Source organism: Streptomyces sp. NBC_00523, assembly GCF_036346615.1.
GTDB lineage: Bacteria > Actinomycetota > Actinomycetes > Streptomycetales > Streptomycetaceae > Streptomyces.
Genome location: NZ_CP107836.1, coordinates 6,949,963 through 7,006,281, shown reverse-complemented (window position 1 = coordinate 7,006,281; position 56,319 = coordinate 6,949,963). Strand labels below are relative to the sequence as shown.

General features: G+C 73.0%; 49 protein-coding genes and 1 pseudogene (2 of these 50 cut by a window edge). 16 read left to right on the top strand and 34 right to left on the bottom strand.

From position 1 onward, the window contains the following. A protein-coding gene (locus OHS17_RS31515; protein ID WP_330315408.1) for an MFS transporter crosses the window boundary here: on the top strand, positions 1 to 587 show its final stretch. Its footprint begins 616 nt before the window's first position; only the last 587 of its 1,203 coding nucleotides appear in the window; the start codon falls outside the window, past its left edge; its stop codon occupies positions 585 to 587. 115 nt (positions 588 to 702) lie between these two features. Continuing rightward, positions 703 to 1,104: a hypothetical protein gene (locus OHS17_RS31510; protein ID WP_330314933.1), complete on the top strand. Its 402-nt coding sequence runs from the start codon at positions 703 to 705 to the stop codon at positions 1,102 to 1,104. A gap of 10 nt (positions 1,105 to 1,114) precedes the next feature. Here OHS17_RS31510 and OHS17_RS31505 read toward each other — a convergent pair whose 3' ends face one another. Further along, complete coding sequence (locus OHS17_RS31505) at positions 1,115 to 3,505, bottom strand: glycoside hydrolase family 9 protein (protein WP_330314932.1); 2,391 nt, start codon at positions 3,503 to 3,505, stop codon at positions 1,115 to 1,117. A gap of 273 nt (positions 3,506 to 3,778) precedes the next feature. Here OHS17_RS31505 and OHS17_RS31500 point away from each other — a divergent pair. Both OHS17_RS31500 and OHS17_RS31495 read left to right on the top strand, forming a co-directional pair. Continuing rightward, a pseudogene (locus tag OHS17_RS31500) lies at positions 3,779 to 5,244 on the top strand (APC family permease). Positions 5,245 to 5,610: 366 nt separating this feature from the next. Next, positions 5,611 to 5,997: a hypothetical protein gene (locus OHS17_RS31495; protein ID WP_330314930.1), complete on the top strand. Its 387-nt coding sequence runs from the start codon at positions 5,611 to 5,613 to the stop codon at positions 5,995 to 5,997. Positions 5,998 to 6,003: 6 nt separating this feature from the next. On the opposite strand, the gene OHS17_RS31490 is transcribed toward OHS17_RS31495, so the two are convergent. Together OHS17_RS31490 and OHS17_RS31485 are read right to left on the bottom strand one after the other, a co-directional pair. Further along, complete coding sequence (locus tag OHS17_RS31490) at positions 6,004 to 7,839, bottom strand: ATP-binding SpoIIE family protein phosphatase (RefSeq protein WP_330315407.1); 1,836 nt, start codon at positions 7,837 to 7,839, stop codon at positions 6,004 to 6,006. Between the two features lie 206 nt (positions 7,840 to 8,045). Continuing rightward, positions 8,046 to 8,207: a hypothetical protein gene (locus OHS17_RS31485; protein ID WP_164629374.1), complete on the bottom strand. Its 162-nt coding sequence runs from the start codon at positions 8,205 to 8,207 to the stop codon at positions 8,046 to 8,048. A gap of 201 nt (positions 8,208 to 8,408) precedes the next feature. Here OHS17_RS31485 and OHS17_RS31480 point away from each other — a divergent pair, with 201 nt between their 5' ends. Further along, on the top strand, positions 8,409 to 10,310 hold the full coding sequence (locus OHS17_RS31480) for an ABC transporter ATP-binding protein (protein WP_330314929.1): 1,902 nt from the start codon (positions 8,409 to 8,411) through the stop codon (positions 10,308 to 10,310). A gap of 51 nt (positions 10,311 to 10,361) precedes the next feature. Here OHS17_RS31480 and OHS17_RS31475 read toward each other — a convergent pair whose 3' ends face one another. Further along, the gene (locus OHS17_RS31475) at positions 10,362 to 11,165 is read right to left on the bottom strand and encodes a PepSY domain-containing protein (protein ID WP_330314928.1); all 804 of its coding nucleotides are present in this window, start codon (positions 11,163 to 11,165) and stop codon (positions 10,362 to 10,364) included. A gap of 201 nt (positions 11,166 to 11,366) precedes the next feature. On the opposite strand from OHS17_RS31475, the gene OHS17_RS31470 reads away from it, so the two are divergent. Next, positions 11,367 to 11,675, top strand: coding sequence for a hypothetical protein (locus tag OHS17_RS31470; protein WP_026171776.1), 309 nt, complete (start codon positions 11,367 to 11,369; stop codon positions 11,673 to 11,675). A gap of 51 nt (positions 11,676 to 11,726) precedes the next feature. Here the strand turns inward: OHS17_RS31470 and OHS17_RS31465 are convergent, their stop codons facing one another. The 6 genes from OHS17_RS31465 to OHS17_RS31440 form a co-directional block, all read right to left on the bottom strand. After that, positions 11,727 to 11,921 (bottom strand): hypothetical protein, encoded by a 195-nt coding sequence (locus OHS17_RS31465; protein WP_026171777.1) that lies wholly within the window; start codon positions 11,919 to 11,921, stop codon positions 11,727 to 11,729. Between the two features lie 186 nt (positions 11,922 to 12,107). After that, entirely contained in the window at positions 12,108 to 13,232 is a 1,125-nt protein-coding gene (locus OHS17_RS31460) for an acyl-CoA dehydrogenase family protein (protein WP_330314927.1), read from the bottom strand. Continuing rightward, complete coding sequence (locus OHS17_RS31455; protein ID WP_330314926.1) at positions 13,229 to 14,416, bottom strand: acyl-CoA dehydrogenase family protein; 1,188 nt, start codon at positions 14,414 to 14,416, stop codon at positions 13,229 to 13,231. Before OHS17_RS31455 ends, OHS17_RS31460 begins: the two co-directional genes overlap by 4 nt. Continuing rightward, positions 14,413 to 15,381, bottom strand: a complete 969-nt coding sequence (locus tag OHS17_RS31450) for an NADPH:quinone oxidoreductase family protein (protein WP_330314925.1) — start codon at positions 15,379 to 15,381, stop codon at positions 14,413 to 14,415. Before OHS17_RS31450 ends, OHS17_RS31455 begins: the two co-directional genes overlap by 4 nt. A gap of 176 nt (positions 15,382 to 15,557) precedes the next feature. After that, positions 15,558 to 18,221, bottom strand: a complete 2,664-nt coding sequence (locus tag OHS17_RS31445; RefSeq protein WP_330314924.1) for a beta-N-acetylglucosaminidase domain-containing protein — start codon at positions 18,219 to 18,221, stop codon at positions 15,558 to 15,560. A gap of 141 nt (positions 18,222 to 18,362) precedes the next feature. Next, a complete protein-coding gene (locus tag OHS17_RS31440) occupies positions 18,363 to 19,094 on the bottom strand; it encodes a PIG-L deacetylase family protein (RefSeq protein WP_330314923.1) in 732 nt (243 codons plus the stop codon). A gap of 140 nt (positions 19,095 to 19,234) precedes the next feature. Here OHS17_RS31440 and OHS17_RS31435 point away from each other — a divergent pair, with 140 nt between their 5' ends. Further along, positions 19,235 to 19,807: a rhodanese-like domain-containing protein gene (locus OHS17_RS31435; RefSeq protein ID WP_330314922.1), complete on the top strand. Its 573-nt coding sequence runs from the start codon at positions 19,235 to 19,237 to the stop codon at positions 19,805 to 19,807. Between the two features lie 44 nt (positions 19,808 to 19,851). Here OHS17_RS31435 and OHS17_RS31430 read toward each other — a convergent pair whose 3' ends face one another. Then, the gene (locus tag OHS17_RS31430; RefSeq protein ID WP_330314921.1) at positions 19,852 to 21,147 is read right to left on the bottom strand and encodes an alpha/beta fold hydrolase; all 1,296 of its coding nucleotides are present in this window, start codon (positions 21,145 to 21,147) and stop codon (positions 19,852 to 19,854) included. Positions 21,148 to 21,252: 105 nt separating this feature from the next. Between OHS17_RS31430 and OHS17_RS31425 the strand changes: the two genes are divergently transcribed. Further along, positions 21,253 to 22,416 carry an ABC transporter ATP-binding protein gene (locus tag OHS17_RS31425; RefSeq protein ID WP_018105047.1) on the top strand — a complete coding sequence of 388 codons (1,164 nt, stop codon included), beginning with the start codon at positions 21,253 to 21,255 and terminating at the stop codon, positions 22,414 to 22,416. Between the two features lie 42 nt (positions 22,417 to 22,458). Here the strand turns inward: OHS17_RS31425 and OHS17_RS31420 are convergent, their stop codons facing one another. The 6 genes from OHS17_RS31420 to OHS17_RS31395 all read right to left on the bottom strand — a co-directional run bounded on the left by OHS17_RS31420 (position 22,459) and on the right by OHS17_RS31395 (position 27,398). Beyond that, positions 22,459 to 23,607 (bottom strand): serine hydrolase domain-containing protein, encoded by a 1,149-nt coding sequence (locus OHS17_RS31420; RefSeq protein ID WP_330314920.1) that lies wholly within the window; start codon positions 23,605 to 23,607, stop codon positions 22,459 to 22,461. A gap of 86 nt (positions 23,608 to 23,693) precedes the next feature. Continuing rightward, entirely contained in the window at positions 23,694 to 24,647 is a 954-nt protein-coding gene (locus OHS17_RS31415; RefSeq protein WP_330314919.1) for an ABC transporter substrate-binding protein, read from the bottom strand. Further along, on the bottom strand, positions 24,644 to 25,330 hold the full coding sequence (locus OHS17_RS31410; RefSeq protein ID WP_073862016.1) for an ABC transporter permease: 687 nt from the start codon (positions 25,328 to 25,330) through the stop codon (positions 24,644 to 24,646). The genes OHS17_RS31415 and OHS17_RS31410 overlap by 4 nt, the downstream gene beginning before the upstream one ends. After that, the gene (locus OHS17_RS31405) at positions 25,327 to 26,004 is read right to left on the bottom strand and encodes an ABC transporter permease (protein WP_330314918.1); all 678 of its coding nucleotides are present in this window, start codon (positions 26,002 to 26,004) and stop codon (positions 25,327 to 25,329) included. The genes OHS17_RS31410 and OHS17_RS31405 overlap by 4 nt, the downstream gene beginning before the upstream one ends. A 72-nt stretch (positions 26,005 to 26,076) precedes the next feature. Beyond that, positions 26,077 to 26,778: an alpha/beta fold hydrolase gene (locus tag OHS17_RS31400; RefSeq protein ID WP_330314917.1), complete on the bottom strand. Its 702-nt coding sequence runs from the start codon at positions 26,776 to 26,778 to the stop codon at positions 26,077 to 26,079. Positions 26,779 to 26,813: 35 nt separating this feature from the next. Beyond that, positions 26,814 to 27,398 carry a PadR family transcriptional regulator gene (locus OHS17_RS31395; RefSeq protein ID WP_330314916.1) on the bottom strand — a complete coding sequence of 195 codons (585 nt, stop codon included), beginning with the start codon at positions 27,396 to 27,398 and terminating at the stop codon, positions 26,814 to 26,816. A gap of 70 nt (positions 27,399 to 27,468) precedes the next feature. On the opposite strand from OHS17_RS31395, the gene OHS17_RS31390 reads away from it, so the two are divergent. Further along, complete coding sequence (locus OHS17_RS31390; RefSeq protein ID WP_330314915.1) at positions 27,469 to 27,861, top strand: nuclear transport factor 2 family protein; 393 nt, start codon at positions 27,469 to 27,471, stop codon at positions 27,859 to 27,861. Between the two features lie 101 nt (positions 27,862 to 27,962). Beyond that, a complete protein-coding gene (locus OHS17_RS31385; protein WP_330314914.1) occupies positions 27,963 to 30,095 on the top strand; it encodes a PP2C family protein-serine/threonine phosphatase in 2,133 nt (710 codons plus the stop codon). Positions 30,096 to 30,109: 14 nt separating this feature from the next. On the opposite strand, the gene OHS17_RS31380 is transcribed toward OHS17_RS31385, so the two are convergent. From OHS17_RS31380 to OHS17_RS31335, 10 genes are read right to left on the bottom strand one after another with little or no spacing between them, the layout of a single operon-like run. After that, on the bottom strand, positions 30,110 to 31,603 hold the full coding sequence (locus OHS17_RS31380; RefSeq protein WP_330314913.1) for an ABC transporter ATP-binding protein: 1,494 nt from the start codon (positions 31,601 to 31,603) through the stop codon (positions 30,110 to 30,112). After that, a complete protein-coding gene (locus tag OHS17_RS31375) occupies positions 31,600 to 32,478 on the bottom strand; it encodes an ABC transporter permease (protein WP_330315406.1) in 879 nt (292 codons plus the stop codon). Before OHS17_RS31375 ends, OHS17_RS31380 begins: the two co-directional genes overlap by 4 nt. Further along, entirely contained in the window at positions 32,478 to 33,431 is a 954-nt protein-coding gene (locus OHS17_RS31370; protein ID WP_330314912.1) for an ABC transporter permease, read from the bottom strand. The genes OHS17_RS31375 and OHS17_RS31370 overlap by 1 nt, the downstream gene beginning before the upstream one ends. Then, the gene (locus OHS17_RS31365; RefSeq protein WP_330314911.1) at positions 33,428 to 35,008 is read right to left on the bottom strand and encodes an ABC transporter substrate-binding protein; all 1,581 of its coding nucleotides are present in this window, start codon (positions 35,006 to 35,008) and stop codon (positions 33,428 to 33,430) included. The genes OHS17_RS31370 and OHS17_RS31365 overlap by 4 nt, the downstream gene beginning before the upstream one ends. After that, a complete protein-coding gene (locus OHS17_RS31360) occupies positions 35,008 to 35,823 on the bottom strand; it encodes a class I SAM-dependent DNA methyltransferase (protein WP_330314910.1) in 816 nt (271 codons plus the stop codon). Before OHS17_RS31360 ends, OHS17_RS31365 begins: the two co-directional genes overlap by 1 nt. 10 nt (positions 35,824 to 35,833) lie before the next feature. Further along, positions 35,834 to 37,096, bottom strand: a complete 1,263-nt coding sequence (locus OHS17_RS31355) for an MFS transporter (protein WP_330314909.1) — start codon at positions 37,094 to 37,096, stop codon at positions 35,834 to 35,836. Next, positions 37,093 to 38,151, bottom strand: coding sequence for an enolase C-terminal domain-like protein (locus OHS17_RS31350; protein WP_330314908.1), 1,059 nt, complete (start codon positions 38,149 to 38,151; stop codon positions 37,093 to 37,095). Before OHS17_RS31350 ends, OHS17_RS31355 begins: the two co-directional genes overlap by 4 nt. After that, positions 38,148 to 39,215, bottom strand: coding sequence for a PLP-dependent cysteine synthase family protein (locus OHS17_RS31345; protein ID WP_330314907.1), 1,068 nt, complete (start codon positions 39,213 to 39,215; stop codon positions 38,148 to 38,150). The genes OHS17_RS31350 and OHS17_RS31345 overlap by 4 nt, the downstream gene beginning before the upstream one ends. Next, a complete protein-coding gene (locus OHS17_RS31340; protein ID WP_330314906.1) occupies positions 39,212 to 40,048 on the bottom strand; it encodes a Rossmann-like domain-containing protein in 837 nt (278 codons plus the stop codon). Before OHS17_RS31340 ends, OHS17_RS31345 begins: the two co-directional genes overlap by 4 nt. After that, positions 40,045 to 41,301: an ATP-grasp domain-containing protein gene (locus OHS17_RS31335; protein WP_330314905.1), complete on the bottom strand. Its 1,257-nt coding sequence runs from the start codon at positions 41,299 to 41,301 to the stop codon at positions 40,045 to 40,047. The genes OHS17_RS31340 and OHS17_RS31335 overlap by 4 nt, the downstream gene beginning before the upstream one ends. Positions 41,302 to 41,550: 249 nt before the next feature. Here OHS17_RS31335 and OHS17_RS31330 point away from each other — a divergent pair, with 249 nt between their 5' ends. From OHS17_RS31330 to OHS17_RS31320, 3 genes are all read left to right on the top strand, one after another. Then, positions 41,551 to 42,843, top strand: coding sequence for a phosphoribosyltransferase (locus OHS17_RS31330; protein ID WP_330314904.1), 1,293 nt, complete (start codon positions 41,551 to 41,553; stop codon positions 42,841 to 42,843). Positions 42,844 to 43,073: 230 nt separating this feature from the next. Next, positions 43,074 to 44,138 carry a tetratricopeptide repeat protein gene (locus OHS17_RS31325; RefSeq protein WP_330314903.1) on the top strand — a complete coding sequence of 355 codons (1,065 nt, stop codon included), beginning with the start codon at positions 43,074 to 43,076 and terminating at the stop codon, positions 44,136 to 44,138. Next, the gene (locus OHS17_RS31320) at positions 44,135 to 45,181 is read left to right on the top strand and encodes a polyprenyl synthetase family protein (protein WP_330314902.1); all 1,047 of its coding nucleotides are present in this window, start codon (positions 44,135 to 44,137) and stop codon (positions 45,179 to 45,181) included. The genes OHS17_RS31325 and OHS17_RS31320 overlap by 4 nt, the downstream gene beginning before the upstream one ends. 45 nt (positions 45,182 to 45,226) lie before the next feature. On the opposite strand, the gene OHS17_RS31315 is transcribed toward OHS17_RS31320, so the two are convergent. Beyond that, on the bottom strand, positions 45,227 to 45,667 hold the full coding sequence (locus tag OHS17_RS31315; RefSeq protein WP_330314901.1) for a DUF2000 domain-containing protein: 441 nt from the start codon (positions 45,665 to 45,667) through the stop codon (positions 45,227 to 45,229). An 88-nt stretch (positions 45,668 to 45,755) separates the two neighbouring features. Here OHS17_RS31315 and OHS17_RS31310 point away from each other — a divergent pair, with 88 nt between their 5' ends. Next, a complete protein-coding gene (locus OHS17_RS31310) occupies positions 45,756 to 46,559 on the top strand; it encodes an AraC family transcriptional regulator (RefSeq protein WP_330314900.1) in 804 nt (267 codons plus the stop codon). An 83-nt stretch (positions 46,560 to 46,642) separates the two neighbouring features. Here OHS17_RS31310 and OHS17_RS31305 read toward each other — a convergent pair whose 3' ends face one another. The 4 genes from OHS17_RS31305 to OHS17_RS31290 form a co-directional block, all read right to left on the bottom strand. Continuing rightward, positions 46,643 to 47,152: a mycothiol transferase gene (locus OHS17_RS31305; protein ID WP_330315405.1), complete on the bottom strand. Its 510-nt coding sequence runs from the start codon at positions 47,150 to 47,152 to the stop codon at positions 46,643 to 46,645. Between the two features lie 98 nt (positions 47,153 to 47,250). After that, positions 47,251 to 49,428: a discoidin domain-containing protein gene (locus tag OHS17_RS31300; RefSeq protein WP_330314899.1), complete on the bottom strand. Its 2,178-nt coding sequence runs from the start codon at positions 49,426 to 49,428 to the stop codon at positions 47,251 to 47,253. 136 nt (positions 49,429 to 49,564) lie between these two features. Next, positions 49,565 to 49,891, bottom strand: coding sequence for a YkvA family protein (locus OHS17_RS31295; protein WP_330314898.1), 327 nt, complete (start codon positions 49,889 to 49,891; stop codon positions 49,565 to 49,567). A gap of 13 nt (positions 49,892 to 49,904) precedes the next feature. Beyond that, on the bottom strand, positions 49,905 to 50,159 hold the full coding sequence (locus tag OHS17_RS31290) for a WhiB family transcriptional regulator (protein ID WP_018099754.1): 255 nt from the start codon (positions 50,157 to 50,159) through the stop codon (positions 49,905 to 49,907). 219 nt (positions 50,160 to 50,378) lie between these two features. Here OHS17_RS31290 and OHS17_RS31285 point away from each other — a divergent pair, with 219 nt between their 5' ends. Next, positions 50,379 to 52,436, top strand: coding sequence for a SpoIIE family protein phosphatase (locus OHS17_RS31285; protein WP_330315404.1), 2,058 nt, complete (start codon positions 50,379 to 50,381; stop codon positions 52,434 to 52,436). 10 nt (positions 52,437 to 52,446) lie between these two features. On the opposite strand, the gene OHS17_RS31280 is transcribed toward OHS17_RS31285, so the two are convergent. Beyond that, positions 52,447 to 52,908, bottom strand: a complete 462-nt coding sequence (locus tag OHS17_RS31280) for a hypothetical protein (RefSeq protein WP_330314897.1) — start codon at positions 52,906 to 52,908, stop codon at positions 52,447 to 52,449. A 129-nt stretch (positions 52,909 to 53,037) separates the two neighbouring features. Between OHS17_RS31280 and OHS17_RS31275 the strand changes: the two genes are divergently transcribed. After that, complete coding sequence (locus tag OHS17_RS31275; protein ID WP_330314896.1) at positions 53,038 to 53,940, top strand: carbohydrate kinase family protein; 903 nt, start codon at positions 53,038 to 53,040, stop codon at positions 53,938 to 53,940. 45 nt (positions 53,941 to 53,985) lie between these two features. Here the strand turns inward: OHS17_RS31275 and OHS17_RS31270 are convergent, their stop codons facing one another. Continuing rightward, positions 53,986 to 56,319 carry the 3' portion of a carbohydrate binding domain-containing protein gene (locus tag OHS17_RS31270; protein ID WP_330314895.1) on the bottom strand. Its footprint extends 663 nt past the window's final position, so only the last 2,334 of its 2,997 coding nucleotides appear in the window; the start codon falls outside the window, past its right edge; it ends in the stop codon at positions 53,986 to 53,988.

Below are 56,319 nucleotides of genomic sequence, written 5' to 3'. Positions count from 1 at the left end.
AGGGTGTCAGCGTGCCCGCCGAGGTGAAGGGCGTGTTCGTCCCGGCCTCGCTGGCCGCCTTCGCCGGTTTCGCGCTGCTCGGCCTGTTCACGGCTGTCGCGCCCAGTTTCGCGACCGAGACGCTGGACGTGCACAACCTGGCGGTGACGGGCGCGGTGGTGTTCTCGGTGTTCTGCGCCTCGACGATCGGGCAGTCGCTGGCCCCGCGCATCGGGGCGCGCCGAGCGCTGCCGCTGGGGTGCGGCGTGCTGATCGTGGGGCTTCTGCTGGTCGCCTCCTCGTTGCTGGCGAAGTCGCTGGTGCTGCTCGTCCTGGGTGCCGTCTGCGGGGGCATCGGGCAGGGGCTCGCCTTCCGGGCCGCGCTGACACTCGTGAGCGAGGCGGCCCCCGCCGAGCACCGGGGCGGCACCATCTCGGCGTTCTTCGTCGTCGCCTACACGGGGATCTCCCTGCCGGTGGTCGGCGTGGGCGCGCTGGCGACCGCGGTGGGGCTGCGCGATGCCGGGCTGGTCTTCACGGGCTGCGTGGTGCTGCTGGCGGCGGTGTCGGGGACGTACGCGGCACTGAGGACGCCGTCCGAGGCGTGACGGCCGCACCCGGATAGAGCGGCCATATTCCCCCATTCGGGCTATATTTATGTCTTCGTGGCTTTTCCCTTCACTGGGCTCGGGGATCCGTTCCAACAGGAGGAAGGTGCGTCCGATGACCGCTTCCACCCGAGTCCGCCGCCTGCTCGCCGGCGCCGCCGCGACCGGTCTGCTCGCCGGCGGGGCCGCCCTGGGTACCGCCGGCGCGGCGCAGGCCGCCCCGGCACCCGCACCGGCCGCCGTGTCCGCCGCGACCCACCACCACGGCCACTGCACCTGGCAGCAGGGCCACTGGCAGAAACAGTGGGTCAAGGGCCACTGGGCGAAGCAGTGGGTCAAGGGGCACTACGCCGACCAGAAGGTCTGGCACCCCGGACACTACGACCGGCACGGGCACTGGAAGCCCGGCCACTGGACCCATCACACCCAGTGGGTCAAGGGCCACTGGACCAAGGTGTACGTCCCCGGTCACTGGGACACCCACTGGGTGAAGGGGCACTGGAACTGCCCGCGCTGAGCGAGCGGTCTCAGCCGCACTCCTTCCCGTTGAGCGTGAAGGAGTGCGGCTCGGCGCCCGGCGCGCCGTTCGCCTGGAAGCCGAAGGAGGCGCTGCCGCCCGCCGGGACGGAGCCGTTGTGCCCGGCGTTCTTGACGGTGACCCGGGTGCCGCTCTGTGTGGCGGTCGCGTTCCAGGCATTGCTGACGCTCTCGGCGCCCTGGAAGTCGAAGGCCAGCTGCCAGCCGTCGAGCGGGGCCGGCCCGGTGTTCTTCACCGTCACATCGGCGGTGAAACCCGTGCCCCACGCCTGGCTGACCCGGTAGGTGACGTCACAGGACCCCGGTGCGGGATCGGGCGTGTCCGTCGGGTCGGGCGTCGGGGACGGCTCGGGGGTCGTCGTCGGGTCGGGCGTGGTCGTCGGGTCGGGGTCCGGCCCGGGGTCCGTGCCGTTCGGTGCGGTCCCCCACTGGGGCGCCGAGCCCTCCAGGAGCACCATGTGCGGGGCGTCGACCGGCGTGCCGCCGGGAGTCGTCGCCGTCGACGGGTAGGACCAGTCGTTCGACGGGTCCCAGGCACCGGCCGAGCTGATCCGGAACTGCACCTCCTTGCGGTACGCGGACTGGCCGGCCGGGGCGATGTCCGTATCCGAGCAGTCCACCGTCGCGTAGTAGACGTCGCCCGTCAGATGCGTCGGGCCCGTCACCTCGCCGCACTGGTTGTAGTTGGTGGTGAAGCTGATGTCGCCGGGTGCGACGCCCGGTTCCAGCGTGAAGTAGTAGCGCACCGAGGCGTTGGTGAGCGCGCGGGCGGGCCACGCGGAACGGTTGATCAGGTACGCCTTGACCTCGGTGAAGTTCGCTCCGGCCGCGTTCACCGACGCCTGGACGGACATCTCCGGCCCGTCCGGCTCCTCCGGCTGCGGGAAGTCCGTGAGCGGGCTCCCGCCGTACTCCGCGTAGAGCCGGGCCAGCGCCCCGGTGAAGGCGGCGTTGTAGTCGGTGGCGACCTCGTTGTTGACGTAGTTGCCGCGGTCGTCGGTGTACGTGTCGTCGGGTGCGCTCGGACCGCCCACCAGTGCCCCGTACAGCGTGTGCCGGGTCTCGACCGGGTTGGTCATCTGATCGGTCCACGAGCCGTGGGCCGTGCGGTGGTGCGGTTTGGTCGGCGGGTTCTCGCCGAAGCCGACGACATAGCTCGACCCGCGCGGGTTGTCGCCGAGTGCGTAGTCGATCTGGCGGACCGCGAAGTCGTGGTAGCGGGCCTTGCGGGTGGCGTCACCGGTCAGCCAGTCGGAATAACTCAGCGCGGCGAAGGCGGTGTTCGCGGCGTACCTGAGGGAGCCCCAGCTGTCCAAGACGGCCTGGCCGCCGGGCGAGTAGGGCACCCGCTGCCCGTTGACGCCGACCGTCCACCAGTCGAGCCAGCGGTTCGCGTCGTCGATGTACTTCTGTTTGCCCGTCAGCTGGGCGAGCAGTACATAGGCCCCGTAGGAGGTGTCGTCCCAGGAGAGCGTCCAGCGGTAGGACCGGGTGGTGGTCTGCGGCTCGGTGGAGAGGTTGTCGTAGTACGACTCGGCCTTGGCGAGATACGCGGAGTCGCCGGTCGCCTTGTACAGCCAGATGGCGCCCCAGACGAGTTCGTCGTTGTACCCGCTCCAGGAGTTGTAGTAGCTCTGCGCGTCGGTGATGCAGTCGCTGTACTTGCCCCGGTAGGTGTCGGCGAAGGTGTACAGCTGCTTCGCGTGGGTGATCAGCTTCGCCGCGTACGCCGGGTCGCTGTCCGAGAACACCATCGAGGAGGAGGCCAGGGCGGCGGCCGTCTGGCCCGCCAGGTCGCTTCCGGGGCAGGAGGCGTCGATCTTGTACGCCGGGCGCTTCATCGGCATCACCTCGGCGGGGCCCCACCACTTGTGGTCGTCGCCGCCGTTGCCGACCTGGCCGTACAGCACGTTGGGCGAGGGGTGGGCCTTCAGGAGGTAGTCGTCCACGAAGCGCAGGTTGTTCCGCAGGTAGGGCAGCTGGCCCGACGCTTCGTACGCCGCCCGCTGCTCCGTGCCGCCCCAGGCGAGCATGGTGGCGGAGTAGGCCATGGGGAGGCCGAACTTCACATGGTCCCCGGCGTCGTACCAGCCGCCCGTCAGGTCCAGGCCGGCGTCCTTGCCGTCGTCCAGGGCGGAGTCCCCGCGCCAGGAGACGCGGTTGGTGTCGGGCAGCTTTCCGGACTGCTGGGCCTCGTAGAAGAGGACGGACTTCTGCAGCGCCTCGCCGTAGTCGAAGGCGGGGGCGGCCGCCGCGCCTGCCGGCAGGGACAGCGGGAGCAGCAGGCCCGCGCCGACGGCGAGCGCCAGGGCGACGGCTCCGAGCGGGCGGCCTGGTCTTCGGGAACACCTTCGCAGGGCGGGGAGGGTGAGCGAGCGCAACGGACTTTCCCTTCGTCACGTCGGTGGGGGTGCCGGGTGTGTGCGGGGGTGCGTGCGGGCCCCTCGGGGGCGTGGGAGCGCTCCCAAGGGCGTTGCTCATGAAGCCAGTTCCCGGGAGAGCTGTCAACGGTTGCGGCACGCCCTCTTCAGCGCGACGGCCACCCGTAAACCCCGCATCGGCCACCCGTTCGGGTGACCCCGCGCGCGAACGGGCGTGAAGCGGCCAAGGCTGGCGTACTGAACGCACCCGTGGCGTCGCGGCCGGAGGTACAGATGAGCGCGATGGACATGCCGGCGGATCTGCCGAAGGATTCGGCAGATCCGCCGCCAGGGACCGGCCGGCAGCGCCCAGGATCAGCTGGCTGACGCTCGCCCTGATGACGACGGCGTCGGTGGCGAGTCTGCGGGCCGCGCCGACGATGGCGGTCTACGGACTCGCCTGCGTCTTCCTCTATCTCCTGCCGGCCGTCGTGTTCCTGCTGCCGACCGCGCTGGTCTCGGCCGAACTGGCCTCGGGCTGGCCCGGCGGCGTCTACCGCCGGGTGAGCGAAGGGCTGTCCAAGCCGCTCGGATTCCTCGCCGTGTGGTGCCAGTTCGCGATGACGATCTTCTACTACCCGAGCCTCCTGGCGTTCGTGGCGTCCACGATCGCGTACGTCATCGATCCCTCGCTCGCGTCCAACGGCCTGTACACCGCGATCGTGATCATGGTGCTCTACTGGACCGGTGTCTGGGTGTCGTCCCGGGGTACCAAGGCGCTGGCGGGCCTGTCCTCCTGGGGGCTCGTCATCGGCACGCTGATCCCCGGCACGGTGCTGGTCGTGCTCGGCATGGCGTTCCTCGGACAGGGGAACGGCTCCGCCGCGCCGATGACCTCGGCGCACCTGCTCCCCCAGTGGACGGGGCTCGCCAGCCTGGTGCTCATCGTCAACAACTTCCTGTCGTACTCCGGCATGGAGATGAACGCCGTGCACGTCTCCTCGCTGCGCGATCCGGCGAAGGAGTACCCGAAGTCGATGTTCCTGGCGATGGGTCTGGTGCTGCTGATCTTCATCCTGCCGGCGCTCGCGATCAGCTGGGTGGTGCCCTCCAGCCAGCTGAGCCTGACGGCCGGTGTGATGCAGGCCTTCGACGCGTTCTTCGCGCACTTCCACGTCGGCTGGATGACGCCGATCGCCGCGGTGATGCTGGTGTCGGCGGCGCTCGGCGGGATGCTGACGTGGCTGGCCGGGCCCTCCAAGGGACTGCTGGAGATCTCCCGCAGCGAGGGCTACCTGCCGCCCTATCTCCAGCGGCTCAACAAGAACGGCATCCAGCGGAACATCCTGGTCACGCAGGGCATCGTCACCACCGTCATCGCGCTCCTGTACGCGCTGATCCCGAACGTGTCCAGCGTCTACTGGATCTTCTCCACCATCACGACGCAGGTGTACCTCATCGTCTACCTGCTGATGCTCGTGGCGGCCGTGCGGCTGCGGAAGACCCAGCCGGACCACCCGCGCGGCTACCGCGTCCCGGCGCTCGGGCTGCTGTGCTCGGTCGGTCTGCTGGCGTCGCTCGCGGCCCTGGCCATCGGCTTCGTACCGCCCTCCCAGTTCGGCGGCGGCAGCGTCGGTGTGTACGTGGCCATCGTCGGCGGCGGGCTCGTCGTCCTCGGGCTGCTGATCCCCTGGTTGTTCCTGAAACTGCGCAAACCCGGCTGGCGCACGGCGGCGGCCGATGAGGAGGTCGCGTCATGAGCCCGACCCGCTTCGCCTCCGAGCACCGCTGGCTCTACATCGGCGCGATCGTCCTCCTGGTGGCGCTCGTGGTCGTCGGCATCATCCGGTACGAGAAGGTCAAGACGAACAACAAGGCGACGGAGAAGGCCGAACAGCTGGCCGACGCCGCCGAGGCGGCCGGCTACCCCCGGCCCGACGTGGGCACCATCAAGCGCACCCTGGGCGACGACGGCGGCCAGGTCTGCGAGAAGCCCGGCTCCTCGCTCAAGTCCGCGCTGTGGAAGATGAGCATCTCCAACGGCGCCACCGGCCCCGGCATGCGCCCCGTGATCGGGGACACCGAGGCGATCCGGGCGGAGGCGAAGATCCTGGACCGTCTTCACCGTGGGCGCCCTGCTCGCCTTCGCCGTACCCGCCCGGCTGCTGGGCATGCTCCTGGTGCTCGTGTATCTGACGGTGGGCGTGCAGACGGGTTTCACCAAGCTGCTCGGCGACGTGGGCGGCACGTTCACGGCGGCGGTCGTGCTCGGCGCGGCCACGACCTGGCTGGCGCGCCGGCCGGGCCGCCCGCCCCGCCTGGTCCTGGTGCTGCCGGGCTTCTTCACGCTGACGGTGGGCTCGCTCGGGATGCGGGGGCTGACGGCCCTGGCGGGCGGGTACGCGATCGAGGGCTTCCGCGACCTCACGGAGCTGATCACCCTGGTGACCGCGATCGGCACCGGGCTGCTCCTGGGCGCGGTCCTCGCGCAACGGCCGGGCGACAGCGCCTGACCGCTCTCAGATGCTCGGCGCGTCCACGCCGTCGGCCGGGGCTGCCTCGTTCAGCGCGAACCAGGCGGTCTTCCCCTCCGGCTCGGGCCGTACGCCCCACTGGTCGGCGAGGATGTCCAGCAGGAGCAGTCCGCGGCCCGAGGAGGCGAGCTCGCCCGGGGTGCGCTGGTGGGGCAGTTCGTCGCCGCGGTCCATGACCTCGACCAGCAGACGGCGGGTGCCGGTCTCGCCGGAGACGGTGGCGTTGAGGGCGCCGTCCTGGTCGGTGTGCACGAGGACGTTGCCGAGGAGTTCGGTCGCCAGGAGCACGGCGGTGTCCACCTGGTCCGGGCGCGCCCAGTCGTGCAGCAGCGCCTTGAGCTCCGCACGGGCCTCGGCCAGCCCCTCGCCCTGGTCCTGGCCGACGGTGAGCACCAGGCGGCGCTGGCTGATCTCGGCGCGGGCGTGGATGGCGTCGCGGCGCAGCAGCAGGAGGGCGATGTCGTCGCCGTCGCGGGCGACGGCTTCCTCCCGGGCGCCGGGACCGGGGTCGAGGACGGCCGCCATGAGCCGGTCGGCCATGCCCTCCAGGTCGTCGGTGGGGCCGGGCGAGAACGCGTCGCGCACCCGTACCCAGCCGGTGTACATGTCGTGGCCGCCGTTCTCGATGAACCCGTCGGTGCACAGCATGAGGATCTCGCCCTCGTGCAGGCGCACGGTGTCGATCGGGTAGTCCTCCTCGCCGGGCATCAGTCCGAGCGGCAGCCCGCCGCTGACATGTTTGAGGACACATGTGCCGTCCGGCATACGCAGCACGGGGTGGGGGTGGCCCGCGCGGGCGATGTGCAGGTCGCCGGTGGACGGGTCGGCCTCGATGTAGAGGCAGGTCGCGAAGCGGTCCTCGTCCAGGGTGGTCAGGAAGCGGGAGGCGCGTGCCAGGACGGCGTCGGGGCCGTGCCCCTCGGCGGCGTACGCGTGCACGGCGGTGCGCAGCTGGGCCATGAGCCCCGCGGCGTGCACGTCGTGCCCCTGGACGTCGCCGATGACGACGGCCATCCGTCCGTTCGGCAGGTCGATGCTGTCGTACCAGTCCCCGCCGACCATGAGGCCGCCGCCGGTCGGCACGTAGCGGGTGGCGACGCTGAGGCCGGTCAGGGCCGCCCCGGCCGTGTGCATGCTGCGGCGCAGGCCCCGGGAGAGCTCCAGTTCGGCGCGGCTGGCCCGGGCCCGTTCGAGGACCTGGGCGATCATGCGTCCGGTGACGGTGAGCAGGGCGCGCTCGCTGGCGGTGAAGTCCAGGGTGGTGCGGAAGGCGGCCAGCCAGACCCCGACGACCCGGCCGGCGGTCACCAGGGGCAGGAAGGCCCACGCCTCGCGGCCCTTGCGCGCGGACATGTGCCAGGTCGCCGGGAAGCGGCGGCGGTACTCCTCCGGGGAGGCGAGGTAGACGGCGCGCCCGGTCCTGGCGACCTCGGCGGCCGGGTAGCCGGTGTTCATCGGCATCCGGAAGCCGCGGCCCGCCCCGCCGGGCTGGAATCCGTACTGCCCGAGCGCGGTGAGGTTGCCCTCGGCGACGCCGAAGACGCACTGGCCGTCCAGCGGGAAATCGGGGGCGTACAGGCCGGCAGCGAGTCTCAGGGCCTCGTCGAGGGTGTCGGCGGCGGCGACCGCGTGTCCGGCCGAGAGCAGCAGCGAGTCGCGGCGCCTGGCCTCTTCCGGCGTGCCGGCGGCCCGGGTCCCTCGGTCGGGCCCCGGCGGGAGCGCGGGGTCGGGGCCCGGCGCCTGCATCCGGTTCAGCGCCTCGATCTGGTCCAGCTCTGCCTCGAACGCGTCGGCCGGTGGCTCATGCCGTTCACCACCCATCCGGCTTCCCTTCGTCCCGATGCCGTCGGCGACTGTTCGTTCCATGCTCCGACGGGAGAGCCGGGACCGCAGTGCGAGACATCCGCCCGCCGCGCCCGGAATGTGCCGGGCGGGTAGGACGGCCGGGCCGTCCGCGCGGGCCGGCCGGGGTGACCGGCGGGTCGGGAAGCGCTCGGACGCAGGCCCTGGCCGGGACGGTTCGTGGGCTAGCGGTACGCCGGTGACCTGCGGATATCACTGAAGTCGATGGCACGGTCGGCCTCCCGCATGGTCTCTTCAGCCACCCGGCGCACCTCGGCCATCACATCCCCGTGCTCCTCCACGAGACCTGCGTAGATGGGTGCGTCGGAACTGTCTGTGAAACTCACGTCGAACTGCCTCAATCGGTCGTGTCTGCCGTGGTCCGGCCGGAAACAGGGGCCGATTCTACGCAGGTCCGGTGCCGGGTCCGCACGGGGCACCGCACGTTTGACCTCAAGTTCGCTTGAGCTTCTAGCGTTACTCTCACACCCCCGGTCCGCACCGGCCACCGGGGCCGTACCGATCCGTTCTGCCCCGGAGGCACCCGTATGAGCATGGAAGTGACCGCGTGGACGTCGCTGCACAGCACGATCAGCGCGCAAGCGGACCGCCGCCCCTTCTCCCGCGCCACGGTGCGCCGGATCGCCTCGTTCGCCCGGCCGCGCCGCCGACAGCTGTACCGGTTCCTGCTGCTCAGCGTGGTCAGCGCACTGCTGGCCGTGGCGACGCCGATGCTGGCGGGCCGGGTGGTCGACGCGATCGTGCAGGGGAAGGAGAGCGGCACGGTCGTCCGTATCGCCCTGCTGATCGCGGTGATCGCCGTGGCGGAGGCCGCACTCGGGCTGCTCACCCGGCTGCTGTCGGCCACGCTCGGTGAGGGGCTGATCCTGGACCTGCGGTCGGCGGTCTTCGACCATGTGCAGCGGATGCCGGTGGCGTTCTTCACCCGGACCCGGACCGGGGCACTGGTGAGCCGGCTCAACAACGACGTCATCGGCGCGCAGCGGGCCTTCAGCAACACCCTGTCCGGGGTGGTCTCCAATGTGGTGACGCTGGTGCTGACCCTCGCGGTGATGCTGACGATCTCCTGGCAGATCACGCTGCTCGCGCTCGTGCTGCTGCCGGTGTTCGTCGTGCCGGCCCGGCGGATGGGCTCGCGGATGGCGCGCATGCAGCGTGAGGCGGCCGCGCACAATGCGGCGATGAGCACGCAGATGACCGAGCGGTTCTCGGCGCCGGGCGCGACCCTGGTGAAGCTCTTCGGCCGGCCCGCCGACGAGTCCGCCGAGTTCGCGGCGCGGGCGGGGCGGGTACGGGACATCGGCATCCGTACGGCGATGGCGCAGTCCACGTTCATCACGGCACTCACCCTGGTGTCCGCGCTGGCCCTGGCCCTCGTCTACGGGCTCGGCGGCTACTACGCGCTGCACGGCAGCCTGGAGCCGGGCGCGGTCGTGACGCTGGCGCTGCTCCTCACCCGGCTCTACGCCCCGCTGACGGCGCTGGCGGGCGCCCGGGTCGAGGTGATGAGCGCGCTGGTGAGTTTCGAGCGGGTCTTCGAGATCCTGGATCTGAAGCCCCTGATCACCCAGAAGCCGGACGCCCGTACGGTGCCCGAGGGGCCCGTGTCCGTGGAGTTCGACGGGGTCTCCTTCGGCTACCCGTCGGCCGACAAGGTGTCGCTGGCCTCGCTGGAGGAGGTCGCGACGCTGGACTCGCGGGGCGGCACGCGGGTGCTGCACGAGGTCTCGTTCCGGGCCGAGCCGGGCCAGATGGTCGCCCTGGTCGGCTCGTCGGGCGCCGGGAAGTCGACCATCGCCCAGCTGCTGCCCCGGCTGTACGACACCGATGAGGGAGCGGTACGGCTGAACGGCGTCGACGTACGCGATCTCTCCGCCGAGTCGATCCGGGAGACGCTCGGCATGGTCACCCAGGACGGGCACCTCTTCCACGATTCGGTGCGCGCCAACCTCCTGCTGGCCAGGCCCGGTGCCACCGAGGACGAGGTGTGGTCCGCGCTGCGGCGCTCCCGGCTCGACGGTCTGGTGGCGTCGCTGCCCGACGGGCTCGACACGGTCGTCGGCGAGCGCGGATACCGGCTCTCCGGCGGTGAGCGCCAGCGGCTGACGATCGCCCGGCTGCTGCTGGCCCGGCAGCGGGTGGTCATCCTGGACGAGGCGACCGCGCACCTCGACTCCACGTCCGAGGCGGTCGTGCAGGAGGCGCTGGCCGAGGCGCTGGAGGGGCGCACCGCCGTGGTGATCGCGCACCGGCTCTCGACGGTGCGGGCCGCCGATCTGATCCTGGTCGTGGAGGAGGGCCGGGTGGTGGAGCGGGGTACGCACACCGCGCTGCTGGCGGCGGGGGGCCGGTACGAGGAGCTGTACCGGACGCAGTTCGCCTCGCCGGACGCGGCGGGCGAGGAGCAGGAGCCCGTGGGGTCCGCGTGACGCGAGCGCCCCCGGTCCGTGCGGACCGGGGGCGCTCGGAGCGTGGGGTGCTCAGTCGTTGTCGGTCTCCTGGTGGGTGACCGAGCCGTTGGAGGCGTCGATGTCGAAGGTCGTCTTCTTCCAGTCCTTCGTCACGACGTCGGTCTTCCAGACGAGCGTGCCCTGGTCGTTGTCGTCCAGGTCGAGGGCGGTCACCGTGCCCTGCTGCTTCGCGAGGGCGGCCTTGGCCGCCTGCTGCGGGGTCTGCTTGGCCTGGGTGATCCGCTTGGCCGTCTTGGCCTTGTCCGAGGTGCTCTGGTCGGTGTCCTCGGAGGAGCTGATGACCTTGCCGGAGACGGCGTCGACGTGGACCTTGTGCTTGGTCCCGGTCATGGCGGCGACGGTGGCGACCCACTGCGGGGCACCGGCCGCGGCGCTGCCCGACGGCGAGGGGCTGCCGGTGGGCGAGGGGCTGCCCGTCGGGGAGGGGCTGGGGCTCTCGTCCTCGTCGGCCGCGTCCTCGGCGGTCATGAGTTCGAGATCGACGAGCTTGCCGCCCTTGACCTCGCCCACGGCCGTGGTGATGGCCTTGTCGTAGGTGACCTTGGTGGCGGAGATCAGGTCCTTGCGCTCCTGCTGGTCGTCCGTCATCTGGCCCGGCGAGGCGCTCTCGCTCCCGGTGGGGGACGGACTCTTCGTGGCCTCGGGCACGGCGCGGGCCGCCTCCGAGGTCTTCGTGCTCGCGGAGGTGCTGCCGCTGTCCTGGCCGCAGCCGGTCAGCAGGGCGGCGGTGACCACGACGCAGGCGACGCCGGCGGCGCGCACGCGGTGGGCACGGAGGAATCCGGTGTTCTTGGAGGGGGAGTCACATGTCATGCCCGCATGCTTAACCGCCGCGCGGCCCAGGCATGTGGGATGACCCGGCAGTGTCACCCGATCGATCGCCATCCCGTCCCGGTTCCGCGTGTCGCCGGGGTTCGGGGGGATTTCGTGCACGGCGGGCGAAGATGCGACAACCGTCCGAATTCCCTGGTCACGCGGGTCGCGATCCGGCCGCTTTGGTGCGAGCCTGAAAGCATGACCTGGGCGTCCTGGACAACACGCGGAGTGTATTCGGGGCACGGCGGCGTGCTCACCGATGAGGTCGGGCCGCTGTCCGGTGACCTGACCATCCACACCACTTGGGCCGAGGGCACGGCGCAGATCACCGTGCAGTACACCGATGCGGCCGACTGGTTCACCATGGCGGGCAGCCCCGTGCCCTGTCCGTCCGAGGAAGCGAGCCGCGCGCTGCACGCGGCCGCCGTGGAGGCGGTCCGGCAGGGCTCGGCGGCGACGGTTCCGGTGCTTCAGCCCGGACCCGAGCAGGCGGCGGGCTCGGAATGACCGGTCCCGTACGGGTACGGGACCGGCCGCCGAGCTGTGCCGTGCGAGCGGTCAGGGCCTGATGCCGCTGACCACGTCGGCGGTGGCGGTGATGCCGTCCTGGATCGTGGGGGCCATGCTGGTGCCCGCGAGAAGGAATCCGAGCATTCCGCACACCAGCGCGTGCGAGAGCTTCATTCCGCCGTTGCGGAGGAAGACCACCGCGAGAATCAGCAGAAGCAGCACCACTGAGATCGAAATTGCCATGGCCAGCCTCCTCCGCCGCGCCTGATTTGCGGCATTCGGCGTCAGTGTGGCGCAGCTTGCGGGCCGTCCGGCGCACCGGCGTGTCCGCCAAACGGGTAGCGCTTGAGTCGCGGCCGCCGAACCGGGGAAGGGGCATCGATCGCCGCCGGGGGCGCGGGGTGTTCCCGCGCCCCCGGCGGCGAAACATCAGGGCGCCGGCAACTCCATGAGCGCGGCCACGGTGTCCCGGTGGCGTCCCGCCGTGCCGTACGCGGTGGCGTCGGCCTTGGCCCGCTTCAGGTAGAGGTGCGCGGGGTGCTCCCAGGTCATCCCGATCCCGCCGTGCAGCTGCACGCACTCCTCGGCGGCGTGGACCGCGACCTTCGAGCAGTACGCCTGCGCGACGGCCACGGCCAACGGCGTGTCGGGGCTGCCGGTGGCGAGGGCGTCGGCGGCGTTTCGCGCGGCGGCCCGGGCCGAGACGACCTCCAGCCAGAGCTGCGCCATGCGGTGTTTGAGCGCCTGGAAGGAGCCGATGGGCCGGTTGAACTGGTGGCGTTCCCGGGTGTGTCGCACCGTCTCGGTGAGGCACCACTCGGCGAGTCCCAGCTGCTCGGAGGCGAGTAGCCCGGCCCCTGCCAACAGCCCCCGGTCCACCGCGCGCGCTCCGGCTCCGGCGTCCGCGAGGCGGATTCCGGTGGCGCCGTCGAGCGCGACGGTGGCGAGCGGGCGGGTGAGGTCGAGCGCGACGAGCGGTTCGACGCGTACGCCGGGCGCGTCCGTGGCCACGGCGTACAGGCCGTCCGCGGTGGGCACCAGGAACACATCGGCGGCGGCCGCGTCGGCGACCGGGCCGAGCGTTCCGTCCAGGGCGCCGCTCGCCACCGAGGCGTACACGTCCGCCGAAGCGGCCGCGAACGGCACGGCCACCACCGCGACCTGGCGTCCCTCGGCGAGTCCGGCGAGGAGTTCCGCGGCCGGCCCGTCCTGCGCGCCGAGCGCCAGCAGCGTCTCGGTGGCGACGACGGAGCTGGTCAGGAACGGCGCGGGCGCGACGCTGCGGCCCAGCTCCTCCAGCACGACGGCGGCCTCGCGGTGCGTGGCGCCCTGGCCGCCCAGCTCCTCGGGCACCAGGAGCCCGGCGGCGCCGATGCCGGTGGCGAGCGCCTTCCACAGCTGCGGGTCGTACGGCGTGTCGGACTCGGTGCGCGCGATCACCGACGGCGCGCCGGCCCGGTCCGCCAGCAGGGAGCGGACGGCGGCGCGCAGGTCCTCCTCGGCCTCGGAGTAGAGGAGGTCGGGTGCCTGGCCTGCTTCGGTCCGTGCGGTCATCGGGAGAGGTCCTTCCAGGCGACGTCCTTGTCGTTGCGGGGCTCGGAGGGCAGACCGAGTACGCGCTCGGCGACGATGTTGAGCAGTACCTCGCTCGTACCGCCCTCGATGGAGTTGCCCTTGGAGCGGAGGTAGCGGTAGCCGGCGTCGCGGCCGGTGAAGTCGACCAGTTCGGGACGCCGCATCGTCCAGTCGCTGTACAGCAGGCCCTCGTCGCCGAGGAGTTCCACTTCGAGGCCGCTGATCTCCTGGTTGAGCCGGGCGAAGGCGAGCTTCATGCCGGAGCCCTCGGGGCCGGGCTGCCCGGCGACGAGCTGCTGGCGCAGGCGCTCACCGGTCAGCCGGGCGACCTCCGCCTCGACCCACAGGGTGAGCAGGCGCTGATGCAGGTCGTGGGTGCGCAGTTCGGGCCGTTCGCGCCAGGTCCTGGCGACCGGGCCGATCATGCCGCCCTCGCGGGGGATGCGGGAGCCGCCGATGGAGACGCGCTCGTTCATGAGGGTGGTCCGGGCGACCTTCCAGCCCTCGCCGACGGGCCCGAGCCGGTGGCTGTCGGGGATGCGCACTCCGGTGAGGAAGACCTCGTTGAACTCGGCCTCGCCGGTGATCTGACGGAGCGGACGGACCTCGACGCCGGGGTCGGTCATGTCGCAGATGAAGTAGCTGATGCCGCGGTGCTTGGGCAGGTCGGGGTCGGTGCGGGCGATGAGGATCGCCCAGCGCGCCAGGTGGGCACTGGAGGTCCACACCTTCTGCCCGTCGACCACCCAGTCCTCGCCGTCGCGCACGGCGCGCGTACCGAGGGCCGCGAGGTCGGAACCGGCGCCGGGTTCGCTGAAGAGCTGGCACCAGACCTCCTCCCCCACCCACAGGGGTCGCAGGAACCGCTGCTTCTGCTCGTCGGTGCCGAAGCCGAGGATGGTCGGGGCGGCCATGCCGAGGCCGATGCCGATGCGGCGCGGGTCGTTGTCGGGGGCGTGCGCGGCGGCGAATTCGGCGTCGACCACGGGCTGGAGGGAACGCGGTGCGTCCAGTCCGCCGAGCCCGGCCGGGTAGTGCACCCAGGCGAGTCCGGCGTCGAAGCGCGCCTTGAGGAAGTCGGTGCGCCCGGTGGTCGCCGGGGGGTGCGCGGCGAGCAGTTCGCGCGTGCGGCGGCGCAGCTCGGCGGCGTCGGGTGCGGTCATCGGGCGGCTCCTGACGGGAGGACGACGATGCGGCCGGTGCTGGTGCCGTCGGCGACGCGCTGGACGGCGGCGGCCGCCTCGGCCATCGTGGCCCGCTCGCTGATCAGCGGCTTGATGACGCCCTCGGCGGCGAGCCGGGTCAGCTCCCGGTGGCAGTCGCGTACGGCCTGCGGGTCCTTGGTGTTGTAGAGGCCCCAGTGGAGGCCGAGGACGGAGTAGTTCTTGACGAGGGCGTGGTTGAGCGCGGGGGTGGGGATCGTGCCGGAGGCGAAGCCGACGACGACGATGCGCCCCTCGAAGGCGATGCACTTCACGGACTTGGCGTACGCGTCCCCGCCGACCGGGTCGTAGACGACGTCGGCGCCCCGGCCGCCGGTGAACTCCTTGACCGCGGCGACGATGTCCTCGGTGCGCCGGTCGATGACCAGGTCGCAGCCGAGCGCGGCGGCGGCCTTCGCCTTCTCCGGTCCGCCGACGACGCCGATGACGGTGGCGCCGGCAGCCTTGCCGAGCTGGACGGCGGCGCTCCCGACCCCGCCTGCGGCGGCGTGCACGAGCAGGGTCTCCCCCGTCTTCAGGTGGGCGCGCCGGTGCAGCCCGAACCAGCCGGTCTGGTAGCCGATGTGCAGGGCCGCGGCCTCCGCGTCGTCCAGGGATTCCGGGGCGTCCAGCAGGGCCGCCTCGTCGGCGACGACGTACTCGGTGAGGCCGCCGTGCGGCAGGGCGGGGGTGGCGAGCACCCGGCGCCCGTCCTCGGTGCGGCCGCAGATCTCGACGCCCGGGGTGAACGGCAGCGGGGGCCGTACCTGGTACTGGCCGCGGCAGAGCAGCGCGTCGGGGAAGTTGATGTTCGCCGCGAGCACCTCGACCAGCACCTGCCCGTCGCCGGGCACCGGCCGGTCCGTCTCCTCCAGCCGCATCACCTCGCTCGGCTCGCCGTTCCGGTGCACTCGCCATGCCTGCATGAGGGGCCTCCACAACACTGTCGGCATTACCACTGCTCCGGCGCATACTAAGCGGTCGCTTGCCTCCGTGGGAACAACCTCCGGGACAACCTTCGGAACAACGGTCCCGAACACGCCCGTGCGCCCGGCGCTCCACGCGGAACGCGGAGCGCCGGGCGCACGACCGTACGCGAGGGCTACTCGCCCACGACCACCTCGGCGACCTGGGGAGCGGCCGGTCCGGCCCGCCAGGCCAGCCGCACGGCGTCGGCGGTGCGTCCGGCGGTGTCGATGGCGGTGTAGGCGCCGTGCAGCGCGCCCACGGTGTGCCAGGTGCCGTCCGCCGTACGCAGCTGGACGTCGGCGGTGCCCTCGGCGCCGGACGGCCGCAGCACCGTCACCGAGCCGACCGGCCGCGCGGCGCCGAGGTCCAACTCCAGCGCGTCACCCTTCACGGGCGCCCGCGCGCCCTCGTACACGGTGCCCGGGTCGCCGTCGGCCGCCGCGCGCAGCGAGGAGCCGGTGGCGGCGGGCGGGTTGCCGGTGACCGTGCCGTCCGTGGTCGCGACCTGGAACGCGCGCACGACGACCCAGCTGCTCTGCCCGGCGGTGGCCCGGGCCCGCACGTAGCGCGCCTTCGTCCCTGCCGGCGGGGCCGCCGTGACGTCGGGCTTCCCGGAGAAGTCCGCGAGCTTCTGCCAGCTCTTGCCGTCCTCCGAGTATTCGAGGACGCCCTCGTGCAGGTAGTCGTCGGCGCTGCCCGGCTTGGCCATGGCGAGCGTGACGGAGCCGATGGTCCGGGACGCGCCGAGGTCCACGGTCAGCTGGTCCCCGGCGGCGGGCGCCCCGTCACTCCAGAAGTACGTGGAGTCGTCGCCGTCGAGCATCCGGGCAACGGTGTTGTCCTGGTACGTGCCCAGGCTCGTCGAGGCCGTCGGCCTGCCGCTCACACCGAGCTTCCGGTCGTACGCGGCGGTGGCGGCGTCGGTGAACCCGTCCAGCTGCCCGTCCCCGACCAGCACCGGCACCTTGCGCCCGTCGAGCCCGGTGTACGTGAACGAGGCGGCGCGCTCCACCTGCGCGGGCAGCCGCTGCCGGAGTTCCCATGCCCGGGCGCCCTTCCCGGCGCGGGCGGCCTCGACCATGCGCAGGGCCGTGCGCGCGGCGGTCGCCCAGGACTCGGTGGCGTCCAACCAGGGGCCGGAGTCGGCGATGAAGCCCCGGTCGGGGAGGGCCGCGCGCAGCCGGGCGGGGGCCGCGCCCAGCGAGGCGAGGACGGCGTCGAGCCGCCTCGCGTCCCCGGACTCCCAGTAGCGGGCAAAGGCGGCGGACAGCTCGGGCGCCTTCGCGGTGTTGAGCGCGGAGCTGTAGTTGACGTCCGCGAAGGCCCGCAGCGCCTTCGCGGTCCGGGCGTCGCCGCCCGCGTACTCCTCGATGCCCTTGCCCCAGGACGCGCGCGGGTCGTAGGCGGCGTCGTTCCAGGCGTAGTCGGCGACGGTGTACAGCGAGAGCTTTGACGCGTACGACTGGATCATCGGGTTGGCGGTGATGCCGGCGAGCCGCCCGGGCAGCCCCTTCTCGCGGCCGTTGAACGGTCCGAGCAGGAGGCGGTTCGTGGCGTAGTCGTTGACCGGGTAGTTGTCCCAGGTCAGGATCGGGTGGCCGAACACCTTACGGGCGGCGTCCGCCTGAGCGACCGTCATGGTGGGGGCGACGACCCCGACCCCGGTCCACTCGACCAGCACATCGGGGTCGAGCTGTCCGGACAGGGCCGTCTTGTACGCCGACGAGCTGACGTTGTAGTACTCGGTGGGGACCATCTGGAGCGGCTGGGCGCCGGGGTGGGTGGCGATGAACTCCTGGTTGACCCGGTTGAGCAGATGGGCCTGGGCAGCGCCCGCCGCGCCGCCACCGGTCCCCCACTTCGCCTTGTCGGCGTCGCAGTTCCAGTTGGTGTAGCTGATGTCGTCCAGCGGGACCGCGAAGGTGCGGACGCCGATGTCCCACATCGTCCGGAACTTGCCGATGAGCGCCTGCACGTCCGCGTCGGAGCTGTAGCAGACCGAGAGGCCGGGTGAGAGGGCGTAGGTGAACTCGACGTGCCGCAGGGCCGCCCGGTCGGCGAGGTCCTTGATCTGCGCCAGCCGGTCGGCGGGGTAGGGGTCGCGCCACTTGGCCCGGAGGTAGTCGTCGTCCTTGGGCGAGTACACGTAGATGTTCATCTTGTGCTCGCCGTAGTAGTCGAGCTGGTCGAGGCGGGCCTCGTGCGACCACGGGGTGCCGTAGAAACCCTCGATGACCCCGCGCAGCGCGGTGCCGGGCCAGTCGCGCACGGCGAGTCCGGCGGCCTTGCCGCCCGGGTGGCCCCGGTGCGGCAGGACCTGGCGCAGGGTCTGCGCCGCGTAGTAGGTGCCGGTGGAGTCCTTGCCGGCGAGGACGATCCGGCCGGCGCCGATCCCGAGGACGTAGCCCTCGGCGGGCAGTCCGGCGGGCCCGTCGAGCTTCTGCGCGGCGAGGGCGGCGGCGTCACCCGCGTACACCGTGAGCCTGCCGGGGACGGGGCGCTCCGCGCGGACGACGTGCTGGGCGCCCGCCTCGCGCAGGGCCTTCTCCACCAAGTCGAGCGTGGGCCCGTCCGCGGTCTCGCCCGCGATCAGGGTGACGGTGGGGGTGACGGTCACCCGGTCGGGGCGAGGCTCGGCGGACTGCGGGGTCGGGGTGATCGTGGGTGTGTCCCGGGCCGTGGCCGGTGCTGGCGGGCTTCCGGCCGCCCGGGCGGATGGTCCGGCGGCCAGCATGCCGCCTGCGAGCAGGGCCGCGGCGGCGGTGAGAGCGGTGATGCGGGGCGGGCGAGGCGTCACAGATCCTCCATTGGTCACTCAGGACACCAAAGTCGCGCAACACAACGTCACTGAATTCAACATCCTGGCGCTTACATGTCAATGGTCTGGACAACATCAACGCGCCGACCTGCGGTTTTACGGCCACCCGCCCCTGTGCGACTACCGGGCGAAGAGCTCGAACGGGACGGCCGGACGCCCGCCGAAGCGGTCGGCGGCGGCCTCGGCGTTGCCGGTGAGGAAAGTGCGGCAGTAGGTCTCGGGGTCCTCGTCCGTGAGGACTTCGATGTACGTGCGGTGGGCCAGGAGGGACTGCACCGACCGTTCCAGACCGGCGGTCGCGTCCACCGCGTGGGTGGGCGTGGACGAGCCCGCCACGGCCACCCAGCGCACGCCGTCCCACGGTTCGAGGCCCTGCTCCCCCAACTCCGGGAAGATCCAGCGGTTGCCCGCGTCGCCCGCCGCGTCGAGCGTGGCGCGGCCGACGGCGCGGTGGTCCGGCGTGTTCCACGCGACCCCGCCCCAGGTGTCACGGTGGTTGAGCGTGATCACCAACTCGGGGCGGTACCGGCGGATGGCGGCCGCGATGTCCCGGCGGAGCGGGACGCCGTACTCGATCACCCCGTCACGGTGGCCCAGGAACTCGACGCGGGAGACGCCGACGGCCGCCGCGCTCGCCCGCTGCTCGCGCTCGCGCAGCGGCCCGCACTTCTCCGGTTCGAGGGTGTCGATCCCGGCCTCGCCCCTGGTCGCCAGCAGATACGTGACCTCGCGTCCGGCGTCGGTCCAGCCGGCCACCGCTGCCGCGCAGCCGTACTCCAGGTCGTCGGGGTGTGCGACCACGGCGAGCGCGCGCCGCCAGTCCTCGGGCATGGGCTTCAACTGCTCGGTCATATCCGCAGGCTAACCGGCAAGGCGGGGGGTGAGACCCGTGACACGAACGGCTTTGATACCCAGGGGGGTATTCTGGGCCGTCCGGGGCACAAGAGAGCGAGACCTGTCCCGTACCCCGGTGAACGAAAGGAACACAGCTCGTGACCAGCCCCGTATCCCTCTCCCCCGCCCAGGCGGCCGCCCGCCTCACGGAGTTCACCGTGATCGACGTACGCGCACCCGGCGAGTACGCGGCGGGGCATGTGCCGGGGGCGGTGAACATACCGCTCGACCGGCTCGACGAGGCGCTGCCCGCGCTCAAGTCCGCGTCCGCCCGCGGCGCGCTGCTCATGGTCTGCGCCTCCGGCAACCGCTCGACGCGCGCCTGCGACCTCCTGTCGGCGGCCGACATCGACGCGGCGACGCTCACCGGCGGCACCTCCGCCTGGGAGAGCGAGGGCCACGGCCTGGAGCGCCCGGTGGGCGCGCGGGCCACCTGGCCGATGGAGCGCCAGGTCCGGCTGGCGGCCGGCTCGCTCGTGGTGGCCGGACTGCTGGCGGGGGTCCGGTATCCGGCCGCGCGCTGGCTGTCCGCCGGTGTCGGCTCCGGTCTCGTCTTCTCCGCCGTCACCGACACCTGCGGGATGGCGGCTGTCCTGTCGAAGCTCCCGCACAACCGCGCGCCGCGCTCGGCGCCCAGCCTGAACGCGACGCTGGACGCCCTCCAGGGCTGAGACCTCGCGGGGCCGGTCCCGTACGACCGGCCCCGCGCTGTACGTCAGACCTCGTCGCGGACCAGCGCGAGCAGCCGGTCCAGCACGCGGGGCCCGCCCGCGCGCAGCCCGTCGTGCTCGAACTCGTCGGTCACCCAGGTGCGCAGCCCCCGGATGGCGGCGGCGGTGCTCAGCGCGTGGGCGGTGTCCACGTACATGTCGTCGTGGTAGACGGCGGCGGCCACCGGGACCTCGTTGGCGGCCAGGCGCTCGGGGTCGTACAGCGGCTCCCAGTCGGTGCGGGCGGCGAGGAGCTCGGCCGTTTCGCGCAGCGGGCGCAGCGCCGGGTCCACCTCGAAGTGCCAGGGGTGGATGGACTCACCCGTGAACAGGACCGGTCCGTCGCCCGCGAGGGCCGTCGCCGCGTCGAACTGCGGGAACTCGGCGCGCACCCGCTCGGCGGCCCAGTCCGTGGGGCGCCCGCCCTGGCCGTAGATGGCCTCGTGCATGAGGGCGTACAGGGGGTGTCCGGCGAAGGAGGTCGCGCCGCGCATCGCCTCCTGGAAGGTGTCGGAGAGCTCGGTGCCGTGCGGGGTGCGGACGAAGGCGTTCTCCAGGAGGTAGTGCAGCTGGTGGCTGCCGCTGCCGCCGCCGAGCATGATGCCGAGGGACTGGAAGCTCTCGGGCGTCAGCCGGTGACCGGCGCTGTCGGGGCGGTGCTCCGCGAGGTGAGCGGTGATCTCCCGGGCGCGTGCGATGTCCTGCGGGTAGCGGGCGTAGTGCGCGGCGACCTTGCGCTCGATGCGGGGGTACGCGGCCCGGTAGACGTCGTCCGCGTGGGCGTCGAGGGAGGGAAGACCGCCGGTGATCAGGACGGTGTCCAGCCCCTCGGGCGCGGCCGAGAGGTAGCGGACGGCGCAGAAGCCGCCGAAGGACTGGCCGAGCACGGTCCAGGGCGCGCCGCCGGTCAGCTTCGGGCGGATGAACTCGCAGTCGCGCACGATGGTGTCCGCGCGGAAGTGCGCGAGGTAGTCGGCCTGCTCGCGCGGCCCGCCCCGCAGCGGGAGGGTCTGCCGGTTGGCCGGGGTGGACAGGCCGGTGCCGCGCTGGTCGAGCAGGAGCACCCGGAATTCGCGCACGGCCCGCCCGAGCCAGGCCTCCGCGCCGGTGAAGCGCCGGGCGCCGAAGCCGGGACCGCCCTCCAGGTACAGCAGCCAGGGCAGCTCCTGGCCGGCCCTGGACGCGGCCACGATCTCCCGGCCGAAGACCTCGATCTGCTCACCGCCGGGGTCGGCGTGGTCGAGCGGGACGGTGAAGCGGTGGTCGGTGAGGACGAGGCCGGGCTGCCGGTAGCTGTTCAAGGGTGCTCCTGGATCGGACGGTTCCCGGACAGTTCAGCACACGGGCGTGCCCCGGACGGTCGCGGCCCGTGTGCGGCCGGGGCGCCGGGCTCCTACCGTGCTCTCATGATCCGGTTCGAACAGGTCGGCAAGGTCTATCCGGACGGCACGACCGCGGTCGACGCGCTGTCCTTCGAGGTCGCCGAGGGAGAACTGGTCACCCTGGTGGGCCCTTCGGGCTGCGGCAAGACGACCACAATGATGATGGTGAACCGGCTGATCGAGCCGACCTCGGGCCGCATCCTGGTGGACGGCCGGGACATCGCGAGGACCGACCCGGTGAAGCTGCGCCGCGGCATCGGCTACGTCATCCAACAGGTGGGGCTCTTCCCGCACCGCACGGTCCTCGACAACACGGCGACCGTGCCGGCCCTCGTGGGCTGGAAGCGGTCCAGGGCGCGCGAGCGGGCCGCCGAGCTGCTCGATCTGGTGGGCCTGGATCCGTCGGTGTACGGCTCCCGCTACCCCGCGCAGCTCTCCGGCGGCCAGCGCCAGCGCGTCGGCGTGGCGCGGGCCCTCGCGGCCGACCCGCCGGTGCTCCTGATGGACGAGCCGTTCGGCGCGGTGGACCCGGTGGTGCGCGAGCGGCTGCAGAACGAATTCCTCAAGCTCCAGTCGAGGGTGAGGAAGACAGTTCTGATGGTCACCCATGACATCGAGGAGGCGGTGCGGATGGGCGACCGGATCGCGGTGTACGGGGAGGGGCGCATCGAGCAGTTCGACACGCCGGGCGCGGTGCTCGGCTCGCCCGCGACCCCGTATGTGGCGGAGTTCGTCGGCGCGGACCGGGGGCTGAAGCGCTTGTCGGTCACCGCGATCGAGCCGGACGACCTGGAACAGCCGCCGCTGGCCCGGCTGGACGAGCCGGCGGGGGCGGCGGCTGCCCGGCTCGGCGCGGCGGGCGCGCGCTGGGCGGTCGTGCTGAACGAGGCGGGCGAGCTGCATGGCTGGGTGTCGGCGGACGCGCTGCGGATCGCCGGGGACCAGGGCACGGTGGGTGAGCTGGCCCGCCGGATGGACGCGTGGGTGCCGGTGGGCGCGCCGCTGAAGCGGGCGTTCAGCGAGATGCTTCAGCGGGACGCGGGGTGGATCGCGGTGCTGGACGGGGCGCGGTTCCTCGGCGTGCTGACCCCGGCGAAGCTCCATGAGGCCCTGCGGCGTTCGGTGGACGCGGACGCGCAGGGCGTGGGGCGCGACGAGGTGCGGTTCGACTCGGTGGCGGACGCCTGAGGCCGGTGGCGGACGCCGGAGGGGGCGCGCTCCGGCGGGCGGTCAGGCGTCCGCCGCGTACTGCCAGAAGTCGCGCATCAGCCGCGGCGGGGTGGGGCCGGTCATCTCCACCTGGCTGAGCATGATCGCGGCCGTGCCGGTGGCGGGGACGATGTGCGCCGTGGTGCCGGTGCCGCCGACCCAGCCGTAGCGTCCCGGCACGTTCCACGGGGCGCTCCTGTCGACGTCGACCGAGCCGCCATAGCCCCAGCCCTGCCCCTCGGTGAACAGCCCGCTCGCCTCGCGCTGCGCGGGGGTCAGGTGGTCCGTCGTCATCTGCCGTACGGACGCGGCCGTCAGGAGGCGCCGGCCGTCCACGGTGCCCTCGCCGAGCAGCATGCGGGCGAAGACGTACAGGTCGTCCACGGTGGAGACCAGTCCGCCGGCCCCGGACGCGAAGTCCGGCATGCCGCTCCACTGTCCGGCCGGGGTGTCGACCAGCACCAGCCCGCCGTCCGCGCCCGGCCGGTACAGAGTGGTGAAGCGGCCTCGCTTCTCGGCCGGGACCGTGAAGCCGGTGTCGCTCATGCCGAGCGGGGCGAAGATCCGCTCGGCGAGGAACTCCGGCAGCGGCTGCCCGGCGACCCGGGCGATGAGCACGCCCAGGATGTCGGAGCAGGTGTTGTAGAGCCACTCACTGCCCGGCTGGGCCAGCAGCGGGATGCGCGAGAGCGTGTCCATCCAGGCGTCCGGGGCGGCGACGTCGCGCGGCAGCGGCGAGCCCTGCTTCAGGTCGCTGAACAGGAGGCGGGCGGCGGGCAGGGAGAAGTCGGACGGGAACCCGTAGCCCGCGCGCGAGGTCATGAGGTCGAGCAGGGTGATGGGGCGGGACGCCGGGACCACGTCGTCCACCGGGCCGTCCGGGGTGCGGACCACGACGGGCGCCGCCACCTCGGGCAGCCACCGCGCGACCGGGTCGTCCAGCGCGATCCGCCCGTCCTCGATCAGCAGCATGGCCGCGACGGCGACGACCGGTTTGGTGAGGGAGGCGATCCTGAAGACCGAGTCCCGGGCCATCGGGGTGCCGTCGTCCGTACCGGCGCTGCCCACGGCCACCGCCTCGACGCGCCCGTCGCGCGCCACCAGGGCCACGGCGCCGGGGATTGATCCGTCGTGGACGTGCTTCTCGATCACTTCGCGCAGGGTGCTCATCGCTCCGCCTTGTCCGGGGGTGTTCCGAAAGACTGACTGGTGCGGCGGCGCGGACTCATCGGTCTCCGCGCGACTCCTTCGCGCGCTCACCCCTTCTCGCCGGGAATGAGGTGTTCGGAGCGCAGATAGGCGCGGGCCACGTCCTCGGGGAGTCGTCGCCAGCTGTCCACCTGTTCGTTGAGCCGGGCCAGGTCCGCGGTGGTCAGTACGGTGTTCAGCTTGCCCAGGGCCTTGCGCACCCCTGGGCCGCCCGCGCGGGCCCGGTTGACGACGGGGACGAGGTAGTCGGCGTTCTGGAGGTGCTTGTCGTCGGCGAGCAGGACGAGCCCGAAGTCGTCCAGGGTGGCATCGGTGGTGGTGGTCAGCACCATCTGGTCGCGGCCGCTCTGCACGGCCTGCTTGGCCTGCGTGGTGCCCACGCCCTTGGGGTCGACGGCGGTGATGTCGATGCCGTACGTCTTCTTCAGCCCGGGCGCGCAGTACGGGCGCTGGACGCACTCGTCGCCGGCCGCGAGGCGGACCGGGAGGCCGGAGCGGCCGAGGTCGCTGAGGGTCTTCAGGTGGTGCTTCCGGGCGTAGGCGGCGGTGACGGCGAACGCGTTCTGGTCGACGGCCTTGCCGGGGTCGAGGACGGTGAGCCCGCGCGGTGCGGCCAGGGCGCGCAGGGCCTTCATCGTGGCGGCGAGGTCCGGTGAGCCGACGGGGGCGGCGTCGGCTCCGTGCTCCTTGGCGTTGAGCCAGTCGGCGAAGGTGGCCGCGTATTCGGGGACGACGTCGATCTGGCCGTTCTCCAGGGCGGGTTCGTAGATCTCCCGGTTGGTGACGGAGATGATCTTGGTGGAGTATCCGGCGCGGTCCAGCAGCAGTGCGTACATCTGGGCGAGGAGGTCGCTCTCGGTGAACCCGGCGGAGCCGATGGTCAGGTGCTTGCTGTCGCCGGGCGGGGCGGTGACCGCGCCCTGGTTCTCCAGCGTGGGTCCGCCGGTGCAGGCGGTGGCCGCCAGAAGCAGGAGCGCGGCGAGCGGGCGGGCGGCCCTCACGCGGTCGCCTCAGCCACGCGCAGGCCGAACCGGCGCGGCGCGAACCGCTGGGCCGCCTCGAAGACGCCCTCCACGACCAGGGCGAACGCGGCGACCAGGACCGCTCCGGCGACCACCTGCGGGGTGGAGGCGAGGTTGAAGCCGGCGGTGATGATGCGGCCGAGCCCTCCGCCGCCCGCGAGGGCCGCGATGGTGGCCGTGGCGACGAGCTGGACGGCGGCGATGCGCACCCCGGTGAGGATGAGGGGCAGGGCGAGCGGGACCTCGACCTGGAGGAGCAGTTGGCGGCCCGTCATGCCCATGCCCCGGGCGGCCCGCACGACGTCCCGGTCGACCTCGCGCATCCCGACGTACGCGTTGGTGAGCAGCGGGGGCACGGCGAACAGGACGAGCGCGACGACCGTCGGGCCCTCGCCCCAGCGGCCGACCGGGGTGAGCAGGAGCAGCACCAGGACGGCGAAGGTGGGCACGGCGCGCCCGACGTTGGAGATGTTGACGGCGAGCGCGCCGCCCCGGCCGAGGTGGCCGAGGAGCAGGGCGACGGGCAGCGCGATGAGGCAGCTGATCAGCAGGCAGACGACGGTGAGGTAGAGGTGCTGGCCGAGGCGGGCCCAGATGCCGTCCTGGCCGTGCCAGTGGGCGGAGGTGGTGAGCCAGGACCAGGCGTCCGTCAGGGTGTTCACGACCGGCTCCTCGTCCAGGGGGTGAGCAGGCGTTGCAGCAGCAGGAGGAGCAGGTCGGCGGCGACGGCGATGACGACGCACAGGACGGACGCGGTGAGCACCTGGGCCTTGAAGTAGGTGTTCATCCCGGCGTAGATGAGGTTGCCGAGTCCGCCGTAGCCGACGATCGCGCCGATGGTGACCAGGGAGACCGCGGAGACGGTGGCGATGCGCAGCCCGGCCATCGCGGCGGGCAGGGCGAGCGGCAGCTCCACCGCGACCAGCAGCCGTACGGGGCCGTAGCCCATGCCCCGGGCGGCCTGCCTGGTGTCCTCGGGCACGGCGCGCAGCCCGGCGAGGATGTTGCGTACGAGCAGGGTCAGCGAGTACAGAACGAGTCCGGCGACGACGAGCGAGGCGGAGAGCCCGTACACCGGCAGCAGCAGGGAGAACATGGCGAGCGACGGGATGGTGTACAGGATCGTCGTCACGCCGAGGACGGGACCGGCGGCCCAGCGCAGGCGCCGTGCGGCAAGGGCGAGCGGCAGGGCCAGGGCGAGGCCGATGAGCACGGCGACCGCGGTCAGCTGGACGTGTTGCAGGGCGGCTTCCCAGAGGATGTGGCGGCGGCTGCTGAGGTAGGCGCCGCAGACCCACTCGTTGCGCGCGAGGCAGTCGTCGGGGGGCGCGGTCACCCGTCCATTGCAGCCCGCACGACCCGGGCGCGCGCGTCCGGGTCGTCCGATCGGGCCACCGGGCCGCCGCGCTCAGGCAGCGGAGGCGGCCTTGTCGAGGATCGCGGCCAGTTCGTCCGGGCGGGAGAACATCGGCCAGTGGCCGGTGTCCATGGTGACCAGCTCCCACCGCTCGCTCGTCAGCAGCCGGGCCACGTCCTCGCCCGGTTCCGGTCCGTCGAGGAGGCACTTGATGTAGGTCGCCGGGAGCGCGTCGAGCGGGCGGTCCAGGACGGCCGGGTCGGCGAGGGCGGCGCCGGGGTGGGGCGTCGCGCCCTTCCGGAACCGTGCGATCTGCTCGTCGGTCAGCTCCTGGCCCGCGAACTCGTCGGCTTCCGGTACGGCCCAGAGGCCGCCGTTCGCGTCCAGCTGCCCCTGGAGCGCGGCGGGCCCCTGCCACCACGCGGAGACGAACGACTCGCCGTCGGCCGGGACGCAGGCGTCCACGAAGACGACACGGGCCAGGCGGTCGCCCAGGCGCGCGGCGGCCTGACCCACGGGGATGCCCGCGTAGCTGTGGCCGACCAGGACGACGTCGCGCAGACCCAGCCGGTCCACCTCCCCGAGGACGTCGGTCACCTGGGTCTGCCGGCCGACCGGCCGCTCCCGCTTCCCGCCGAGCCCGGACAGGGTCAGCGGGTGGACGCCGTGTCCGGCCGCGCGCAGCCCCGGCACCACCTCGTCCCACGCCGTCTCGTCCAGCCAGGCGCCTGCCACCAGTACGAAATCAGTCATGCCGGGGACCCTAGCGGAGGGGTACGACAACGCCGTCAGACCGCGTCCGCGCCGCCCATCGCCCGTGCCGCGGACCGGAGTTCCAGGATCTCCAGGACCCGTCCGCCCCAGCGCAGGTTCTCCTCCTCGAAGGACCGGCCGCGCATCAGCGTCAGATAGGGGCCGACGCGGTCGGTGTCCGCGAGGAACGCCGCCTCGTCGCGGCCGTCGAGCAGGCGCAGGCGCAGGCGTTCGTAGCGGGCGAGCTTGGCGCGGGCCCACTCCATGCGCTCCTCGACCGAAGCGCGTACCGTCCCGGCGTCGCCGACATCCACGGCCTGGATCATCACGAGCAGTTCGTCCCGGATGGCCGTGGGCCGGGGCGCCTCGGCGGTGAACGCGCCGAGCGCGTCGCGACCGGCCGGTGTCAGCGTGAAGAGCCGCTTGTTCGGCCGGCGCACCTGCTCGACCACACGCGCCTCGATCAGACCGTCCTCGGCGAGCCGGTCCAGTTCCCGGTAGAGCTGCTGCGGGGTGGCCGACCAGAAGTTCGCCACCGAGACGTCGAAGGCCTTCGCCAGGTCGTATCCGGACGCCTCGCCTTCGAGCAGGGCTGCCAGGACCGCGTACTTGAGGGACATCTGGACACGCTAGCACCCATGTGATTAATGTCGATCGCACCTATTCAACAAATTGACTATGGAGGCCGGGATGCTCGCTTTCCGCAAGGCGGTCGAGGCGCACGATCTGGCGGCGGTGGAGGCCGCGCTGGCCGAGGATGTCGTCTTCACCAGCCCGGTGGCGTTCAAGCCCTACCCGGGGAAGCCGGTCACGGCCGCGATCCTGCGGGCCGTCTCGGAGGTGTTCGGGGACTTCCGTTACGTACGGGAGATGGCGAGCCCGGACGGGCGCGACCACGCGCTCGTCTTCACCGCGAAGGTCGGCGACCGGGAGATCACCGGCTGCGACTTCCTGCACCTGAACGAGGACGGCCTGATCGACGACCTCATGGTGATGGTCCGCCCCCTGTCGGCCGCACAGGCGCTGGCCGCCGAGATGGGCGCACGGTTCGAGCGGATCAGCCGGGAGGCGGCGGCGGGCTGACCGGCCGCACCCGCACGGGCCGGCCGGACGGGCGCCGGGAAGCGCGTCGCGGCGGGTGCCATCGCGGTGTCCACCGCGAGACGTGGGCGTATTGTCCGTTTATGGGCAATGTGGGACCCGTCGTGGACTCGGCGGAGGAGCGGCTGGACGCGACGGTGGCGTGTGCCGTGCGCGAGACGGGCGCCGCCGTGGCCATGCTCTATCTGCTGCCGCCCGGCGAATCCACGCTCCGGCTCGCCGTGCTCGCCGGGATTCCGGCGGAGATCGCCGATCCCTGGCTGCGGGTGCCGTTGTCCGCGCCCATACCGGTGTCCGACGCGGTGAAGGACCGGCACCTGGTGTGGCTCGGCAGCCAGGAGGAGCTGGCCCGGCGCTATCCGCGCCCCGCGCTCGTCCTGCCGTACCGCTTCGCGCTCGCCGCCGCGCCGCTGGTCAGCGGAACGGAGGCGCTGGGCGGTCTCGTCCTGCTGTGGCCCGGCTCGCACCCGGCGCAGCTGACGCCGCAGGAGCGCGCGGCGGTCCACGACTGCTGCGGCGACGCCGCGCGGGTCCTGCACGAGGCGCGGGAGCGGGGCCACCCGGTGAACGCGGGACGGGGTCCGCGGGTGCTGCCCCCGGTCACCGCTCCGCCGCCCGCGCACACCGAGGCGGTCGCCGCCGCGGACTTCGTGGGCCGCTTGCCGGGCGGCTGCTGCACCCTCGACATGCACGGAAGGATCACCTTTCTCACGGAGACCGGTGCCGAACTGGTTGGGGGACGCGTCGAGGACCTGGTGGGGACGCTGCCGTGGGAGTCGCTGCGCTGGATGGCCGATCCGGTGTTCGAAGACCAGTACCGGGGCGCGATGATCAGCCGGGAGCCGATGTGCTTCGTGGCCCTGCGGCCGCCGGACCAGTGGCTGTCGTTCCGCCTCTACCCCGACGCGTCCGGGATCAGCGTGTACATCACCCCGGTCACCGATCCGCACGCCTCGGCGCTCCCCACCGCCACGGGCGCCGCCTCCTCGCCGAGCGCCCCGGGACGCGCCGTCGCGCTCTACCACCTGATGCACCTGGCCGCGACGCTCACGGAGGCCGTGGGCATCCAGGACGTGGTGGAGCTGATCGCCGAGCAACTGGTGCCCGCCTTTCGCATCCAGGCGCTCGCCGTGCTGACCGTGGCGGAGGGGCGGCTGCGCATCGAGGGGCACCGGGGCTTCGGCGACGAGCTGATGGAGTGCTTCGAGGGCGCGCCGCTGACCTCCGGCGCCCCCGTCGCACAGGTGCTGAGCACCGGTGTCCCCGCCTTCTACCGGACCTTCGACGAGTTCCGGCGCGCCTTCGAGCCCGCTTCGCTCCAGGAGGGCCTGGCCGCGTGGGCCTTCCTGCCGCTCTTCGCCTCCGGGCGCCCGGTCGGCACGATGGTGTTCGGTTACGACCGCACGCGCTCCTTCGATCCGGAGGAACGGGCCCTGCTCACCTCGATCGCCGGGCTCATCGCCCAGGCCCTGGACCGGGCCCGCCTGTACGACACGAAAGAGCGGCTGGCCCACAGCCTCCAGGCCCATCTGCTCCCCCACACGCTGCCCCGGATCGGCGGGCTCGACGTGGCCGCCCGCTATCTGCCCGCCACCCGGGGCATGGGCATCGGCGGCGACTTCTACGACGTCATCCCGCTCGACGCCACCACCGCGGCCGCGGCCATCGGCGACGTACAGGGCCACAACGTGACGGCCGCCGCCCTGATGGGGCAGGTACGCACGGCGGTGCACGCCTCCGCCGGGGCGCCGCCCGCCGAGGTCCTGGCGCGCACCAACCGGCTGCTCTCCGACCTCGACGCCGACCTGTTCACCAGCTGCCTCTACGTCCATCTGGACCTGGCGGGCCACCGCGCCCTGCTGGCCACGGCGGGCCACCCGCCGCCGCTGCTGCGCCATCCCGGTGGAGAGACGGAGGTGCTGCGGCTGCCGCCCGGTCTGCTGCTCGGCGTCGACCGGGAGGCCCGTTACCCGACGACCGAGATCCCGCTGCCGCCGGGCGCCGCGCTCGCGCTGTACACGGACGGGCTCGTGGAGGTGCCGGGCACCGATCCCGACCGGTCGACGGCGGCGCTCGCCGACCAGTTCGGCCGGAGCACCGGCCGCCCGATGGAGGCCGTCGCCGACAGCCTCGTCCGGTACGCGAAGGACGTCACTCCGGGCAGCGACGACATCGCGCTGCTCCTGATCGAGGCGCTGCGGGACGAGGACGGCTGAGGCAGCATCATCCTTCAGCCCGTCGCCGCGAACGACCGGTCCGCCGCCACGAGTTCCCTGGTGCACGGGTGCTCCGGCGCGCCCAGCACCCGCCCCGCCGCCCCCGTCTCCACGACCCGGCCGTCCTCCATCACCGCGATCCGGTCCGCCCGGGCGGCGGTCGCCAGGTCGTGGGTGATCAGGACCAGCGCGTCGGTGTGCCCCGAGCGCAGCAGCCCGCCGAGCAGGCCCAGCACCGCGTCCCGGGTCAGCGGATCGAGGCCGGAGGTGATCTCGTCGCACACCAGGACCCGGGGGCGGGCGAGAACGGCGCGGGCCAGTGCCGCGCGCTGGAGTTCGCCGCCGGAGAGATGGGCGGGCAGGCGCGCCGCCTTCGCCTCCGGGAGCCCGAGGGCGCCCAGCAGCGCAAGCGCCTCGCGCCTCGCCCCGGCCGGGTCCGCGCCTCGCAGGCGTACCGCCGTCCGCGCGACCTGGTCGAGCACGGGGCGGTACGCGTCGAAGGCCGCCTTCGCGTCCTGGAACACGTACTGCACACCGGCCACCTGACTCCGGGAACGCTCGCGCAGCCCGGCGGGCAAGGGCTCGCCGTCGAGGAGCACGTCCCCGCCGTGGCGCGGGTGCAGGCCGGTCACGCAGCGGGCCAGGGTGGTCTTGCCGCTCCCCGACCGGCCCACGACGGCGAGGCATTCACCGGCACGGACGGTCAGCGACACGCGGTCGAGCACGGGCGTCCGGCCGTGACGCGCGACGAGGGAACGCGCGTCGAGCACCACGCCCTCCCGCCCCGCACCGCCCAGCGGGGCCCGGGCGGGCGCGTCCGCCGGAGCCGTGTCCCGTACCCGGCCGTCGTGCAGGACCACCACCTCGTCGGCCAGCGCCCGGACGACGTCCATGTCATGACTGAGCAGGAGTACGGCGATCCCCTGCCGGGCGACATCGGCCAGCAGGTCCACGATCCCGCGCTTCGTCAGCGGGTCCTGACCGGTGGTCGGCTCGTCCGCGACGACGGCCCGCGCGCCGAGCAGCAGCACCTGGGCGAGTACGACGCGCTGCTGCTGGCCCCCGGAGAGCTGGTGCGGGAAGCGGCGCAGCATCCGTTCGTCGGCGGGCAGCCGGACGCGGGCGAGGGCGTCGAGCACACGGTCCCGCGCCGCCGCCCGGCGCCCCGGACGGGGCAGGTGCCGGACCCGGTCGCGGGCGATGTCCATGAGCAACGCGCCGATGCGGCGGGCCGGGTTGAGCACGGCGGCCGGGTGCTGCGGTACGTAGCCGATGAGGCCCTGCGGGACCCGTACGCTGCCGGTCACCCGTGCTCCGGGCGGGTACTCGCCGAGCAGGGCGACCCCGGTGGTCGTCTTGCCGCTGCCCGATCCGCCGGTCAGCGCGGTGATCCGGCCGGGCCGCAGGCGGAGATCCACTCCGTCGAGCACGGCGCGCCCGCCGACCTCGACCCGCAGCCCCTCGATCACAGCGACCGGCTCGCGCGCGGCGGTGCGTACAGGTGTCATCGGTCCTTCTCCGTGCGGTGCGGGCGGGTGAGCGCGGCGTCGGCGAGCAGGTTGCCGCCCATGGTGAGTGCGACGACCAGCAGGGCGGGCACCACCGTCGCCCACGGCTGCACGGACAGGCCGGTGCGGTTGCGGTCCACCATCACGGCCCAGTCGGCGGCGTCCGGGGCCACGCCCACGCCGAGGAAGGCGGCGGTGGCCACGAGGTAGACCGCGCCGGTCAGGCGGACGCCGATGTCCGCGGCGAGGGTGCGGCCGATGGCCCGCCCGACGTAGCCGAGGGCCAGGCGCGCCCAGCTCTCCCCCTGCATGCGCAGCGCCTCGACGGCGGGGCGCGCGGCGGCCTCCGCTCCGGCGGCCCGGACGATCCGTGCCGCGTCCGGGATGCCGACGAACGCGACGACGGCGGCGAGCCCGGCCGGGCCCGGCTGCACGACGGCGGCCACCAGCAGGACGGCGAGGAGGGACGGCACGGAGAGCAGGACGTCCAGGGGGCGCATCAGCACCTCCTCCAGCCAGGCCCGCCGGGTGAGGGCGCAGACGAAGCCGACGGGCAGCGCCACCGCGTAGGTCAGGGCCGTCGCGGCGACGGCGACGAGGACGACGGACCGGCCGCCGAGCAGGATCTCCCGCAGCACGTCGCGGCCGGTGAAGTCGGTGCCGAGCGGGTGGCCGGCCCCGGTGGTCAGCGAGGTGCCGCGCGGTCCCGCGTCACCGGCGAACAGCGGCCCGGCCAGGGCGATCAGGAGCGGCACGCCGACGACGAGGAGGCCGGGGACGAACCGCCCGGCGCCCCGCCCCGGGGCGGCCTCGCCCGGACGGCCGACGACGATGCGCTTCAGCCCGCGCCGGGAGCGGGCCACCGCGACGGCCATCATGCGGCGACCTCCGTCCGGGGCACGAGGCGGTGGGTGACCAGGTCGGCGCCCAGGTTGAGCAGGACGGTGACGACGCCGAACACCACCGCGAGCCCCTGCACCGTGGGCAGGTCGCGCTCCGCGACCGCGTTCATGAGGACGGTGCCGAGCCCGGGGACCACGAACAGGGCCTCCACGACGACCACCCCGCACAGCAGCCAGTCGACCGTGCGGGCGAGTTGCTGGGCGGCCGGGGTGAGGGCGTTGGGGAGGGCGTGCGCGTAGCGGACCCGGGTGCGGGAGAGGCCGCAGCGGCGGGCCTGTGCCACGTACGGGGAGGCCAGCGCGTCGAGCATGCCCGCGCGGACGAGCCGGGCGAGCGAGCAGACCGGGCGCGCGAGCAGGACCAGGACGGGCAGGACGAGCGCGGCGGGGTGGGAGGAGAGCTCGGTGCCGTACCCCACCGCGGTGGGCGGGAACCAGCCGAGCCGCAGGGCGAAGACCGTGACCACCAGGGCTCCCAGGGCGAATTCGGGGACGGCGTAGAGGGCGAGCAGCACCGCGCTGATGGTCCGGTCCACCGCTCCTCCCTCGCGCCGGGCCGCCAGCACGCCGAGGCCGATTCCGGCCGGGACCAACAGCAGGACCGTCGGTACGGCGAGCAGCAGGGTGGGGCCGATGCCGTCGGCGAGCGCGGCGGCGACCGGCCGCCCGGAGGTCAGCGAGGTGCCGAGGTCGCCGTGGAGCAGCCCGGCCGTCCAGTCGAGGAGGCGTTCGTGGGCGGGCCGGTCCAGCCGCATCGCCGTACGGACGGCTTCGATGCGTTCGGGGTCGGGCTGGTCGCCTGCGAGGGCGACGGCGGCGTCGCCGGGCAGGGCCTCGGTGGCGGCGAAGACGAGCAGGACCACGGCGGCGGTCTGCGCGCCGCCGAGCAGCAGCCGTCGCGCCACCCGGTGTCCGGTCGCGTTCACGCCAGCCACACCTTGTCGAAGCGGGCCCAGTCCAGGGTGTTGGCGGGGGCCTGGTGCTCGATGCCCCGGACGTTGCGGGCCGTGCCGAGGATCCAGTCGGCGAAGCCCCAGATGAGGAACGGCCCCTCGGTGTACAGCCGGCGCTGCATGCGGGCGTAGACGTCGGCGCGCTGCTTCGCGTCCTTCGTGGACTGGGCCTGCCGGTACAGGGCGTCGAAGTCCTGGTGGCGCCAGTGGGTGGCGTTGGTGGTCGAGTCGGTGAGCAGGCGCTGCGAGAGGTGCGACTCGATGGGCATCGCCCCGGAGCGGTAGCAGCACAGGGTGCCCGCGTCGAGGATGTCCTTCCAGTACGTGTCCTTGCTGCCGGTCCGTACGCGGACGGTGATGCCCGCCTTCGCGGCCTGGTCGCGGAAGACGGCGGCGGCCTCGGTGAAGCCGGTGGCGACCGGTGAGGTGTCGAGGGTGATCCGCAGGTCGTCGGCGCCCGCCTCCTTCAGCAGCCGCCGGGCGCGGCCGAGGTCCTGCTCGCGCTGCGGAAGGCCGTCCGCGTAGTACTCGTACCCCTTGCCGAAGAGGTCGTTGCCGGTCTCACCGGCGCCGGAGAGGGCGCTGCGTACGAGCTCCGCGCGGTCGGCGACGAGGAACAGCGCCTGGCGGACGCGGCGGTCGTGGAAGGGCGGCCGGTCGGTCTTCATGGCGAAGGACTGCATGGCGCTGTTGCGGAGCCGCACGATGGTCACGCGCCCGCCGTGCTCGTGGGCGCGGGCGGTGGCGGGGTTCAGCTCGTGGGCGTACTCCACCTGGCCGCCCAGCAGGGCGTTGACGCGGGCGGACTCCTCGTCGGCGACGACGAATTCCAGTTCGTCCAGATGCGGCGCGCCCTCCCAGTAGTCGTCGTTGCGGCGCAGGAGGGTGGAGCGCCCCGGTGCGAAGGAGACGAGGCGGAAGGGTCCACTGCCGACGGGCGCGTGATCGAAGTCGCCCTCGCGCGCCGACGCCGGGATGATGTACGCGCCGAACGCGGCCATGACGTTGGGGAATTCGGCGGTCGGGCGCTTGAGGACGAACCCCACGGTCCGCTCGTCCAGAGCCCGGCTGGCGGCCAGGTCGATCGGTTCGAGCGAGGCCCTGCCCCGGAAGGCGCGCTTCGGGTCGGCGATGCGCCGGTAGCTGTGCAGGACGTCGGCGGCGGTCACGGGCTTCCCGTCGTGGAAGACGGCGGAGCGCAGGGAGACCTTCCACCGCTTCAGGGTGCTGTCCGGTTCCCAGGAGGCGGCGAGGCGGGGCTGTGCGGAGAGGTCGGCGCCGTAGTCGGCGAGCTTGTCGTAGAGGGCCTTGGCGCGGGCCGCGTCGGCGAACAGGTTGCTGAGGTGCGGGTCGAGGGTTTCGCTCGCCCCTCCTCCGGCGAAGGCGGCCCTCAGGCGTCCGCCGCGTTTCGGGGTGCCTGCTTCTTGCTTGGTGTCGGAGGTGCCGGGGGCGGGGGTGCCCGCGCATCCGGAGAGGGCGAGGGCTCCGGCGGCTCCCGAGGCGATCAGGAAGCCTCGGCGGTGCAGGCCGGGGAAGTGGTCGTCGTGCATCACGGTTGTCCTTGCTGTGCGGTGGGTATCGGGGCCCGGCGACGGGCGATGAGGTGGAGGCGGTCACCGGTCGTGGTGCCCGCGGAGAACGCGCCCTCGCGCCAGGCGGGTTCGGTGCGCGGTCCCGGCCCGTCGTGCAGGGCCAGCACCTCGAACCCGGCCCCGGTGACGGTGCGGCGCAGCTCGTCGGGCAGCAACAGGCGCCACGCGGAGCGCTGTTCGACCGGCGGCGAGCCGTCGTCCGTGGTCCAGGTGCGGGAGCGGTGCAGGAGGCGTCCGGCGGCGTCCACGCGGAGCCGGGTGACGGAGCGGTAGGTGACGCCCTCGTGGGTGAACGCGTGGGCGGCGGGGGCGCCGTTGCGGTGGGCGCGGCCGAGGAAGTAGGCGCCGTTGCGCATCTCCGCGACGAGCAGGCCGCCCGGGGCGAGCGCCCGGTGGCAGGAGGCGAGGCATCCGGCGAGTTCCGCGTCGGTCCGGCAGTAGAGCAGCGCGCTGTCCAGACAGACCACGGCGTCGAAGCTCCGCGCCCCCAGGTCGAAGCGGCGCAGGTCCGCACGGAGGTAGCGGGGGCCCGGGTGGTGCCGGGCGGCGTACCGGAGCATCGCGTCGGAGAGGTCCGCGCCCGTCACCGTACGGCCGGCCGCGTGCAGGTGGGCGGCGTCGCGGCCGGTGCCGCAGCCGAGGTCCAGGACGCGGGCACCGGACCCGTGGTCGCGCAGGCACTCCTCGGTCCAGCGTCCGGCGAGCCGTTCGGCGTCGGGGAAGCGCGTCTCGTACAGGGCCGGGTTGTCGGTGAGCAGGTTCCTGTCGTTCATCGCGGGCCCCTCACGCCCGGACCGGCAGGGGCGCCGATGCGACGGGCAGGGCCCCGGTGCGGTGCAGCCGGGCGACGGCGGCCGCCGAGGCGAGCCCGAGTCCGGTGCAGCACGCCCACGGCAGCCACCCGGCACCCGTGCGCGCGCCGGTGTCCATCGCCCAGCCGACGGCGGCGTTGCCCAGGGCGGCCGCGATGCCGGAGACCACGTAGAAGACGCCGAAGTAGGTGCCGGTGAGCCGGGACCGGCCGAAGCCGGGCACCAGCTCCATCACGAAGGGCTGGGCGACCATGAGGCCGGTCTGGAGGAGCAGGGCACCCGCCATGACCGGGACCATGCGCAGCGCGACGCCGGGCAGGTCTCCCGGGTCCGTGCCCGGTCCGGAGGTCACGAGCAGGGGCGGTACGAAGGCCGCGGCCATGAGCGCGAGGCCGCAGCTGATCCAGCCCGCCCGGCTGCCACGGCGTTGCAGCGCCCGGGTGAGAGGCAGCTGGAGCCCGAGTCCGGCGAGCGTCGCCACGACGAGGACCGGTCCTGCCGCGCCGTCCCAGCCGGTGGCCCGGCGGGCGCCCTCGGGGAGCAGCAGATAGAGCTGGCTCTCCAGCGCGATCATGGCCACCATGGCCAGGGCGAACGCCATGAACGCCCGGTTCCCCACCACTTCGCGCCAGTCGGCGAGCACGCTCTCCTTGGCCGGGGCGACCTGTCCGGCGGGCAGCATCAGCGCCTGGGCGACGGTCAGGAGCGCGAAGAGTCCGGCCGCCGTCAGGGCCGCGGCCCGGAAGTCGACCAGAAGGAGCGCGCTGCCGAGGAGGGGGCCGACGAGGGCGCCGGTCGTCGCGAACACGTTGAACAGGGCGAACGCCTCGGCCTTGCGCCCCCCCGCCTCCTGGGCGAGGTAGGCGCGGACGGCCGGGTTGAACAGGGCGCCGGCCAGCCCGCTGAGCGCGGAGGCCGCGAGGAGCACCGCCGTTCCGTCGCCGAGGGCGAACAGTCCGAAGCCCACGGTCCGCAGGGCGCAGCCGGTGATGATCACGCCCCGGGCGCCCAGCCGGTCCGCCGCCGAGCCGCCCAGGATGAAGAGCCCCTGCTGGCTGAGGTTGCGCACGCCGAGCACGGTGCCGACGGCGGCGGCGGACATGCCGAGGTCGCGGCTCAGGTGGACGGCGAGGTAGGGGATGAGGAGGTAGAAGCCGGTGTTGACGCCGAGTTGGTTGACCAGCAGGAGCCGGACGGCCGGGCTGAAGCTTCGGATCTCGCGCCAGGTCGTCACGGTCGCACCTCTGCCGGGGCGGGCGCCGGGCTCGGATGTACGCCGAGCCCCGGCCGCGTGCTCGCGCGTACGGTGCCGTCGTCGCCGCCGATGCCGGTCCAGGGGTCGTGGGCGAGCAGGAGGTGGCCGTCCAGGTCGGTCCACCGGGCGCGGTCGGCGAGATGGACGGCGGGGGCGATGCCGAGTGAACTGGCGGTGAGGCAGCCGAGCATGAGATCCGTTCCGCTTCCGGCGATGAGGGCGGCGATGCGCAGGGCGGCGCCCGGTCCGCCGCATTTGGCGAGCTTGACGTTGATGCCGTGGACGCGGCCCGCGAGGCGGCGGGCGTCCTCGAAGGAGACCGCGTCCTCATCCGCGACGACCGGCAGCGGTGACCGCGCGGCGAGCCGGGCCAGCCCTTCGGGGTCGCCCGGCGCCACGGGCTGTTCGACGGCCTCGACGCCCAGTTCGGCGAACCGCCCGAGCAGCCGGGGCGCGGCGGACCCGCTCCAGCCGCCGTTCGGGTCGAGCAGCAGGCGTACGCCGGGGGCGGCGGCGCGGACCGCGCGGACCCGGGCGATGTCGTCCTCCGGGTCCGCCGATCCGGCCTTGACCTTGAGGACCGTGAATCCCCGGTCCGCGAGGCGGGTGGCGAGGGCGGCGGCCCGGGAGGGCGTGGTGATGCCGATGGTCCGGGCGGTGGCGGCGGTGGGCGGCGCGGAGGCGCCGAGGAGCCGGTGCACGGGCTTCCCCGCGCGCTTGCCGGCGAGGTCGAGCAGCGCGGACTCCACGGCGGCCGTGACCGCCGGGGGCGTGGAGATGGCGTCCTCGGGGAGTGCGGCGAGGGCGGTCTCGGGGTCGGGGAAGCGGGCGAGTGCGCGCGAGGACCGGTGCAGCCACTGGTGCAGGGCGCCGGTGTCCAGCCCGTAGTACACGCTGGTGACGGCTTCGCCGTGGCCGTGGAGTCCCTGGTGCTCGACGGTCAGTCGGACGGCGTGCCGGGCGGTCGTGGTGGACCGGGAGATCCGCAGCGGCTCGGCGAGCCGGAGTTCCACGGTGCTGAGGGTGCACTTCATCGGCGCTCCCGGGGGTCCGTGACCGTGGTGCAGCGGGTCCAGCCGGTGGCCTCCGCCGCGCCGGGGTGGGAGATCTCGACGGGGCGGGTCGCGGGGGTACCCGTACGGAGGCCGTGGAGGGCGTGGAAGCCGTCGTCGAAGACGCTGCCGAGGTACCGGTGCGGTCCGTCGGGGAAGACGGTGGCCACGACCGCGCCCGGGTGCACGCGGGCGGCCCAGGCGGCGACGAGGGCGACGGCCCCGGTGCTCCAGCCGCCGCTGACGAAGTTGCCCCGGGCGAGCCTGCGGCAGCTGTCGGCGGCCTCGGCCGGGCCGACCCAGTGGACCTCGTCGAAGAGGTCGTGGGCGACGTTGCGGGGATGGATGCTGCTGCCGAGGCCGCGCATGAGCCGGGAGCGGGCGGGCTGGCCGAAGATGGCCGAGCCGGTGGCGTCGACGCCGATCAGCCGCAGGGCGGGCCAGTGTCCGCGCAGCGAGGCGGCGGTCCCGGCGCTGTGTCCGCCGGTGCCGACGCTGCACACCAGCACGTCCACCCGGTCGAGCCGGCCGGCGATCTCGGCGGCGAGCGAGGCATAACCGGCGGTGTTGTCGGGGTTGTTGTACTGGTCGGGCCAGTAGGCGTCCGGCAGGGTGGCCAGCAGCTCGTGGAGGCGGGCGAGCCGGGCCGCCTGCCAGCCGCCCTCCTCGGCCGGGCGGTCGACCAGTTCGAGCCGGGCGCCGTGGGCGCGCAGCAACTGCCGCATGGACGGTTCGAGTTCGGTGTCGCCCACCAGGATCACGGGGTGTCCGAGTGCCTGGCCCGCGAAGGCGATGCCGATGCCGAGGGTGCCGGACGTCGACTCCACGACCGGGGCGCCGGGGCGGAGTTCGCCGCGTTCTTCGGCTCCTTGGAGCATCGAGACGGCGGCGCGTGCCTTCATGCCGCCCACCCCGAAGCCTTCGAGCTTGGCCCAGAATCCGGGGTGCGGACAGGGCAGGGGCGCGGTGATCCGGGCGAGCGGGGTGCGCCCGACCAGGCCGAGCAGTTCGCGGTTGCCGGTGGGGCGCAGGAGTGCCGTGGTCACCGGGTGCCTCCGTACTGGTGGATGGTGCCGGGGCCGCCGTCGAGCCAGAAGAAGGGGTACGGCTCCGCGGAGACGGCGGTGACCCCCGAGCCGATGAGCCGGGGCAGGACCGCGCTGCCCGTCTGGGCGAACATCACGAGCGGCTTGCCGTGGCGCAGCGCGTGGGTCCTGAGCTGTTCGAAGGTGCCGTTGCCGAGGGTCATCCCCGAGGCGAGGACGGCGTCGCAGCGGCTGAGGTGGTCCGAGGCGTCGTCACGTACCGGCTCGTCCCACTCCGTGGTGCCGCCCTTCAGATCGCAGGGCACGTACCGCAGTCCGCGCTCGCGCAACGCCTCCAGGAGCGAGTTGACGACGCCGACGACGAGCACCGTGCGGCCGGGCGGGAGGTCCAGCAGGCCGACGACGGCGCGCGCCCGGGCCCGCGACTTCTCCAGGGAGCCCCCGGCGGGCAGCGGCAACGGCCGGGCACCCGAGGCGGGGCCGTGCGGCAGGATGTGCATGAGGAAGGCGTCGAGCGCGGCGATCCGTACCGCCCGCAGCGGGTGGGCGAGCAGCGTGGCGGCATCGGTGCCGACGCAGTCGTCGGCGGCGCCGTCCGGCAGCTCGCCCGGTTCGACCGCGCAGGAGCCGACGGCGGCGCCGATGCGCAGGCTCAGGACCTCGTTGCGGTAGCCGCCGGCCCGTCCCGTATGCCTGACGGACTGGCGGATGGTGAAGGCGGTGCTGACGCGGAGGGCCTTCGGGTCGGGCCCGTACGCGCCGGACAGGACGCGGGAGACGAGCGCGTCGCACGAGCCGGGGGCCGGGGCGGTGGTGGCGGTGGGCGCGGTCATCGGGACACCACCCGGGGGCGGAGGCCCGCCAGCAGCGCTTCCACGCGGGCGCGGGCGCCCGGCCCGTCGGTGTCGCCCGCCATCACATGCCCGAGGTATCCGTTGTTGCTGCCCTCGGCGGTGACCCGGGTGCCGGGCGCGGCGAGGCTGAGCTCCAGCACGTCGTCGGCCTCGCCGGCCGTGTCGCCGCCGTCGATGCCGTCCAGCACTCCCCCGGTGGCGGGCACCAGGAAGCCGATGGCGGCGCTGCGCAGGCCGGTGTCGTGCGGCCGCAGATCCGGCTCCTCGCCGAGGGCCACGCTCACACAGGCGGCGGCGAGGTCGATGCCGGTCACGTGCCGGACGAGTTCGGTGATGCGGTTGCCCGCCGGGCGGGGGTTGACCTCCACCACGCGGGGTCCGGCGGGCGTCAGTTTGATCTCGGTGTGCGCGACGACGCCGTCCAGGCCCAGCGCCTCGATCGCCCGGACCGCCGTGTCCCGGGCCGCGCGGGCGTCCTGTTCGGTGAGGGCGGCCGGGAACATGTGCCCGGTCTCCACGAAGGCCGGGGCGCCGCCGATGCTCTTGTCGGTCACCCCGATCACCCGGGTCCGCCCCCGGTGCGTGACGGTCTCGACGCTGACCTCGGGACCGTGCAGCAGCTCTTCCAGCAGGATGACGGGGGAACGCCGCTGTCCCCGCGCGTTGACCGGGAAGTCGGCGAGGGCGCGGTGGGCGTCGGCGAGCTGGGCCTCGTCGTCCACGCGGCGCACCAGCATCCCCGCGCACAGGTCCACCGGCTTCACGACCAGCGGCAGCCCGATCCGGGCCGCCGCCTTGGCGGTTCCGGCCCAGTCGGCGCAGACCGCGTAGCGCGGCCCGGGCACTCCGGCACGGGCGAGGACGTTTCGGGTGGCGTCCTTGCGGCAGGCGTTCTCCATTGCCTCGGGGGCGGGGCCGGGCAGCCCCAGGCGGGCCGCGATCCGGGCTGCCACCGGCAGGTAGTAGTCGCAGGAGGAGACCACGGCGTCGAAACCCAGGGCCTGGTGGGCCCGTTCGGCGAACGGCAGCAGCTGGTCGGGGTCATTGGTGGGGGCCGTCAGCACGTTCCGGGCCGCGAGCAGCGGGTGCCGGGTGCCCTCCGGCGCCGAGCGCAGATAGTGATGCAGATCGCGGGTGAGGAAGGTGAACTCGTGCCCGCCCTCCCGAATCGCTCTCGGCAGGAGTCTGCTCATCGACCCGACCCAGCTCTCGACCATCAGCAGATGAGCCACAACTCCCCCTCTTGGACGCACGGTTGCGGAATTCCGGGCACGCGCCGGCAAACGGCCGGCAGGCTGCGTGCCCGACCCCGCATACGTTAACGACAATCGTTTTCATTGTCATCTATGTGTCGGGATCCCGTGCGTTTCCGCCGATTTGCGCGGGCCCGGTGAGCGCGGTTGATTGGAATGAGGTACGTGCGTCACCCGGCGACAGAACGGGTGGGCGCCGCGCGTGGTCCTCGATGTGGGGTGAGTCCTGTGCTGTTCGCCGACCGTCCCGACGCGGGCCGTCGGCTCGCCGAAGCCCTCCGGCCCCTCGCGCAGAGCGATCCCGTCGTGCTGGGACTCCCGCGCGGCGGTGTGCCGGTCGCCTTCCGCGTCGCTCAGGAGCTCGGCGCCCCGCTCGACGTCATCGTGGTCCGCAAACTGGGCGTCCCGAGCCACCCGGAACTGGGCTTCGGCGCCATCGGGGAGGGCGGCGTCCGGATCATCAGCGACGACATCGTGCGCCGGGCCGGGGTCTCGGACTCCGACATCGCGGCCGTCCAGGAGGCGGAGGAGGCCGAACTGCGCCGCCGTGCCCGCGAGTTCCGGGGCGACCGGCCGCGCATCCCGCTCGACGGGCGCACCGCGGTCGTCGTGGACGACGGGATCGCCACCGGCGCGACCGCGCTCGCCGCCTGCGCGGTGGCCCGGGCGCAGGGTGCCGCGCATGTGGTGCTGGCCGTACCGGTCGCACCGCCGTCCGCGGCGGCCCGGCTGCGGAAGGAGGCGGACGAGCTGGTCTGCCTGTCGTCGCCGGTCGCGTTCTCGGCGGTGGGCGAGTGGTACCGGGACTTCGGCCAGACCCCGGACGAGGAGGTCGTCGCGCTCCTGGCCCGGGCCGCGCGACAGACCGGGCCCCGGCTGACCAGCGACGTCCTGGTGGAGGCCGGCGGCGTCGACCTGCCGGGCACCCTCACCCCGGCCGGTGGCTCCGGGGCGCTCGTGGTGTTCGCCCACGGCTCCGGGAGCAGCCGGCACAGCCCGCGCAACCGGTCGGTCGCCGCGGCGCTGAACCGGGCCGGTCTCGGCACGCTGCTCTTCGACCTGCTCACCGCGGACGAGGAGGCGGAGGGCGGCCATGTCTTCGACATCTCGGCCCTCGCCGGCCGCCTGGTGGACGCCGCGGCCTGGGTGCGGGCCCATGCGCCCGGGCCCCTCGGCGTGTTCGGCGCCAGCACGGGCGCGGCCGCCGCGCTCCAGGCGGCGGCCGTTCTCGGCGCGGAGCGGGAGACGGGCATCGGCGCGGTCGTCTCGCGGGGCGGGCGGCCGGATCTGGCGGGCGCCCGCCTGGGCGAGGTCCGCTCCCCCACGCTGCTGCTCGTGGGCAGCCGGGACACCGAGGTGCTGGACCTGAACCGCCGGGCGCAGGCGCAGTTGCGCTGCGAGAACCGGCTCGACGTCGTCCCGGGCGCGACGCACCTCTTCGAGGAGCCGGGCACGCTGGACGACGTCGCCGAGCGGGCCCGCGACTGGTTCGCCGGGCACCTGGCCGACGGGGCCGTCTGACGGGCCACGAGCACGTCCGGTCCACGGTTCCGACGACAATTCCCGGGACGAGGCAACCCCGGGCGCCGATCCGCGGTCTTGGTCCACAGCAAGGCGGCACGCCGCACACACGACCACTCTCGCCCCTCCCCCCTGAGCACGGACCGGAGAACCGGCCAACTATACGCTACATGTATACATGCACTGCATAGTCATGGCCGAGGCCGCCCGTGCCCGCGCGAAAGGCTTCCATGCACAGCAAGGCACTGGCGCCCGAATACCAGGGCGCCCTCACCAAGATGTCCGTGAACGCCTCCCTCACGGACGTACTCGCCGAGGGCGTACGCCACTTGGAAGAGGCCGAACGCTCCGGCTCCGCCCGGGAAGTGGCCCGCGCGGGTCTCGCCGTGGCCGAGGCACACCGCAGGCTCGGCCAGGTCCGGGACGCCGACTCCGCGTGGAAGGCGAGTTACCGCGCCGCGCGCTCGGCGGACGACGCCGGGGCGATGGCCTGGGCCCTGTGGAGCGGCGGCACACTGGCCCGCCAGCGCGGCCGGCTCCGGCTCGCGTTCCGGCTCCTGGGCCTGGCGGCGGACCTGGGCAAGCGGGGCGGGGACGTCGTCGCCCGGGGTTACTCGCTCGCCGGCCTCGCGGAGACCGGGCGCATCCAGGGCGACTACCGGACCGTCGCCGCGCTGCATGAGCAACTGCTCGCCGAGGCCCGGGCACGCGGCGAGGCGCGCCACACCGTCTGGGCCCTGGAGGGCATCGCGCAGATCCACCGCAACACCGGTTCCTTCGACACCGCCCTGGCGATGTTCGAGGAGGCCGCCCAGCTGGCCGGTGACGCCGATGACCGGCGGGGCCGGGCCTGGGCGCTGCGCGGCATGGCCGACATCATCTCCGTACGCGACAACGACCCGGACCGCGCACTGGAGCTGCTGGCGGAGGCCGAGGTCGCCTGCCGGGAGATGAAGTTGTCGAGCGCCCTGGCGTACAACCACAAGATGCGCGCCAACGTGCTCTACCGCGCCGGACGCCACGAGGAGGCCCGGCAGGGCTACGCGGGGGCGCTGGAGGAGTTCCGGGCGATGGCTGAGCCCCGGGGCGAGGCGCTGGCGCGACTCGGCCTGGTGAAGTCGCTCGCCCGGCTCGGGCGGGACGCCGGGGAGACGGCCGCCGATCTGGACGCGCTGCGGGCCACGCTCGACCGGATCGGGCTGCTCAACGCCCGGGACATGGTCGACCGGGCGTACGCGGAGCTGGGCGTGGAGCGGTCCGGGGACACGGCGGCGGACGCGGGCGGTGGGCGATGACGTCGCCGACGGCCTCCCCGGTGACCGCACCGCGCATCCTGGCCCGCTGCCGCGCCCTGGTCCGCCCCGCCCTGTCCCGGGCCGTGCGCCAACTGCACCCGTGGCACGCCGAGATCACCGCGTTCTCGCTCGGGTGGGACGGGGTGGACGGCGACGACGTGCCGGGCGCCCAGGGCAAGGGCGTACGCCAGGCGCTGGCCGTGCTCGGCGCGGAGGCCGTCGGGGCGGAGGCGCGGGACGCGGTCCCCGGAGCGGTCGCCGTCGAGCTGATCCACACCTTCTCGCTGCTCCACGACGACATCATGGACGGCGACGAGACGCGCAGGCGGCGCGCCACCGCCTGGAAGGCCTACGGAACCGGTCCGGCGGTCCTCGCGGGGGACGCGCTGTTCGCCCAGGCGGTGCGGACGCTCACCGACGCGCCGGGCCGGCAGTGCGCCCCGGCGCTGCGGCTGCTCGCCGGCACCCTCACCGACCTGGTGCACGGCCAGGCCGACGACCTGCTCTTCGAGTCGCGGCCGTGGACCGGTCCCGACGCCGTGCGGGCGCACGAGTACCGGCAGATGGCCGAGCGCAAGACCGGTGCGCTGCTGGGCTGCGCCGCCGGCCTGGGTGCCCTGCTCGGGGGCGCCGGGCGCACGGAGGCCGACGCGCTGGCCGCGGCGGGGCGCCACCTGGGCGTGGCGTTCCAGGCGGCGGACGATGTGCTGGGGATCTGGGGCGATCCCGCGGTCACGGGCAAGCCGGTGCACGGTGACCTCGGGCGCGGCAAGAAGACGTACCCGGTGCTCGCCGCGCTCGCCGCAGGCGGCCCGGCCGCGACGGAGCTGGCGGCGCTGCTGCGCGGCGGCCCGCTCGACGAGGCATCGGTGCGGCGGGCCGCCGGGCTGGTGGAGGAGGCCGGCGGGCGGGCGGCCGCCACGGCGGAGGCGCACGGTCATCTGGAGCGGGCGCGGGCCTGCCTGGAGAGCGTCTCGTCGGCGCCCGACGCCCTGGAGGAGATGCTCACGCTGTTCCCGTACGTCGTGGACCGCGCCCTGTGACGCCACCGCGCCGCCCCCTCGTTCCGGCGGGCGGCGCGGCCGTTGTCACCGGTGCATCGACGCACCCTTGAGGATCTTGTCCACCGCGTTGCGGGGGCCGTGCACCGCGATCCCGACCAGGTCCAGCGAGTCCCGGTGAACGGCGCGCACGGCGGCGCGGTTGTCGCGGTCGTTGCCCGTCGCGAAGAGTTCCGAGGTGAACACGGACAGCGCGACGCCCCGGCCGACGGCACGGGTGTGGGCGGTGGTCAGCATCTCCTTCGTGCCCTCGAAGACCATGACCGGCTGGCGGAACATCGGCAGGTACGGGGTGTCGTCCGCGTCCGTGTGGGGCTCGCCGATCAGCTCCGGGGCGGCCGTACCGAGACCGCTGACCAGGAAGGCGGTGACGTTCAGCCGCTGCCAGGTCTCCAGGTCGTTCCGGAGCAGCACGGCGATCTTGGTGTCGAAGCGGACGGGGGTGGGTGCGGCGGTCTCAGCTGTCATGCCCCGAGCCTGCCGGGGCGGCCGGGACCCGGTCTTGTACGAACTTTGCACGTCGGGGCGCGGCGACCGCCCGGCGTACGATCGGCGTATGGCCGCAGCACGTCCCGAGATCACCGCGTGGTCGCCGCCCGTGGAGGGGATCGCCGAGGTCTTCCACGCGCGTTTCACCGACCACGCCTACCCCATGCACACGCACGACGCCTGGACGCTGCTGGTCGTGGACGAGGGCATGGTGCGCTACGACCTGGACCACCACGAGCACGGTGTCCTCACCCACACGGTGACGCTGCTGCCGCCGCACGTCCCGCACAACGGCGCGGCGGCCACCCCCGAGGGCTTCCGCAAACGCGTGCTGTATCTGGACACCGGCCAGGTGGACGAGCGGCTGATCGGCCGGGCGGTGGACCGGCCGGTGCTGCACGACCCGGCGCTGCGCGGCCGTATCGACAGCCTCCACCGCACGCTCGCGGACCCGGGCGACGAGCTGGAGGCGGCCAGCCGGCTCGCCCTGGTCGCGGAACGGCTCGAACAGCACCTGGGCGACCGGGTCGGCTCGGCCCCGTACGTCCACGACGGCAGGATCGCGCACCGCCTGCGCGAGCTGCTCGACGCGACGTATGTCGAGGGCATCACGCTCCAGGAGGCCGGTGCGCGGCTGCACGCCCATCACGCCCATCTGGTACGGGCGTTCAGCCGCGAGTTCGGGATGGCACCGCACCAGTACGTCACTGGCAGGCGGGTCGACCTGGCGCGGCGGCTGCTGCTCAGCGGGGTCCCGGCGTCGGCCGTCGCCGCATCGGCCGGTTTCTACGACCAGTCGCACCTGACCCGCCACTTCAAGCGGATCGTGGGAACGGGCCCGGGCCACTACGCCCGTACGCGCGGCGCGTGAGCCTGCGCCAGGGCCTGTCGTCAAACTGCCGTCGTCCGCCCGGAGGGCGGGCCGGGCGGACGACGGCAGTTTGACGACAGGCTCTAGCGGCGCTCCAGCACGCCCCGGACAAACGCCGCCTGCCCCGCGTGCTGGAGGTCGTCCGACAGGACGCTGACCAGCCGCACCCCCAGCGTGACGGGCGGGTCCCATGCCTCGTCCACGACGCGGGCCAGCGCGTGGCCGTCCAGGCCGCGGAGGTAGGCGAGCGTGTTCTCGTGGACGGCGTCGTAGTAGCCGAGGAGCAGATCGGCGGAGCCCACGCGGACGGCGGCGACCTCCTTGCTGCTCTGCCCGTAGCCGGTGGCGTCGGCGGGGAGGGGGAGGTCGAAGCGGCCGGCCCAGTCCTGGGCGGTCCAGAGCTGTTCGGTGCCGGCGGCGTCCGCGATGTGGTCGTCCTGGACGCGGGTCAGATGCCAGACGAGCCAGGCGATCGAGTTGGCGTCGTCGTCGAGCCGGGCGTGGAGGGCGTCGGGGTCCAGGCCCTCGACGGCCGCGTGCACGGTCTCCTGGATGCGGGAGTACCCATCGGTCAGGATGTCGGTGACGTTCATGCGTTCAACCATGGCCGTTCCCCTTCCCCCGCACGGCCACCGACACGCACGGGGGCGGGCACCGGCGGGGAGGACCCGCCGGTGCCCGCCCGGCCGCGTCAGCTGTAGATGCCGAACTCCCAGAGGGAGTAGCCCCACGCCGTGCCGCGCTGGGTGAGGTTGAGCTTCACATAGCGGGCGGTCTGCGCGAGGTCGAGGTCGTCGGCGTCTCCGTCACCGGTGGTCGTGGTGTACACCGACCGCCAGGAGTTGCCGTCGTCCGAGACCAGCACCTCGTAGGACTTGGCGTACGCCGGGTCCCACACCAGCTGGAGGTGGCGGAACGACTTCCGCTCCCCCAGGTCGACCTGGATGGACTGCGGGTCGCTCCAGTCACTGGCCCACCGGGTGTCGAGGCGTCCGTCGACCGCCATCGCCGCGGTGCACGGGCAGCCGCTGCTTCCTGCCTGGGCGGAGGAGGCGGTGGCCGGGCGGCCGAGCGCGATGTTGGTGCCGCTGACCGGGGGCACCACGACCTTCACCGACTTGGTCTCGATACCGGCGTTGCCGTGCCCGTCCTCGGCCTGGATGTACACCTTCCACACCCCGAGCCGCGCGGGCGCGGTCACCGCGAAGGTGCCGTTGCCGGTGGACCGCCAGGTGGCCTCCACCAGGGCCTTGTCGCCGGTGGCGTAGTTGCCGCTCAGGTAGATCTTGTACGTGACCGGGTCGTTGTCCGGGTCGCGGACGTCGGCGCGGACGGTGAACTCCTTGCCCGCGGGGGCGCCGCCGGCGTTCTGCACCGTCATGTCGCTGATGACGGGCGGGGTGTTGTCACCGGCGGTGGAGCCGCTGTACGCCTTCTTCAGCGCGTAGTAGGAGAGCCGCTTCTTGCCGTCCGGCACCACGTTGAACCAGACACCGCCGAAGTCGTGCTCGGTGCCGTAGTGGAAGAAGGTGGCGCCCAGCGCGACACCCTGGTGGGCGGTGACGCAGTTCCACGCCTTGGTGTACCCCTCGGCCTTCTGTACGTCGGTGGGCTCGTCCGGGACCCCGTTGGCGTCGTCCGGGACCTCCCACTCACCGGCCGGGCCGCCCTCGGTGATGATGTAGGGCTTGGTGTAGCCGCCGGACTCCCACGCGGTGCGGACCGAGCAGATGTCTCCGTAGGAGTTCATCGAGTAGAGGTCCAGGTCGGGGGCGTTGCGCTTGTAGTACGGCCAGGCACCGGTCCAGGCGTCGGTGGACGTGACCGGGTGGTCCGGGTCGATGGTGTGGATCTTCTTCGCGACGTCGTTGACGAAGCCGGTGTAGGCGTTGCGCTGCTTCTCCAGCTCGTCACCGCTGTAGCAGTTCTGCAGGCCGAGCACCGACTCGTTGCCGACGTTCCACATGAGCACACCCGGGTGGCTCTTGTACGTGTCCACCCACTTGGCGAACTCGGTGAGCGACGAGGACTTGTACGCGTCGTCGGTCAGGTAGTTGACGCAGCCGCCGCTGCCGGGGCCGCCGCCGGGCTGCAGCCAGAAGCCGCTGACCACGCGGATGCCGTTGGCCGCCGCCGCGTCGAGCAGCGGCTTGGAGGTGCCGTCGGTGCCCCAGGTCCGGATGGTGTTGACGCCCATGGACTTCAGGTCGGGCATGTAGCGCGCCGCGTCGTTGACGGACGGGCCCCAGGTCAGTCCCTTGACCTGGTACGGCTTGCCGTCGACGGTGAGCTGCCAGTTGCCCTGCGAACCGGTGACCCGGACGGCCCCGCCGGTGCCGGGGTCCGGGTTCGTGGAGCCGGTGGTGCCGTACACCTGGAACTCCCACAGGGAGTAGCCGTAGCCGCCGGCGCGGGCGGTGCCGTTCATCCTGACGTAGCGCCCGGAACCGCTGACCGCGAGGTCGTCGGTGCCGCCGTCGCCGTTGGTGACGGTCTTCAGGGTGCGCCAGTCGGAACCGTTGTCGGACGCCTGGATCTCGTACGCCTTGCCGAAGGCGGACTCCCAGGTCAGGACGACCCTGCTGAGGTCGGCCTTGGCGCCCAGGTCCACCTGGAGCCACTGGGGGTCGCTCCACTCGCTGGCCCAGCGCGTTCCGGTGAGGTTGCCGTCCACGGCGGCCGAGGCCGCGTAGCCGGCGCCCTCGGACGAGGACGCGGTGGCGGTCTTCCCCTGCGAGAGCAGGGATTCCGCGGCCCGGGCGCCCGGCGCGGTCAGCATGACCAGCGACGAGGCGACGAGGGCGAGAAGGGTGATCAGCAGCGTGCCCGCGCGGGGTCTCGCGGGCAGGGCTGAACCGGCTCTGTGCACATTCTCTCCTGGCGGAAGAGTGCGGGACGGGGATCCCGCGGCGGGTTGGGAGAGCGCTCTCCCAGGAGAGTGACGTGTACTGGTCCAGCTGTCAACGATCAGGACGCGCCGGGTTCACCGGAATGTGCGCGAAGGGCTACGGAACGAGTTTCGGGCCGGTCTCGACGGGGTGCTCCGCGTGGCCGCCACCGCCGACCCCCGCGGCCCGCGCCGCGGCGTGCAGCGAGCGCAGGGCCAGCAGGAGGAACCCGATGTCATCGAGGTAGACCGGGTCGGGCAGCAGGTCGACCGGCGACACGGTGTACAGCACCGCCGCCCAGACCAGCGCCTTGTTGTGCAGCGGGACACCGGCGTCCACCAGCAGTTTCCTGGCCTTCAGGACCCGCACCAGGAGGACGCCGACGGCGGCCAGCATGAGCAGCGCGAGTGCCGCGCCGACGATGATCCAAGCCTTGGTGTCCATGCTTCATCCTGCCCTATCCGGAGCGGTGCGACCGTTGCCGGGTGCGACGCTTCAGGGCGCGCCGCTCGTTCTCCCCCAGTCCGCCCCACACCCCGGCGTCCTGGTTGTTCTCCAGGGCCCACCGCAGGCATTCCTCCTGTACGGGGCAGCGTCGGCACACCGCCTTGGCCTCTTCGACCTGGCCGAGCGCCGGGCCGGTGCTTCCGATGGGGAAGAACAGGTCCGGGTCCTCGTCGCGGCAGGCCGCGTGCATGCGCCAGTTCTCCATGGACTCTCACTCCTGACGGTCGTGTGCGTCGCGTTTGCCTCGGTACGCTGCGGGTGACCGGCATTTCGCCCCCGAAACCCCGCTGACCCTTCCTTCGCGTCCTCTTCACTTCCCGCGAAGCTGCGGGGGCGGCGGCTCAGGGGCGATCATGGGAGACGGCGGGCCTGCGTCGGGCACGGTGGCGGCTGGGAAGGATCGTCCGTGGGCGGCAGTGATGACATGCGGATCGGCTGGGGCGAGGCCCGCCGCGCGGGCGCGCGCCAGTCGTCCGAGAGCGGTCTGCTCGACGTCCTCGGGGTCGCCGCACTCGTCCTGGACACCCAGGGCCGGATCGTCCTGTGGAGCCCGCAGGCCGAACGGCTGCTGGGGTACTCCGCCGAGGAGGCGCTGGGCGAGTTCGCCGCCCGGGTGCTGGTCGACGAGGAGCACTTCGAACTGGTGCTGCGCCTGTTCGGCGAGGTGATGCGCAGCGGCGAGGCGTGGGCCGGGGTCTTCCCCGTACGGCACAAGGACGGCACCACGCGGCTGCTGGAGTTCCGCAACATGCGGTTGCAGGACGACCGGGGTGACTTCTACGCGCTGGGGCTGGCGGCCGACGGAGACGTGCTGCGCCACCTGGAGCGGGATCTGGCGCTGTCGGTGGGGCTGGTCGACCAGTCGCCGATCGGCCTCGCGGTGCTGGGCCCCGATCTGCGCTTCATGTCCGCGAACGCCGCGCTGGAACGGATGGACGGCCTGAGCGCCGCCGAGCACCTGGGGCGGCCGGTGGGCGAGGCCCTGTCGTTCCTGGACCCGGAGGGCCTGGAGGCGGCCGCGCGGGAGGTGCTGGACAGCGGTGTGCCGCAGGTGTCGCGCCAGGTGGCCGGCCGCTCCCCCGCCGCACCGGACGCCGACCGCGCCTGGTCGGTGTCGCTGTACCGGCTGGACGACTCCGCGGGGCGGGTGCTGGGCATCGCCGTATCGCTGATCGACGTCACCGACCGGTACCGCGCGGCGGCCGAGGCGGAGCGGGCCCGGCAGCACCTGGCGCTGATCGCCGACGCCTCGGTACGCATCGGCACCACGCTCGACCTGGAGCAGACGGCCCTGGAGCTGGCCGAGGTCACCGTGCCGCAGCTCGCCGACGTCGCCGCGGTGGACGTGCTGGACAGCGTCCTGAAGGGGCGCCCCGGGCCGGTGGACGGCCCGCTCCTCATCCAGGCCCTCGCCGTCGTCGCGGCCCGGCCGACGCCCGTGGTGGAGGCGGCGGACCCGCCGGGCCGGGCAGCCCGCTACGGCGCCGACCGCCTGGTCACCCAGTGCGTGCGGACCGCCCGGCCGGTACGGGTGCCGCACCTCGACGCGGAGAAGCTGGCGCGGGTGGCCCGAGACGAGCGGTCGGCCGCCCTGCTCGCGGAGGCCGGGGCGCATTCGTACCTGGCGGTGCCGCTGATCGCGCGGGGCGAGGTGCTCGGGGCGATCGACCTGATCCGGACGGACAACCCGCTGCCGTTCACGGCGGAGGACGAGGCGCTGGCCGCCGAGCTGGCGGCCCGGGCCGCGGTCGGCATCGACAACGCCCGGCTCTACCGCCAGCAGCAGGAGACCGCGCTCACCCTTCAGCGCAGCATGCTGCCGCGCAACCATCACGACCCGGTGGGCCTGGACGTGGTGTCCCGCTACCGGCCCGCCGCCTCGCGCTACGAGGTCGGCGGGGACTGGTTCGACGTGATCGGGCTGCGCGGCGGCGGGACCGCCCTGGTGGTGGGCGATGTGATGGGGAGCGGGATCAACGCGGCGACCACGATGGGCCGGCTGCGCACCGCCACCCAGACCCTGTCCCGGCTCTCCCTGGAGCCCGCCGAGGTGCTGGGGCACCTGGACGAGATCACCGCCGGCCTCGACCCGTGGTTCGCCACCTGTGTCTACGTGGCGTACGACCCGGGCGCCGGGCGGTGCCGGGTGTCCACGGCCGGGCATCTGCCGCCGGTACTGATCCCGGAGGGTGGTGAGCCGGTGCTGCTCGATCTGCCGGCCGGGGCGCCGCTGGGCGTGGGCGGGGTGCCGTTCAGCGATGTCACGGTCCCGCTCGGCCCGGGCGACCGGCTGGTCCTCTACACGGACGGCCTGGTGGAGACCCGGGAGGACGACATCGACAGCCGCCTGGCGACGCTGCTGGGGCTGTTGCGCACCCCGGACGCGTCGCTGGACGCGACGTGCGACCGGCTGCTGCGCGAGCTGCGGGACCCGGACGGCCACGACGACGTGGCGCTGCTGATGGCCCGGGTCCACGCGTGACGGCGTCGGTTCAGCGCGAGCACCCGCGCCGGGTGCGGCACTTCGAGGCGGCGCGTGCGCAGGAGCCGCCGGCGCCGACGAAGCCGAGGCCGATGCCCAGCATCCAGGAGTCCTTGGCGAGCGCGATCCCGTCCTGCGTCGGCCGCAGGCTGCCGGGCTCCCGCATGCCGGGGGTCCGCAGATAGAGGCCGAAGAGGCCGCCGGAGAACCCGGTGAGGGCGAGCCCTGCGAGCCGGGTCGGCACGACCGGGGTCAGCAGCGCGGCACCGACCGCGATCTCGGACCAGGCGAGCAACCGGGTGAACCGACCGGGTTCCAGCTTCCCGAGGAACGGATAGACGTTGCTGGCCATCCCGTGCAGCCCCTGGGCGGTCGCCTCGTCGGCCTTGAGCTTGCCGAGGCCGGAGTTGAGGATGAAAGCGCCGGTGGCGAGGCGCGGCGGGATGTCGCGCGGTTCGGGCAACAGCATCATGGCGTGAGCCTCCATGGAACAAGGTCGTCGACCCCCGGTCGAGCCTAGCCAGCGGGTGTCCCGGGCGCGCGTCGAGCGGCCGGTCAGGTGGGCGATACTGGGCGCGGCGGGAACACGAGAGGGGGCTCAGTGGTCCAACGACAAGCGGAGTACGACGTCGTGGTGGTCGGCGGCAGCGGGGTGGACACGATCGTCCGCGTCGACGCCCTGCCGGTCCCGCCGGCGGACGCGGTGATGGTCGGCCCGATCCAGGAGTGGCCCGGCCAGACCGGCGGCAATGTGGCGCTCGGCGCCCGCGCGCTGGGGCTCGATGTGGCGTTCCTGGACTGCGTCGGTGACGACTGGATCGGTACCCAGGTGCGCGAGCGCCTGGCGAAGGGCGATGTGGAGTTCCACGCGGTGATCTCCCCGGCCGGAACCCGGCGCGCGGTGAATCTGGTGGACGCCACGGGCCGGCGGATGTCGTTCTACGACGCCCGGGACCCGGAGGATCTGCGGATGCCCCGGGAGTTCTATCTGCCCCACCTGCGCCGGGCCCGCCATGTCCATCTGTCGATCACGCACTTCGCCCGGTTCCTGTACGACGACATCGAGGCGCTGGGGGTGCCGGTCTCCACGGACCTGCACGACTGGGACGGGCTGAACGCGCACCAGCGGGAGTTCGCGCTCCGGTCCGATCTGGTGTTCTTCAGCGCGGCGACGACCGGGGAGCGCGCGCCCGCGCTGATGCGGGAGATCCTGTGCGAGGGCCGGGCCGGGGCGGTGGTGGCGACGGCGGGCGCGGAGGGTGCGTACCTCCTCACGCGCGACGGCGGCGACGAGCCGGTGCGTGTTCCGGCGGTGGTGCCGCCCGCGCCGGTGGTCGATTCCAACGGGGCGGGCGACGCGTTCGTCACCGGCTTCCTGTACGGCAGGCTCGACGGGCGTGAGCCCTCCGAGTGCGCCCGGCTGGGTGCGGTGGCGGGTGCCTTCGCGTGTACGGCTCCGGGCTCGACGGCCATGATCGGCCGGGCGGAGCTGCTGGGCGCGTGACGACGTGTGGGTGCCCCGGCCGGCCGGGGCACCCACACGGACGGGTCACTTCAGGTAGGGGCCCGCGGTGCCGATCTTTCCGGGGCCGTTCAGCACGTACACGCGCATGTTGCCCTTGCCGGGGGCGTCGACGGTGAGCTTTCCGTCGGTGACGACCCGGGTGTCACCGGTGACGGCGTCCTTGTACGTGCCGTTGGGGATGCCGGTGTACGAGGCACCGCCCGTGACGGTGACCAGGGCGAAGCTGTCGGTCGTCCCACTGGTGTAGCGGCGCTTGTACGCCATCTGGCCCGTGATGCCGTCCGTGGAGTACTGGCCCATTTGCAGGGCGGGGACGGCGCGGCGGATCTGGTTGAGCCGCTGGAGGTGCTTCACCAGGGGCTGGGCGAGGGTGTTCGCGACCTCGCCGGAGGCGGAGTCGACCTGCGAGAACTCCGAAGCGGTGACGTTGCCCGCGAGATGGTCGCCGTAGTAGGCGCGGCCGGTGGTGGCCAGGGGGCAGGTGGGGCCGCAGTCGATCTTCTTGCCGGCCTGGAACTCGATCTCCGATCCGTAGTAGAGGGTCGGGATGCCGCGGAAGGTCCACATCAGGGACATGTTCTCGGCCCAGGCGTCGGTACCGCCCGCGTAGCGTTCGCTGCTCTTGTTGGGCCCGTAGTCGTGGCTGTCGACGTAGACGACGTTGTAGGTGGCGTCGTTGGTGGAGTCGTCGGAGTCCTTGCCGTTGTTGAACGCGTTGGTGGCGTCACCGAAGTTCATGTGCATGCGCATGTCGATGATGTTCATGCCGGAGAACTGACTGTGGTCCGGGGTGTGGTAGCTGTTGCCGTCCAGGAACGCGTTGGCGGAGACCGGCTGGTTGCCGGTGCCGAGCTGCTCCTCGTAGTCGTACATCTCCAGCGCGGCCTTGGCGTCGTCGGCGTCGTACTCCTTGCGTTCCTTCCAGGTGAAGAACTGCGCCGAGTGGTTGACCGAGCCGCGGTTCCACTTGTCGTTGACGAAGGCGCCGACCTCGCCGAAGACGAGGAAGTTCTTCGCGGCCTCCGCGCCGAACTTCTGGGTGACGCGCTCCTGGATCGCGGGCAGGAAGCGGCGGTTCCAGGTGGTGCGCGGGATGTGCACCGCGGTGTCGATGCGGAAGCCGTCCACGCCCATGTCGATGTACTTGTCGTACGCGCCGATCAGGTAGTTCTGCACCGGCGCGGACTCGGTGTTGAAGTCGGCCAGGTCCTCGTGCAGCCAGCAGGAGCGGGAGTCCTCGCCCTCCCAGTTGCCGAGCCAGCAGGTGTGGTAGTACTCCTTCGGGAACATCCCCGATGTGGGGTTGGGCCACTGGCAGTTGTAGAGGGTGTAGCCCTCGGCGGACTTGCCCCCGGTCGGCTTGCCCCAGTTGAGGCAGGTGTTGCCGGCGGGTTCGGCGGTGGACCACATGTCGCCGTTGTAGTAGGACTTGCCGCTCTTGGATTCGACGGTGAGCCCGTCGTACTCGAAGCCCTCGTTCTTCTCGTCGTAGTACCAGCTCCACTGCGTGTCGCGGACGCCGTAGACGGTGGGTGTGAACAGGCCCTTGGCGCCCCAGCGCGAGGAGTGGTTGTAGACGACGTCCTGGTAGATCTTGATGCCCTTGGCGTGGGCGGCGTTGATGAGGTCCTGGTAGGAGGCTCCGGCGGACTCCAAACGGGGGTCGACCTTGTAGAAGTCGTATCCGTGGTAGCCGTGGTAGTCGTAGTCGGACCGGTTCAGGACGACCGGGGTGATCCAGATGGCCGAGAAGCCGAGCCCCTTGATGTAGTCCAGCTTGTTGACCAGGCCCTTGAAGTCCCCCCGGAACATGGGGTCGTTGTTGGCCGCGTTGCCGGACTTGACGTCCTGGCTGCCGCCCCGGTTGTTGCTCGCGTCGCCGTCGTTGAAGCGGGCGGTGAGGACGAAGTAGATCGGGTCCTTGCGGGGGTCGGTGCCGAGCGGTGTGCCCTGGGCGGCCGCCGGGGGTTTGTCACCGGTGGTCGCCTTGGCGGGCGCGGAGGGGGCGGAGGTGTTGCCCGCCGCGTCGATCGCCTTGACGGTGTAGGTGTAGGCGGTGTGCTCCTCCAGGCCCGATTCGGAGAGCACGGTGGAGGTCACATCGGTGACGACGCTGCCCTTGGTGCCGCCCGTGCGGGTGACCTGATACTTCGTCACCTTGGTGTTGTCCGTGGAGGGTTCCCAGCTCAGGACGACCGCGACGCCGTCGGCCTTGGCGGTGACCGCCGACGGCACGGTGGGTGCCTCGGTGTCGGCGGGTTCGGCGGCGCACGGGTCCTGGGCGTCCTGGGCGACGGCGCGGTCCTTCACGGTGCTGAGGCCGGCCGGGATGGTGTAGTCGCCGCCGTTGTTGTTGTC

Coding starts and splice junctions, on each gene's coding strand:
- OHS17_RS31510 (WP_330314933.1), top strand. CDS start 703: ATGACCGCTTCCACCCGAGTCCGCCGCCTGCTCGCCGGCGCCGCCGCG.
- OHS17_RS31490 (WP_330315407.1), bottom strand. CDS start 7,839: ATGGGTGGTGAACGGCATGAGCCACCGGCCGACGCGTTCGAGGCAGAG.
- OHS17_RS31480 (WP_330314929.1), top strand. CDS start 8,409: ATGAGCATGGAAGTGACCGCGTGGACGTCGCTGCACAGCACGATCAGC.
- OHS17_RS31475 (WP_330314928.1), bottom strand. CDS start 11,165: ATGACATGTGACTCCCCCTCCAAGAACACCGGATTCCTCCGTGCCCAC.
- OHS17_RS31470 (WP_026171776.1), top strand. CDS start 11,367: ATGACCTGGGCGTCCTGGACAACACGCGGAGTGTATTCGGGGCACGGC.
- OHS17_RS31465 (WP_026171777.1), bottom strand. CDS start 11,921: ATGGCAATTTCGATCTCAGTGGTGCTGCTTCTGCTGATTCTCGCGGTG.
- OHS17_RS31460 (WP_330314927.1), bottom strand. CDS start 13,232: ATGACCGCACGGACCGAAGCAGGCCAGGCACCCGACCTCCTCTACTCC.
- OHS17_RS31455 (WP_330314926.1), bottom strand. CDS start 14,416: ATGACCGCACCCGACGCCGCCGAGCTGCGCCGCCGCACGCGCGAACTG.
- OHS17_RS31450 (WP_330314925.1), bottom strand. CDS start 15,381: ATGCAGGCATGGCGAGTGCACCGGAACGGCGAGCCGAGCGAGGTGATG.
- OHS17_RS31440 (WP_330314923.1), bottom strand. CDS start 19,094: ATGACCGAGCAGTTGAAGCCCATGCCCGAGGACTGGCGGCGCGCGCTC.
- OHS17_RS31425 (WP_018105047.1), top strand. CDS start 21,253: ATGATCCGGTTCGAACAGGTCGGCAAGGTCTATCCGGACGGCACGACC.
- OHS17_RS31420 (WP_330314920.1), bottom strand. CDS start 23,607: ATGAGCACCCTGCGCGAAGTGATCGAGAAGCACGTCCACGACGGATCA.
- OHS17_RS31400 (WP_330314917.1), bottom strand. CDS start 26,778: ATGACTGATTTCGTACTGGTGGCAGGCGCCTGGCTGGACGAGACGGCG.
- OHS17_RS31395 (WP_330314916.1), bottom strand. CDS start 27,398: ATGTCCCTCAAGTACGCGGTCCTGGCAGCCCTGCTCGAAGGCGAGGCG.
- OHS17_RS31390 (WP_330314915.1), top strand. CDS start 27,469: ATGCTCGCTTTCCGCAAGGCGGTCGAGGCGCACGATCTGGCGGCGGTG.
- OHS17_RS31385 (WP_330314914.1), top strand. CDS start 27,963: ATGGGCAATGTGGGACCCGTCGTGGACTCGGCGGAGGAGCGGCTGGAC.
- OHS17_RS31380 (WP_330314913.1), bottom strand. CDS start 31,603: ATGACACCTGTACGCACCGCCGCGCGCGAGCCGGTCGCTGTGATCGAG.
- OHS17_RS31375 (WP_330315406.1), bottom strand. CDS start 32,478: ATGGCCGTCGCGGTGGCCCGCTCCCGGCGCGGGCTGAAGCGCATCGTC.
- OHS17_RS31365 (WP_330314911.1), bottom strand. CDS start 35,008: ATGCACGACGACCACTTCCCCGGCCTGCACCGCCGAGGCTTCCTGATC.
- OHS17_RS31360 (WP_330314910.1), bottom strand. CDS start 35,823: ATGAACGACAGGAACCTGCTCACCGACAACCCGGCCCTGTACGAGACG.
- OHS17_RS31350 (WP_330314908.1), bottom strand. CDS start 38,151: ATGAAGTGCACCCTCAGCACCGTGGAACTCCGGCTCGCCGAGCCGCTG.
- OHS17_RS31340 (WP_330314906.1), bottom strand. CDS start 40,048: ATGACCGCGCCCACCGCCACCACCGCCCCGGCCCCCGGCTCGTGCGAC.
- OHS17_RS31325 (WP_330314903.1), top strand. CDS start 43,074: ATGCACAGCAAGGCACTGGCGCCCGAATACCAGGGCGCCCTCACCAAG.
- OHS17_RS31320 (WP_330314902.1), top strand. CDS start 44,135: ATGACGTCGCCGACGGCCTCCCCGGTGACCGCACCGCGCATCCTGGCC.
- OHS17_RS31315 (WP_330314901.1), bottom strand. CDS start 45,667: ATGACAGCTGAGACCGCCGCACCCACCCCCGTCCGCTTCGACACCAAG.
- OHS17_RS31310 (WP_330314900.1), top strand. CDS start 45,756: ATGGCCGCAGCACGTCCCGAGATCACCGCGTGGTCGCCGCCCGTGGAG.
- OHS17_RS31305 (WP_330315405.1), bottom strand. CDS start 47,152: ATGAACGTCACCGACATCCTGACCGATGGGTACTCCCGCATCCAGGAG.
- OHS17_RS31295 (WP_330314898.1), bottom strand. CDS start 49,891: ATGGACACCAAGGCTTGGATCATCGTCGGCGCGGCACTCGCGCTGCTC.
- OHS17_RS31290 (WP_018099754.1), bottom strand. CDS start 50,159: ATGGAGAACTGGCGCATGCACGCGGCCTGCCGCGACGAGGACCCGGAC.
- OHS17_RS31285 (WP_330315404.1), top strand. CDS start 50,379: ATGCGGATCGGCTGGGGCGAGGCCCGCCGCGCGGGCGCGCGCCAGTCG.
- OHS17_RS31280 (WP_330314897.1), bottom strand. CDS start 52,908: ATGATGCTGTTGCCCGAACCGCGCGACATCCCGCCGCGCCTCGCCACC.